Below are 57,671 nucleotides of genomic sequence, written 5' to 3' on the forward strand. Positions count from 1 at the left end.
GAAGCCCCAGGAGGGCGCCGTCCTCGCCGTGGGCCCGGGCCGGTTCGAGAACGGCGAGCGCCTGCCGCTCGACGTCAAGGTCGGCGACATCGTCCTGTACAGCAAGTACGGCGGCACCGAGGTGAAGTACAACGGCGACGAGTACCTCGTCCTCTCGGCTCGCGACGTCCTCGCGATCATCGAGAAGTAGTTCTCCTCAGGCTTTTGCTTCCAGCTGCGCCCTGGCACCCGCGATCGATCGATGAGCCGGGCGCCGGGGCGCAGTTCTTTTACCACTCACAGATTTCCGAGAGGGCTCACGCTGTCATGGCGAAGATCCTGAAGTTCGACGAGGACGCCCGTCGCGCCCTCGAGCGCGGCGTCAACAAGCTGGCCGACACGGTCAAGGTGACGATCGGCCCCAAGGGCCGCAACGTCGTCATCGACAAGAAGTTCGGCGCCCCCACCATCACCAACGACGGTGTCACGATCGCCCGTGAGGTCGAGATCGAGGACCCGTACGAGAACCTCGGCGCCCAGCTGGTGAAGGAGGTGGCGACCAAGACCAACGACATCGCGGGTGACGGCACCACCACCGCCACCGTGCTCGCCCAGGCGCTGGTGCGCGAGGGCCTGAAGAACGTCGCCGCCGGTGCCTCTCCGGCCGCCCTGAAGAAGGGCATCGACGCGGCCGTGGCGGCCGTCTCCGAGGACCTCCTCGCCACCGCCCGCCCGATCGACGAGAAGTCCGACATCGCCGCCGTGGCCGCGCTGTCCGCCCAGGACCAGCAGGTCGGCGAGCTCATCGCCGAGGCGATGGACAAGGTCGGCAAGGACGGTGTCATCACCGTCGAGGAGTCCAACACCTTCGGTCTGGAGCTGGACTTCACCGAGGGCATGGCCTTCGACAAGGGCTACCTGTCGCCGTACTTCGTCACGGACCAGGAGCGCATGGAGGCCGTCCTCGACGAGCCCTACATCCTGATCAACCAGGGCAAGATCTCCTCGATCGCCGACCTGCTGCCGCTGCTGGAGAAGGTCATCCAGACCAACTCCTCCAAGCCGCTGCTGATCATCGCCGAGGACGTCGAGGGCGAGGCCCTGTCGACCCTGGTCGTCAACAAGATCCGCGGCACCTTCAACGCGGTCGCCGTGAAGGCCCCGGGCTTCGGTGACCGCCGCAAGGCGATGCTCCAGGACATGGCGATCCTGACCGGCGCCACCGTCATCTCCGAGGAGGTCGGCCTCAAGCTCGACCAGGTCGGCGTCGACGTGCTCGGCAGCGCCCGCCGCGTCACCGTCACCAAGGACGACACCACGATCGTCGACGGTGCCGGCGGCTCCGAGGACGTGCAGGGCCGCGTCGCCCAGATCAAGGCCGAGATCGAGAACACCGACTCCGACTGGGACCGCGAGAAGCTCCAGGAGCGCCTCGCGAAGCTGGCCGGCGGCGTGTGCGTGATCAAGGTCGGCGCCGCCACCGAGGTGGAGCTGAAGGAGAAGAAGCACCGTCTGGAGGACGCCATCTCCGCGACCCGCGCCGCGGTCGAGGAGGGCATCGTCTCCGGTGGTGGCTCCGCGCTGGTCCACGCCGTCAAGGTCCTGGAGGGCAACCTCGACAAGACCGGCGACGAGGCCACCGGTGTCTCCGTCGTCCGCCGCGCCGCCGTCGAGCCGCTGCGCTGGATCGCGGAGAACGCGGGCCTGGAGGGCTACGTCATCGTCTCCAAGGTCGCCGAGCTGGAGAAGGGCAGCGGCTACAACGCCGCCACCGGCGAGTACGGCGACCTGGTCAAGCAGGGCGTCATCGACCCGGTGAAGGTCACCCGCTCCGCCCTGGAGAACGCGGCCTCCATCGCCTCCCTGCTGCTCACGACCGAGACCCTGGTCGTCGAGAAGAAGGAAGAGGAGGAGCCGGCCGCGGCCGGTCACTCCCACGGCCACGCCCACTGACGTAGGTCGGTAGCCACGCCGAGCCGAGGCCCGGCACCCTGCAGACAAGGGGTGCCGGGCCTCGGCCGTTCGCCGTCCCCTACCGCTCCAGTGCGTCCAGTGCCCCGAGCTGGCCCATCATCCCCAGCCGGTCGTACTGCCACCAGCCCTCGGTGATCTTCCCGTCCGGGGCGCAGCGGTGGATGGTGCACCCGGTCATGGAGACCTTCCGCCCGGTGGACGGGAGTCCCATGAACTCACCCTTGTGGATGCCGTCCCACGTCCAGCGCGTACAGACCCGGTCGCCCTCGGCGAACTGGTCGTCGAGAGTGAACGTGAAGTCGAAGCCGCTCCTCCACATCTCGATCTCGCGCCGGATCGCGTCCATGCCCATGGTGTCCTGCTCGTTGGCCGGGTCATGGTCGTGGTAGTCCTCGATGAGCACCTCGTCGAGGGAGGGCAGTTCACCGGGCGCCGCCAGCAGCGCGAAGAACCGCCGGACGGTCTCGACGTTCAGGTTCTCGTCCCGTACGACGTCCAGATCGGTGAACGTCGGCATCTCGTCGCAGAGCGCGACCATCTCCTGGAAGATGCGGTCGGTCTCGGGCAGATTCGAGTTCCGCATCGCCTCCTCGTACGACGGGAACTCCACGATCTCGATGTAGTGCGACGCGTCCGACCGGTCCTTGCCGATGATGTCGTGCGTCGCGGTCCGCTTCCCCTTGGTCTGTTCGACCCACCTGTCCATCAGCCGGTTCATCTCGTCGAACCGGCTGGTCTTGCAGTCGATGATCTGTACGAACGTCATGGCGCCGCCTCCGGTCCCCCCGGGTCCGGTATGTCCAAGCCCATCTTCCCACCGGAGGCCTGGCGTCACCCGCTCACTGGGGGCCGTACTTGCGCCCCGTCTTCGAGCTGATCCCGCCCAGCATGCCCCGCGGCACCAGCTTGGCCGCGCCCATCAGCACCTTGTAGCGGGGGTCCGGGATCGACACGGTCCGGCCGCGCGCCAGATCGTGCAGCGCCGCCGCGACCAGCTTGTCCGCGTCCAGCCACATCCAGCCGGGGATGTTGTCCGTGCCCATCCCGGCCCGCTCGTGGAACTCCGTCCGCACGAAACCGGGGCACAGTGCCATCAGCCGTACGCCGGCCCCCGCCAGGTCCTTCGCGGCTCCCTGCGTGAACTGCACGACCCACGCCTTCGACGCGCCGTACGTCCCGCGCGGCACGAAGGCCGCGACCGACGCCACGTTGACGACCCCGCCGCGCCCGCGCTCGCGCATCGCCTCCGCCGCGGCCGACGTCAGCCGCAGCACCGCCTCGCAGTGCACCTTCAGCATCCGCAGCTCATCGGCCATCGGTACGTCGAGATAGCGGCCCTTGTTGCCGAAGCCCGCGTTGTTGACCAGCAGGTCGACAGGGCTGCGGCGATCGCCCAGCCGGGCGGCGACCGCCTCGATGCCCTCGTCGGTCGCGAGGTCGGCGGTCAGCACCTCCGCCTCGATGCCGTGCCGGTCGTGCAACTCGGTGGCCTGCTCCCGCAGCCGCTGGGTGTCCCGCGCCACCAGGACCAGATCGTGGCCGTCCGCCGCGAGCCGCCGCGCGAACGCGGCACCGATCCCCGCGGTCGATCCCGTAATCAGAGCCGTTGTCATGGCAGCAGCGTAGTGACCCGGAAGCGGCCCGTCCGCTCCCCGCGTCCGGCCCTCACCGCGGCGGTGACAGGGCCTCAGCCGCCGTTCCGCTCGACGTACTTGCGGCCGCCGCCAGGGACTCCGGGTGCGGCGCCTCACCCGCCGCACGGGATCCGCCCGCACCCTGAGGTCAAAGCGACGAGGCACTATTCGCGCGGACACCCAAGCCTCCCTTATGCTCGAAGGGTGATCGAGGCCCGTCATCTGCGCGTCCTGCGTGCCGTCGCCACCACCGGGTCCTTCTCCGCGGCGGGGCGCGAGCTGGGCTGCACCCAGCCGGCCGTCAGCCAGCAGATGAAGGCCCTGGAGGCATCCGTCGGCACGCCCCTGCTGGTGCGCAGCGGCCGCGAGATGCGCCTCACCCAGGCGGGTGAGGCCCTCGTGCGGCACGCGGCCGGCATCCTCGCCGGGCTGACGGCCGCCGAGGAGGAGGTCGCCGCGATCGCCGGGCTGCGGGCCGGCCGGGTGCGGCTGGTGTCCTTCCCCAGCGGCAGCTCGACCCTGGTGCCCACGGCCCTGGCCGCCCTGCGCGCCGCCCACCCCGGCACCCGCGTCTCCCTGGAGGAGGCCGAACCCCCCGAGTCCGTGGACACCCTGCGGGCCGGCGACTGCGACATCGCGCTCGCCTTCCGCTACGAGAACACGGCGGGCGGCCCGGGGGAGTGGGACGACCTCGTCGTACGGCCCCTGCTGACGGACCGTCTGGTCGGCCTGGTGCCCGAACGGCACCGGCTGGCCCGCGCCGGCGCCGCGGACACCGTGTCGATCGGCGACCTCGCCGAGGAGCCCTGGATCGCGGGCTGTCCGCGCTGCCGGGGGCAATTGGTGGAGGTGTGCGAGCGCGCGGGCTTCACGCCCCGTATCGACTTCGCGACCGACGACTATCCGGCGGTGGTCGGGCTGGTGGGCGCGGGCCTCGGCGTGGCGGTGCTGCCCCAGCTGGCCGTCGCGTCCGTACGGCCGCGCGGGGTGCGGACGGTGCGGCTGGAACCGGCGGTGCGGCGGGAGATCGTGGCGCTGACGCTCCCGGACCTGGCCCAGGTCCCGGCGGTGGCGGCGACGCTGACCGAACTGGAGCGGGCGGCCGTCCGGCAGTGAGAAGCGTCTTCCGGCAGTGAGAAGCGGAGGGCGTGCGAATGCACGCCCTCCGACCTGGGGAAACGTTCCTTCAGTTGTTCGAAGCGACGTCCCGCATGCCTGACGCCGATGCTGTCACGAGGCGGTTGCGTGCCCGCCCCATGAGCTCTTCGCGCTCGTCCTCGGTCAAGCCACCCCACACGCCGTACGGCTCGCGCACCGCCAGCGCATGTGCCGCGCACTGTGCGCGGACCGGGCACCTCATACAGACCTCCTTGGCCGAGTTCTCGCGAGCGCTCCGGGCCGCGCCGCGCTCGCCCTCCGGATGGAAGAAGAGCGAGCTGTCCACCCCGCGACAGGCAGCCAGGAGCTGCCAGTCCCACAGGTCCGCGTTCGGTCCGGGAAGGCGGGAGAAATCTGCCATTGCGTGACCCCTTGTAGCCGTTCTGAGCGGATACGGTGCCCACGACCGTACAACTACGATCTAAGGAGATGAAAATATGACTCATTGCGAATCTAGCCTCAGACACCAGCTAAAGGGAAGAAATAGGGCTGAATGGGGCATGGGTTGTGATGAAAGCTTGAGGGTCCGCGCGGCTGCCTCCGCTGTGTCCGCACCCTCACGTAGAGTGCCGAAGAGTGCACGCAGCCCCGTAACTCTTTCGAGTGACCGTCGTTGAGAGTGCGGAGGCGGTTGAAAACACAAGCGCTCGGGCAGGCGTCCGAGACGGTCGACCGCACAGGTGACGATTCGTACCAGCCTGGAGGCACAAGGTGACGCGCATCAGCTGCGGAGGACGGCCATGACTTCCGTCCTCGTCTGCGACGACTCCCCGCTTGCCCGAGAGGCGCTGCGCCGCGCGGTCGCGACCGTGCCCGGCGTCGAGCGCGTGACGACGGCGGCCAACGGCGAGGAAGTCCTCCGCCGCTGGGGCGCCGACCGCTCGGACCTGATTCTGATGGACGTACGCATGCCCGGCCTGGGCGGCGTCGAGACCGTACGGCGACTGCTGTCCGCCGACCCCGGCGCGCGCATCATCATGCTGACGGTCGCCGAGGACCTGGACGGCGTGGCCCTGGCCGTCGCCGCCGGCGCCCGGGGATACCTCCACAAGGACGCCTCCCGCGCCGAGTTGAGGGCCACCGTGACCCAGGCGCTCGCCGACCCGACCTGGCGGCTCGCCCCCCGGCGGCTGCGGTCGGCCGAGATGGGCGCGGCGCCGACGCTCACCGCCCGTGAGATCCAGGTCCTGGAGGGCATGAGCCATGGCCGCTCCAACGCGGAGATCGGCCGCGAGCTGTTCCTCTCCGAGGACACCGTCAAGACCCACGCCCGCCGTCTGTTCAAGAAGCTCGGCGCCTCCGACCGCGCCCACGCGGTGGCCCTGGGCTTCCGGTGGGGCTTGGTGCGCTAGAGCCTCTCTTCCGGATCTCGCCGGGGTCGCGGGGTCCGGTGCGCACATCTGCGGCGCTGTCGTCACTCTCCCCCACGCTCGGCGTCGCTCGCGCGGGGGGACCCCGATCGCTCCGCGTCGACTCCCTCCCTCCGCCTTGCAGCTGCACGCACCATGCCCCGCTCGGCTTGGCCGGGAGGAGCCGCCGGTCGGAGCCGGCCAGATCCGAGAGAAAGACCCTGGGGCCTCTCTTCCGGATCTCGCCGGGGTCGCGGGGTCCGGTGCGCACATCTGCGGGAGCCCGGCTTCGGCCGGTGCGTGTGACGTGGGCCCGCGCCCCCCAGGGGCGCGGGTGTGAGCCGTCCCTCGGATGCCCGGTGCTCGTTTCGCCGCGGATGCCGCATCCTTGAGGTGTGGAGTTCCTCGGGGACGATTCGGTCGAGCGGAAGGGGAGGGCGCAGGGGATGAGTTCCGGCGCACCTGCTCATAACGCTTCGGTGCACAACGACGGGCGCGGTGCCATGGACCGCACGGGCGCAGGGCACGATGGACCGATGCGCGACGACGAGGTGGCGACTCCTGCTCAGGGTGCGATCGGCGGGCTCGTGCATCGTGCCGTCGACGGCGACGAGCAGGCCACCCATGACCTGCTCGCCCATGTCCACCCCCTCGCCCTGCGCTACTGCCGTACGCGCCTGTCCCGGCTCCCCGGCGACGCGCGCCACTTCGTCGAGGACCTCGCGCAGGAGGTCTGTGTGGCCGTCCTCCTCGCCCTGCCGCGCTACAAGGACACCGGCCGCCCCTTCGAGGCGTTCGTCTTCGCCATCGCCGCCCACAAGGTCGCCGACCTCCAGCGGGCCGCCATGCGCGGACCGGGATCCACCGCGGTCCCCTCCGACGAGATGCCCGAGCGGCCCGACGACTCCCTCGGCCCCGAGGAGCGCGCCCTGCTCAGCAGCGACGCCGAATGGGCGAAGAAACTCCTGGCCAACCTGCCGGAGAACCAGCGCGAGCTGCTCCTGCTGCGTATCGCCGTGGGCCTCACCGCCGAGGAGACCGGACAGATGTTGGGAATGTCACCCGGGGCGGTGCGCGTCGCCCAGCACCGCGCGCTCAGCCGGCTGCGGGCGCTCGCCGAGCAGTAACGCCTAGGGGTTTGGCCCTTCGTTGAACAGGACCTTCCCCGATTCCGTACGAACATACGAAGCCGAAGGTCACCTCCCGCCATGGAATGAGACAGGTCCGCTTCCCGTTAGCATGGACATCCGCACCGATCAAGGCCATTTGGGGAAGGTGTCATGACTGCCAACGTCGACGGAGTGCCCGGTAAATTCGCGACCCTCGGGCTGACCTACGACGACGTGCTGCTGCTGCCGGGTGCATCCGAGGTGCTCCCCAACGCGGTCGACACCTCGTCCCGGATCTCCCGCAATGTCCGGGTCAATATCCCGCTCCTGTCCGCCGCCATGGACAAGGTCACCGAGTCGCGCATGGCGATCGCGATGGCCCGTCTGGGCGGCGTCGGTGTACTGCACCGCAACCTGTCCGTCGAGGACCAGGTCAACCAGGTCGACCTCGTGAAGCGCTCCGAGTCCGGCATGGTCACCGACCCGATCACCGTGCACCCCGAGGCCACGCTCGCCGAGGCCGACGCGCTGTGCGCCAAGTTCCGCATCAGCGGCGTCCCCGTCACCGACCCGGCCGGCAAGCTCCTGGGCATCGTCACCAACCGCGACATGGCCTTCGAGAGCGACCGCACCCGTCAGGTGCGCGAGGTCATGACCCCGATGCCGCTGGTCACCGGCAAGGTGGGCATCTCCGGTCAGGACGCCATGGAGCTGCTGCGGCGCCACAAGATCGAGAAGCTGCCGCTCGTCGACGACGAGGGCGTCCTCAAGGGCCTGATCACCGTCAAGGACTTCGTCAAGGCCGAGAAGTACCCGAACGCCGCGAAGGACGCCGAGGGCCGTCTGCTCGTCGGTGCCGCCGTCGGCGCCAGCCCCGAGGCGCTGGAGCGCGCCCAGGCGCTCGCCGGGGCCGGTGTGGACTTCCTGGTCGTCGACACCTCGCACGGTCACAACAGCAACGCCCTCAGCTGGATGGCGAAGATCAAGTCGAGCGTGAACGTCGATGTGATCGGCGGCAACGTCGCCACCCGCGACGGCGCCCAGGCGCTGATCGACGCCGGCGTCGACGGCATCAAGGTCGGCGTGGGCCCCGGCTCGATCTGCACCACGCGCGTCGTCGCCGGTATCGGTGTCCCGCAGGTCACCGCCATCTACGAGGCCTCCCTCGCGGCCCGGCCCGCCGGCATCCCGCTGATCGGCGACGGCGGCCTGCAGTACTCCGGCGACATCGGCAAGGCGCTGGCCGCCGGTGCCGACACGGTGATGCTGGGCAGCCTCCTCGCGGGCTGCGAGGAGTCGCCGGGCGAGCTGCTGTTCATCAACGGCAAGCAGTTCAAGTCGTACCGCGGCATGGGCTCGCTGGGTGCCATGCAGTCGCGCGGCCAGGGCAGGTCGTACTCCAAGGACCGCTACTTCCAGGCGGAGGTCGCCTCCGACGACAAGCTCGTCCCCGAGGGCGTCGAGGGCCAGGTGCCCTACCGCGGTCCGCTGGCCAACGTCCTGCACCAGCTCGTGGGCGGCCTGCGCCAGACCATGGGCTACGTGGGCGCCGCCACCATCGAGGAGATGGAGTCCAAGGGCCGCTTCGTCCGCATCACCGCGGCCGGCCTCAAGGAGAGCCACCCGCACGACATCCAGATGACGGTCGAGGCCCCGAACTACAGCCGCAAGTAAGTCACCCGTCGTGATCAGGGCGGCCCCGGACACACTCCGGGGCCGCCCTTGTCGTACCCGTCGGCGATACTGGAAGCGCTGAAACGCATCAGGGAAAGGCCACACATCGTGACTGAGATCGAGATCGGGCGCGGCAAGCGCGGCCGCCGGGCGTACGCCTTCGACGACATCGCCGTCGTCCCCAGCCGTCGTACGCGCGACCCGAAGGAGGTCTCGATCGCCTGGCAGATCGACGCCTACCGCTTCGAGCTGCCCTTCCTGGCCGCCCCCATGGACTCGGTCGTCTCCCCGGCCACCGCGATCCGCATCGGCGAGCTGGGCGGCCTCGGCGTGCTCAACCTCGAAGGCCTCTGGACGCGGTACGAGGACCCGCGGCCGCTGCTCGACGAGATCGTCGGCCTGGACGCCGAGACGGCGACCCGGCGCCTCCAGGAGATCTACGCGGCCCCCATCAAGGAGGAGCTGATCGGCGCCCGCATCAAGGAGGTGCGCGACTCCGGCGTGGTCACGGCCGCCGCGCTCTCCCCGCAGCGCACGGCCCAGTTCTCCAAGGCCGTCGTGGACGCGGGCGTGGACATCTTCGTCATCCGCGGTACGACGGTCTCGGCGGAGCACGTCTCCGGCTCGCACGAGCCGCTGAACCTGAAGCAGTTCATCTACGAGCTCGACGTCCCGGTGATCGTCGGCGGCTGCGCCACCTACACGGCGGCCCTGCACCTGATGCGCACCGGTGCCGCGGGTGTCCTGGTCGGCTTCGGCGGCGGCGCCGCGCACACCACCCGCAACGTGCTGGGCATCCAGGTCCCGATGGCCACGGCGGTCGCGGACGTGGCGGCGGCCCGCCGCGACTACATGGACGAGTCCGGCGGCCGGTATGTGCACGTGATCGCGGACGGCGGCGTCGGCTGGTCCGGGGACCTGCCCAAGGCGATCGCCTGCGGCGCCGACGCGGTGATGATGGGCTCCCCGCTGGCCCGTGCCACGGACGCGCCCGGCAAGGGCCACCACTGGGGCATGGAGGCGGTGAACGAGGAGCTGCCGCGCGGCAAGAAGGTCGACCTCGGCACGGTCGGCACGATCGAGGAGGTCCTCACGGGCCCGTCGCACACGCCCGACGGCTCCATGAACCTCTTCGGCGCCCTGCGTCGCGCGATGGCCACGACGGGCTACAGCGAACTCAAGGAGTTCCAGCGGGTCGAGGTCACGGTGGCGGACTCGCAGCACCGGCGGTAGCCCCCACGACAGCGAAGGGGCCGGTCACCCGAGTGGGTGACCGGCCCCTTCGTCGTTCGCCGGTTCGCTCAGCCGGCGGCCTTCTTCGCGCCCGAGAAGGACGCGACGGCGGCCAGCCCGAAGAACAGGAAGGTCAGCGGGTCGGCGTCGTCCTTCCAGACGTCGTAGAGATCGCCGAAGTGGTCGAAGAACACCTCGGAGAAGCTCACCGGGTAGTCCTTGGTGATGATGATCGCCTCGCCGACCATCTGGCCGAGGAAGACCGCGCCCAGCGCGAGGACGGCGCTGACCACCGCGAGGGAGGGGTTGCGGCCGCCGAGCTTGCCGGCCGTGAGGCCGATGACGAAGCCGACACCGACGGCCGCCCAGCCGATCTCGTGCTTGGTGGCACCGATGATGCCGCCGTACACACCGGCGACGACGACCGCGGCCACGACCGCGGCCAGCACTCCGAGGCCGATGTTGTTCCGCCCCGGGACGGGCGGGGGCGGCGGCACGGCGCCCGGCTGCCCGGGGAAGGCACCCGGCGCGGGGTACGGGGCGTAGGGCGGAGCCCCGGCGGGCTGCTGCGGCGGGTACGGCGTGCCGCCGGCGGGCGGCTGCTGGCCGTACGGGTTGGCACCGGCGGGCGGCTGCTGGGCGTACGGGTTGCCGCCGGCGGGCTGGTGCGGCGGTGGAGGTGGCTGGGTCATGACAGGTAATCCCCCCGTTGGGACCGGAGTAGAGAGCGGTGATGTCCGCGCACGCGTGTGCGATGAGGACGCCGCAGAGTAACAGGCGTTCGCGACTTCTTCGCGAGCGAATTCGCAACGGGGGTGGGGCGGAGGGCATGTTGGGGCGTCCCCGCGCCCCCTCCTTCACAACCGGTGCGCCGCCCCCGTCGGCGTCGCCCCCCGTGTGTCCAGCAGCAACTGCGCCTTCACCGACAGGCCCTGGAGGTCGTACGTGCGGTGGTGCTGGAGGAGGATCGTCAGGTCGGCGTCGGCCGCCGCCTCGTAGAGGGAGTCGGCGCGGGGGACCGGGCGGTCCAGGACGTTCCACGACGGGATCAGCGGGTCGTGGTAGCTGACCTGTGCGCCCAGGTCCATCAGGCGGGTCGCGATCTCGCGCGCGGGTGTGCCCTGCTGGTCGGCGAGGTCGGGCTTGTAGGTGACGCCGAGGAGCAGGACGCGGGCGCCGCGGGCGGACTTGCCGTGCTCGTTCAGGAGGGCGGCGGCGCGCTGGACGACGTAGCGCGGCATGCGGCTGTTGACCTGCTGGGCCAGCTCCACCATGCGCAGCGGGCTGCCCGGTTCACCCGTACGGTCCAACGGGACGGCGTGGCCGCCGACGCCGGGGCCGGGGCGGAACGCCTGGAAGCCGAACGGCTTGGTCTCCGCGCAGCGGATGACGTCCCACAGATCGACGCCGAGGTCGTGGCAGAGGACGGCCATCTCGTTGACGAGGGCGATGTTGACCTGCCGGAAGTTGGTCTCCAGCAGCTGCACGGTCTCCGCCTCCCGCAGCCCACGCGCGCGTACCACCTTCTCGGTGAGCCGGCCGTAGAACGCGGCGGCGGACTCGGTGCACGCGGGCGTGAGACCGCCGATCACCTTCGGGGTGTTGGCGGGTGTGAAGACCCGGTTGCCGGGGTCGACGCGGCAGGGGGAGTAGGCGAGCTGGAAGTCGCGGCCCGCGCGCAGGCCCGAGGACTCCTCCAGCAGTGGGCGCAGGAAGCCCTCCGTCGTGCCCGGGGGGACCGGCGACTCCAGGACCACCGTGGTGTGGGGGCGGAGGTGGCCGGCCAGGGTGCGCGCGGCCTTCTCCACCTGGGAGAGGTCGAGTCCGCCGTCCGTGTCGCGCGGGGTCGGCGCGCAGATCACGGCGGTGCGCACCCGGCCCAGGGCGGCGGGGTCGGTGGCGGGCCGGAAGCCCCCCGAGAGCATCCGGCGCAGTTCGGCGGGGCTGACGGAGCTCGCCTCGGGTCCGGTGGCGTAGCCGAGGGTGGGGATGCCGGCGGCGACGGCGGCCTGGGCCAGGGGCAGGCCGAGCGGGCCGAGTCCGATGACGGCGAGATCTGCGGGCATGGCGTGGGCCGTCCTTCCCAATAACCGAAGCGGGACAGGTGCGCAAGCCCTGTGGACAGGACGAGCGAGTGCAATGTCAGACTAGGAGTAAATATGACCGTTATGCGGCATTGATCGACTGTGTTGTGCCGCAAGCCGTGATCGGTTCCGTGAGAGTTGTCCACAGGCTGGGGGGCAGTGGTGGCTGAAGCCGGGCATCCCGGTCAGAATTTGGGCAGGGGAGGTACGGACCGGGTCTCGTCCTGACGGGCGCGGCCGACGCGACGGACAGCGGGAGGCAGCGGTGAGGACAGCGAACCTGGGGCCGGCGCAGCGGGCCGAGTCACTGGCGGCCATGGCCGAGCGCGAGCTGGACGTGCTGGTCGTGGGAGGTGGTGTGGTCGGGGCCGGCACGGCGCTGGACGCCGTCACCCGAGGACTGTCCACCGGCCTGGTGGAGGCGCGCGACTGGGCGTCGGGCACGTCGAGCAGGTCCAGCAAGCTGATCCACGGCGGCCTGCGCTATCTGGAGATGCTCGACTTCGCGCTCGTGCGCGAGGCGCTGAAGGAGCGCGGGCTGCTCCTGGAGCGCCTGGCGCCCCACCTGGTGAAACCCGTCCCCTTCCTCTACCCCCTCCAGCACAAGGGCTGGGAGCGGCTCTACGCGGGCTCGGGCGTCGCGCTCTACGACGTGATGTCCATGGCCCGGGGCCACGGCCGGGGCCTGCCGATGCACCGTCACCTGAGCCACCGTCACGCGCTGCGCGTGGCCCCCGCGCTGAAGAAGGACGCGCTGGTCGGCGCTCTGCAGTACTACGACGCCCAGATGGACGACGCCCGTTTCGTCACCACCCTCGTCCGCACGGCCGCCGCGTACGGCGCGAAGGCCGCCAACCGCGCGCGCGTGACGGGCTTCCTGCGCGAGGGCGAACGGGTCGTCGGGGCCAGGGTCCAGGACGTCGAGGCGGGCGGGGAGTACGACATCCGCGCCCAGCAGATCGTCAACGCCACGGGTGTGTGGACCGACGACACCCAGGCGATGGTCGGCTCCCGCGGGCAGTTCCACGTCCGGGCGTCCAAGGGCATCCACCTCGTCGTGCCCAAGGACCGCATCCACTCCACCACCGGGCTGATCCTGCGCACCGAGAAGTCCGTGCTCTTCGTCATCCCCTGGGGCCGGCACTGGATCATCGGCACCACCGACACCGACTGGGACCTCGACAAGGCCCACCCGGCCGCCTCCAGCGCCGACATCGACTACCTCCTCGAACATGTGAACTCCGTGCTCGCCGTGCCGCTGACCAGGGACGACGTCGAGGGGGTGTACGCCGGGCTGCGCCCGCTGCTGGCCGGCGAGTCCGACGCCACCAGCAAGCTGTCGCGCGAGCACACCGTGGCGCACCCGGTGCCGGGGCTGGTCGTCGTGGCGGGCGGCAAGTACACGACGTACCGGGTGATGGCCAAGGACGCCGTCGACGAGGCCGTGCACGGGCTCGACCTGCGGGTCGCGGACTGCGTGACGGAAGAGGTGCCGCTGCTCGGCGCGGAGGGCTACCGGGCGCTGTGGAACGCGCGAGCGCGCATCGCCGCCCGCACCGGGCTGCACGTGGTGCGGGTGGAGCATCTGCTGAACCGCTACGGGTCGATGACGGAGGAGGTCCTGGACCTCATCGCCTCCGACCCCTCCCTGGGCGAGCCGCTCCAGGCCGCCGACGACTATCTGCGCGCCGAGGTCGTCTACGCCGCCTCGCACGAGGGGGCCCGCCATCTGGACGACGTGCTGACCCGGCGCACCCGCATCTCCATCGAGACCTTCGACCGCGGCACCCGCAGCGCCCGCGAGGCCGCCGACCTGATGGCCCCGGTACTGGGCTGGGACAAGGACCAGGTCGAACGCGAGGTCCAGCACTACGAGAAGCGGGTGGAGGCGGAACGCGAGTCCCAGCTCCAGCCCGACGACCAGACGGCGGACGCGGCGCGCCTGGGCGCACCGGACATCGTGCCGCTGTGACGGTCGGCTCCCCCTCGGTGTGACGGTCTGTCCGCGTCCGCGTCCGCCCCGCCGGGTCTCGTGACGGGCTGTCGCCGGGTGTGCTCGGGATGTGCTGTTCCGGCGGCCCTCGAGGGGCAGTTCGAGGCGCGGAGGGGGCCGTGGCCGAACTGTGCTGTACCTATTGGCCGGATTGTGTCCCAGTGGGCGGGCGAGCAGGGGCCCCTGGGCGTCGGGCACTTGTCGGGTGAGGGACAATGGAGGCTCTGTCAGGGCGGGTTGCATGAGGGGACGCATGTCGGAGGCGGAGCGGGCGGGGGCATCCCGTCAGGACAAGAGCGCACGTCTCCTCGCCGGGCGGTACCGGCTGGGAGACGTACTCGGCCGCGGCGGCATGGGTACGGTGTGGCGCGCCGAGGACGAGACCCTCGGCCGTACGGTCGCCGTCAAGGAGCTGCGGTTCCCGTCGAACATCGACGAGGACGAGAAGCGCCGGCTGATCACCCGGACGCTGCGCGAGGCCAAGGCCATCGCCAGGATCCGCAACAACAGCGCGGTGACGGTCTTCGACGTGGTCGACGAGGACGACCGGCCGTGGATCGTGATGGAACTCGTCGAGGGCAAGTCGCTCGCCGAGGTCATCCGCGAGGACGGCCTGCTCTCGCCCAGGAGGGCGGCCGAGGTCGGCCTGGCCATCCTCGACGTACTGCGGTCCGCGCACCGCGAGGGCATCCTGCACCGCGACGTGAAGCCGTCCAACGTGCTGCTGGAGACCGAGACCGACCGCGTCGTCCTCACCGACTTCGGCATCGCCCAGGTCGAGGGCGACCCGTCCATCACCTCCACCGGCATGCTCGTCGGCGCCCCCTCCTACATCTCCCCGGAGCGCGCCCGCGGCCACAAGCCCGGCCCCGCGGCCGACCTGTGGTCGCTCGGCGGCCTGCTCTACGCCGCCGTCGAGGGCAGCCCGCCCTACGACAAGGGGTCGGCCATCGCGACGCTCACCGCGGTGATGACCGAGCCGCTGGAGGAGCCGAAGAACGCCGGTCCGCTGCGGGACGTCATCTACGGCCTGCTCACCAAGGACCCGGCCCGCCGACTCGACGACGCCGGGGCGCGGGCCATGCTGAACGCCGTCATCCACGCGCCCGACCGCGGGGTGGCCGAGCCGGCGGACACCACGAAGGTCGTACCGCTGCCCGCGCAGCCGGACCGGTCCGGGGGCAAGGGCGGTTCGACGGGCGGCGGCGAGGCGGCCGAGAAGCTGCGCGGTGCGCTGCGGTCCGTGCGCAAGGCCGCCGTCGCGGCGGGCGCGGCGACCTCGTCGGCCGCGTCCCGGGTCAAGCCGGGCGGCGAGAGCGGCACCTCCTCGGCGTCCGGCACGAAGTCCGGCCCGGCGTCCCGTCCGGTGGGCGGTGCGGCATCCGGCGCGGCCGCCGGTGCGGTCGCTGGTGCGGCCACCCCTCCGGTGACCCCTCCGTTGTCCGGCCCGGTCTCCGGTTCCGCCGCGACGACGTCCGTCAGCCCCACTCCCGGCGCCTCCTCCCCCTTGTCCGGCACGTCCGGCACGTCCGGCTCGTCCGGCGAGAACGGGGCGAGCGGCGGCCGTAGTTCGGGCTGGCCCGTGATGTCGCCCCCGGCCGATCTGCCGCCGCGGCAGGTCCCGAGGGCGCCGCTGACCGACGTGGTGCCCAAGCGGACCCTGGTGATCATCGCGGTGGTGGTCGTGCTGGCCGTGCTCGGCACCGTGCTGGCCCTCACCTTCGGCGGCGGCGACGACAACGACGGCGCGAGCGGCGGCGGTTCGAAGGCGGTCGCCGGCGCGACCGGGAACACCAAGGAGGACAAGGGCGGCGGAGCCCGTACGGACGGGTCGGCCTCGCCGTCCGCCCAGCCGAGTTCCGCCGCCACGCCCGGCAGCGGTGCGGCCACCGCGGGCGGTGCCGGGGCACAGGTGTCGCCCGGCGCCGGCGCGGTGTCGACGCACCAGGGCGGCCAGGGGTACTCCATCGGCCTGCCCGCCGGATGGAAGTTCCAGAGCACCGGCTCGGCGGGGGACCGTTTCACCGGCCCCGACGGACAGAAGCTGCTCATCGGCTGGACCAGCACGCCCAAGGACGACCCGGTCGCCGACTGGGAGAACCAGGCCCGCTACATGGTCCGCTCGCAGTACACGAAGATCCGTATAGAGAAGGTGGACTTCAAGGGCTGGAACACCGCCGACTGGGAGTTCACCTACGAGGAGAACGGCACCGTGTACCGCACCGTCGACCGCGGGTTCGTCGTCAACGACCACCAGGGGTACGCGCTGATGTACACGGCGAAGGCCGCCGACTGGAGCGGTGCGCGCAGCGTCACGGCCTGGAAGACCTTCACGGAGACCTTCCAGCCGAAGAAGTGAGATCTGGCATCCCCTCTTTGCGGGTTGCCTCCGGCACGTATCGTGAATGCTTGCGGACCGTACGCAGCCGTGAGCACGCGCGGAACGGAACGCCAGGCGAACGGAATTGACCGACCGGGCGGCCGGGGGAGGCATCGTGGACGACTATGCGGGTCGGGTACTCGCCGACCGCTACCGCCTGCCCCTGCCGCCGTCCGACGAGTACGAACTCACCGAGACCCGGGCCTTCGACACCTACAGCGGGCAGGAAGTCCTGGTCCGGCAGGTGCCGTTGCCGGAGGTCGTCGAGGCGGAGGTGCTCGACGCGGAGGGGCTGCCCGACGGTTTCACCGCGCGTGAGCGCAGGCCGTCCGGCCGGGGCACGGCCGCCGGGAGCACACGCCGGCCCTCCGACCCGGTCGTACGCCGGGCGGTCGAGGCCGCGCAGGCCGCCGCCCGGATCCCCGACCACCCCCGGCTCGACCAGGTCTTCGACGTGTTCGCCGAGGGCGGTTCGCTCTGGGTCGTCAGCGAGTTGGTGGCCGCGCGGCCGCTGGCGGCGCTGCTCGCCGAGCGGCCGCTGACGCCGTACCGGGCGGCAGAGGTCGCCTCCGACGTGCTGATGGCGCTGCGCGTGCTGCACGCGCACGGCTGGGTGCACCGCAACATCACCGCGCGCACCGTGCTGGTCTGCGACGACGGGCGGGTCATGCTGACCGGGCTCGCGGTCGGGGCGGCGGAGGAAGCGCTGTGCGGATACGACCCGGTGCCGACGGAGGACGGACCAGCCGCCCCCACGCCCGCCCCCGGCGCCGGCGCGGGCGGTGGCGGTGCGGTGAGCGGGCTCAGCGCGGCCGACGCCGAGGCGGCCCGACGCGCGGCCATCGAGGCGCGGGCGGTCAGCGGACCGGCCACGAGCGCCGCCGGATCCACCGGCAGAGTCCCGGCGCCGGGAGCCGTCGCGCCCCGGGTCCCGGAGACCGGCGGGGACATCAGGGCCGCGCGCGCCGGGGCCATCGCCGCGTACCGCGCGGGCGCCCGGGCGGCGGCCCGCGTACAGGAGTCCCAACAGAACGGCCGAGCCGCGCTCCCGGGCGCCCGCACCCCGGCCGAGGAACAGGGCGGCCGTCCTGTTCCCGCGTCGCCGTACGGCACGGAGGGCGGCCCGCTGGGCGGCACCCCGGTGCCTGCCTCGCCGTACGGTGTCGGCGGGGGCGTGCCTCCGGGGCAGATCGCCGACCCGTACGGCGTGCGCGGCGCACCCGCGCCCCTCCCGTCGGCCCCCGCGCTGCCCGCGCCCGGACCCGGGCCCGCTCCCGTTCCCGCCGGCGCCACCGCCCCGCCTCCCGCCCGTTGGGACGATCTCGTCGGTGGGCGGCCCGTGGGGCGGGGGCCCGCCACCGCGCTGGCCGCCGAGCGGGCGCGGCAGGCACGGATGGCCGTGGTGGGCCCCGTGACCGAGCGCTGGGCGCCCGAGCAGGCCGGACCGGTCCACGAGAACTGGCAGTTGGCGGCGCCCATCGGCCCCGCGACCGACCTGTGGGCGCTCGGCGCGCTGCTCTTCCGCGCCGTCCAGGGACACGCCCCGTACCCGGAGGAGTCCACGGCCGAGCTGGTGCAGATGGTGTGCGCCGAGCCGCCCGCCTTCGCCGAGGAGTGCGGGCCGCTGCGGCCCGTCGTGGAGTCGCTGCTGCGTCAGGACCCCACCGAGCGCCCCGACGTCGAGGAGCTGAACGGCTGGCTGCGCTCCCTGGTGCGGTCCGCGCCGGAGCCGGAGGCCGGGGCGTACGTCGTCGCCGCGCCGCCGGCCGACCCGCACCGCCTGCCGATCGTGCGCCCCCGGGGCGTGCTGGTGCGCAGGCGCCGTGCCGGGCTGCCCGCGCCGCACGGACGGCACAAGCGGGGCAGACAGGAGGCGGTGGCCCGTTCGCCGCGCAGCCTCGGTCGTACGCTGCTGGTGCTGATCCTGCTCGTGCTGGCGGCGGCCGTCGCGTACGCCGTGCTGTTCATGCCGAAGGCCGACAAGGACGCGGCGAGCGGCACGGGCACCGGAGCCACGCAGCCCGCCGGCCAGACCGGACAGGCCGGACAGACGGGCCGGGCGCCGGAGTCGAGCAGCGAGCCCCGGCCCGAGCAGACCTCGCCCGGCCCCGGGAACAGCGAGGGCACCGAGACCCGGTCCGGCTCCGACCCCGCGGTCGCCGATGGCTTCACCCTGCGCACGGACGACGCCGGTTTCCGTATCGCCGTGGCGAACGGCTGGGACCGCGCGCCGAAGAACGGCCGGGGTCAGATCGTGTACTCCCACGGGGACTTCTCGCTGATCGTCGTCCCCGGCCGGGACTCCGCCGCGCAGTACGGCAGCGACCCGATGGCCTACCAGCGGGAACGGGAGACCGAGCTCCAGCCCTACCGCGACTCCAGCTGGGCCACCGCCTCCGGGCTGCGGACCACGACGGTGGGACAGCGGACCATGGCCGAGGGGCAGTTCACCTGGACCGGCCCCGACGGGCGCGAACTGTTCGTGCGCAACGTCGCGATCCTCCTCGGCGGGCGCTATCACGTCGTCCAGGTGCGCGGCCCGGAGGCCGAGCGCGACGAGGTGACCCGGCTGTACGAACAGGCCGTGGCGAGCTACCGGCCGACGGGCTGAGCCGCAGGTGACGCCCGGTTCCCGAGCGGCGGAAGAAGCGACAACCGTCACAGTGCGGTCTCCTTGGGACCCCGCTGGTTCCAAGGACGAGGGCCGGTCTTTACGCTGACCCTGACAAGAGCATTGCGGGGCAACGTGAATCAGATGCAGGGCCTGCTCCTCGCGGGCCGCTACCGGCTCGCCGACGCCATCGGCAGCGGCGGCATGGGGCGGGTGTGGCGTGCCCACGATGAGCTGCTGCACCGGGCGGTCGCCATCAAGGAACTCACCGCCGCGCTCTACGTCTCCGAGAGCGAGCAGCCCGTCCTGCTGGCGCGCACGCGGGCGGAGGCGCGCGCCGCCGCGCGCATCAACCACTCCGCCGTCGTCACCGTGCACGACGTGCTCGAACACGACGGCCGCCCCTGGATCGTGATGGAGCTGGTCGAGGGGCGTTCCCTCGCCGACGCCGTCAAGGAGGACGGGCGCGTCGAGCCCACCGAGGCCGCCCGGATCGGCCTGTGGGTGCTGCGGGCGCTGCGCGCCGCGCACTCCGCGGGCGTCCTGCACCGCGACGTCAAACCCGGCAACGTGCTCATCGCCCACGACGGCCGCGTCCTGCTCACCGACTTCGGCATCGCCCAGATCGAGGGCGACACCACCATCACCCGCACCGGAGAGGTCGTCGGCTCCGTCGACTATCTCGCCCCCGAGCGGATCCGGGGTCACGACCCCGGGCCCTCCTGCGACCTGTGGGCGCTCGGCGCCACGCTGTACACGGCGGTCGAGGGACGCTCGCCGTTCCGGCGCACCTCGCCGCTGTCGACCATGCAGGCGGTCGTGGAGGAGGAGGCGACGGACCCGCGCTACGCCGGTCCGCTCGGCCCCGTCATCACCGCGCTCCTGCGCAAGGACCCGGCGACCCGGCCCGGCACCGCCGAGGTCGAGCAGATGCTCGCCGAGGCGGCGGAGGGCCGCCATCCGCGCGAGGCGCAGGCGTACGTCCCGACGCAGTACGGGGGCCCGGACCGGGGGAACGCGGGAGGCGGGCAGCCGTACGGCGCGCCCGGGGACGCGTCGACGGGCGGTCAGCAGCCGGGATACGGGGGGCGCGAGGGCGCGTCGACGGGCGGTCAGCAGCCGTACACGAGCGGGGCGCACACCACGCCGGGGGCGCACGCGGCGGAGGGCTCGCACGGCGCGTCCCCACAGGGCTCGCACGGCACGCACGGCGCGTCCCCGCACGGCGTGCACGGCGCGTCAGGGGCGCACACGCCTCCCACCGGCCACACGCCCCCCGGCGCTCACACACCCCCCGGGGCGTACGCGACGCCGGGTGCGCCGGGGTCGTACGCTCCGATGCATTCCGACGGCCACACGCCCCCGCCGCACCACTCGACCGGCCCGCACTCCATCGGTGGCCCGAACACCACCGGTCCGAAAACCACCGGCCCGACCCCGACCGGCCCGACCACCATCGGCCCGACCCCGATGGGCCCCGCCGCTCCCGCCGGCCGGCCCCGGCGCCGTCTGCTGCGGACGCTCGCCCTCGTGGTCGCCGCCGCCGCACTGGTCGGTGGCGCCACGGCCGTCGTGCTCCAGCAGGGCCACAAGGGGCCGGACAGCCAGGGCGGCGGCAACTCCGCCTCGTCCTCGCCGCGTCCCTCCGCGTCCGCGTCCCCTTCCGGCACCGACACCGACGCGTCGGTCGCCGTGAAGGACCCGCTGGGCTTCCGGCTGTCCCTCCCGAAGGGCTGGGAGCGGCAGGTCTACCAGGACGCCGGCGACCTCAAGCAGATCGACTACACGCCCGACGGCGGCGAGCACTTCGTCCGGATCGCCATCGACACCTCCCCGGACTACGACGACCCCTACGAGCACCAGCGCGACCTCGACGAGCAGTTGCACCGGCTCGTCGACTACCGGCAGGTGACCCTGGAGCGGAACATCTACCGCGACCGCCAGGGCTCCCAGTGGGAGTACACCTGGACCGCGCAGGCCAAGGACACGAAGTTCCCCGGGCCGCGCCGCGCGAAGGAGGAGACGTACCTCGGCCGGGACGGCACCGAGTACGTGATCTACATCTCCTCGCCCGCCAAGGACTGGGACCTGACGGCCCAGCAGTTCGAGTCGGTGCTGCGCAGCTGGCGGGAGCCCGGCGGATCCTCCTGACCACGACCGGCACGACCGGGTGGTTGGCCGGTCGGCGCCCCGGAGGCGGGGCGTCCGGTGCGGCATGATGGGGCGCATGGGGACCGAGGGGGACGACGACCGCCGTGTGATCGCGGGCCGGTACCGGCTGGAGACGCGACTCGGGCGCGGTGGCATGGGCGTGGTGTGGCGGGCGACCGACGAGTTGCTGGGGCGCCGGGTCGCGGTCAAGGAGCTGGCCCAGGACATCACCGGCGCCGACACCGAGGCCCGCGACCGCCGCGACCGCGTCCTGCGCGAGGCACGCGCGGTGGCGCAGCTGCGGCACGCGCACATCATCGTGGTGCACGACGTGGTGGTCGAGGACGAACGGCCGTACATCGTCATGGAGTTGATCGACGGCGGCTCGCTGGCCGACCGGATCGCCGAGCACGGCCCGGTCGAGCCGGACGAGGCCGCGCGGATCGGCGTCGCTCTGCTCGGCGCCCTGCGCGCGGCCCATGAGGCCGGTGTGCTGCACCGGGACATCAAGCCCGCGAACGTCCTCATCGAGTCCGGCAGCGACCGCGTCGTCCTCACCGACTTCGGGATCGCGCAGGTCGCGGGCGCCACCACGCTCACCGAGACCGGCTCCTTCGTCGGCTCGCCCGAGTACACCGCGCCCGAGCGGATGTCCGGCGCCCGCACCGGCCCCGAGTCCGACCTGTGGTCCCTCGGCGCGCTGCTGTGCACCGCGCTGAGCGGTGAATCGCCGTTCCGCCGTGACTCGTTGGGCGGCATCCTGCACGCCGTCGTCTTCGACGAGATCCGTACGCCCGAGCAGGCCCGCCCCCTGGCGCCCGTCGTACGGGGGCTGCTGGAGCGCGACCCCGACCGGCGGCTGGACGCGGCACAGGCCGAACGGATGCTGCGCGCCTTCCTCGACACCGGGCGGACGCCACCGGTGCCGGCCGACCACACGCCCACGCAGCGGGACGTGCCGAGCCCCCCGCCCACCCCACCGGCTCCCGGTTCCCCGAAGGAGCCGCGCTCCACGAGAGGAGTCCTGGTCGCCGCGATCCTGGTCGCGGCGATGGCCGGTGCCGGGGTGTCGGCGGCGGCCCTCCTGGTGGACCACGGCGACGGGGACTCGGGCAAGCCCACCAGCTCGGCACCGCACACGCCCGGAACGGCCGCCGCGTCCGCCGGCGGCTCCCGGCCCCCGTCCGGATCCGCGTCGCCGGCCCCCACGGTCACCGTGACGCGTACCTCGGCGCCCGCCTCCGCCACCTCCGGCCGGCCCACGGCGCCCAACGCGCCCACCGCGCCTTCCGGGTATCGCCTCGCCGACGACCCCTTCGGCTTCTCACTCGCCGTGCCCGACGACTTCACCCGCAGCCCGCAGGGCGAGCGCGTCTTCTACCTCTCCCCGGGCGGCACGTTCCGCCTCGGCGTCAAGGTCTCCGCCGCCGACCCGTCCGGCCCGCTCGCCGTGATGCGGCGGTCGGCCGACCATGGCTCCGACACCAACCCCGGTTACCGCGACGGCGTGGTCACCGAGACCACGCACGGCGGACGGCCCGCCGCCCTCTGGGAGTTCACCTGGAACGGCTTCAGCGCGGCGGAGGGCCCCCGGCACACGTACGACCTGTGCTGGCAGGAGGGCGGGCGGATGTACGACGTCTGGGTGTCGGCGCCGGTCGGGAAGGTGCGCGAGGCGCGGGAGTACTTCGATGTCGCGGTCGACACGTTCGTACGGACCTGAAGGCGGCCAGGTCACGGGTGTGTGACCGGTTCGCCCGGCCGGTGGAAGCGGGCCGCGTGGCGCGATATGGATGGACGCATGAACGACTTCGGGGGAGCCCGTCATCCGGCAGACGACACGACGAGTTTCGTTCTGCAACCGCCGAACCCGGCCGCCGTCCCCGCCCCCGCCCCGGCGCCCGCCCCCGAGTCCGCCCCTGTTCAGCCCCCCGGTGTCGGCCGGCTCATCGCCGGTCGCTACCGCCTTCTGGCCAAGCTCGGCCACGGCGGCATGGGTACGGTCTGGCGGGCGAAGGACGAGACGGTGGACCGTGAGGTGGCCGTCAAGGAGCCCCGCGTACCGGACCACCTTCCCGAAAGGGAACGGGCCAACGCCTTCGAGCGGATGCGCCGCGAGGCGCGTGCCGCGGCGCGGCTGGATCATCCGGCCGTCGTCGATGTGCACGATGTCGCCATCGTGGACGGCCAGCCGTGGATCGTGATGGAGCTGGTGCGCGGCCGCTCCCTCGGCGACGCCCTCCAGGAGGGCACGCTCAGTGCGCGCGAGGCGGCCCGGATCGGCCTGGAGGTGCTCGGCGCGCTGGAGGCCGCGCACGCGGCGGGCATCCTGCACCGGGACGTGAAGCCGGACAACGTGCTCCTCGGCCGGTACGACCGGGTCGTGCTCACCGACTTCGGCATCGCCCAGATCGAGGGCGAGACCAATCTGACCGACACCGGCGGCTTCGTCGGCTCGCCCGAGTACATCGCCCCCGAGCGGGTGCTCGGCCAGCGGCCCGGCCCGGCCTCCGACCTGTGGTCGCTGGGCGTGGTGCTGTACGCGGCGACCGAGGGCGTCTCCCCGTTCCGCCGCAGCAACACCCCGGCGACCCTCCAGTCCGTCCTCAACGCCGCGCCCGCCCCGCCGACGGCCGCCCCCGGACCGCTCGCCGAGGTCGTGAGCGGACTGTTGGAGAAGGACCCGGCCCGCCGCCCGGACGCCGCGCGCGTCCGCGCGCTGCTGGAGGCGGCCGCCCATCCGCCCGCGCCGCAGCCGACGCAGATCGTGCGCGAGGTCGAAGTGCCGCGCCGCGGGCGGACCTTGGGGCGCGGCGCGTGGATCGGGCTCGGCGCGGCCGTCGTCGCGGCGGCGGCCGCCGCGTACCTCGTGCTCGCCGACCCCTTCGCCGGACCGCTGCCCGACCACTGGGCGAAGCACCACGAGAAAAACGTCACCGCGACCCTCGCCGTGCCGGACGGCTACCAGCGGACCGTCCCCGACCGGAAGTCGGACGCCAAGCACTGGGTCGCCTACACCGACCCCAGCGGCGGCATCTCGGTGATCCTGTCGGTCGCCCGCAGGGCCGAGGACGACAGCAAGCAGATCAAGGACTCGGCCGCCGCCGAGATGTACGCCGACAACGGGGAGTTCAAGGAGAGCGGCGACTACGAACTCGACGTGCCCAAGGCGCCGCGCACCCGTCCCGACGACAACGCCACCTTCCACGGCCGCAAGGCCGCCGGGAACACCCTGGTCTTCACCACGGACGACACCGAGAACCCGCGCCCCCGCGAGCTGAGGATCTTCTACTACCGAAGCTCCGCCGGCGACATGTACAAACTGACCGTCGCCTACCCGGGCAAGGGCGACTTCACCGAGCGCGGTCGAGAGGTGGCGCGCACGGCGATCGCGAACCTGGACGTGGACCGGCTCTGAGCCCCGTCCTGGACCCGCGTCGACAACCGAGGGCCGCGCACGGTAGTCATGAGGCATGAGCGACGACCGGGGCGCCGGGGGCGACAACGACCGGATAGTGGGCGGGCGTTACCGGCTGCTCGAACGCATCGGCTCCGGCGGCATGGGCACCGTCTGGCGGGCCCACGACGAGCTCGTCGACCGCGAAGTCGCCGTCAAGGAGCCCCGGTTGCCCGGCGAGCCCGGCGACGAGTCCCACCGCCGGGCCGCCCACCGCCTCTACCGCGAGGCCCGTGCGGCCGCCCGCGTCGACCACCCCTGCGCGGTCGCCATCCACGACGTCGTCGTCGAGGAGGGGGAGGGCGAGGACGGTCTCCCCTGGATCGTCATGGAGCTGGTGCGCGGCGAGTCCCTGCAGCAGGTGCTGGCGCGCGGCCCGCTGGAACCCGCCGAGGCCGCCCGCGTCGGCCTCGCCGTCCTCGGCGCCCTGCGCGCCGCGCACGCCGTCGGCATCGTCCACCGTGACGTGAAACCGGCGAACGTCCTGCTCGGCGCCCGGGGCCGGGTCGTCCTCACCGACTTCGGCATCGCCCACGTCCAGGGCGAGGAATCCCTCACCGCCATCGGCGAGTTCGTCGGTTCACTGGAGTTCGTCGCCCCCGAGCGCATGTCCGGCCGGAGCGCCGGCCCGCCCTCCGACCTGTGGTCCCTGGGCGTCCTCCTGTACGCCGCCGTGGAGGGCTGGTCCCCGTTCCGCCGTACGACGCTGGAGTCGACGCTCGCCGCCATCCTCACCGCCGAACTGCCCGAGCCGCGACGGGCGGGGGCGCTGGGACCGCTGCTCGTACGGCTGCTGGCGAAGGATCCCGCGCTGCGCCCGGAGGCGGAGGAGGCGGAGGAGGAACTGGCCGCGATCGCGGGGCGGCAGGAGGACGATCAGACCGAGGCCGGGGGCGGCGCCAAACCCGACGCCGAGGGCGACGTGGCGGCCGGGAGCGAGATCCGGAGCAGCTCCCCTCAAGACGCCGCCCAGCTAAGGGAGTTGGGCGAACGGGACCACGGCACCCTACGGCTGGCCCCCGAGCCCCGCACCCAGGTCCTGGACGAGCGCCCCCAGCCCCCACGGCCCCGCCCCCTGCACCGCCGCCCGGCCCCCCTCGTCCTCCTGGCCGCTCTCCTGGTCGGCGCCACCTCGATCGCGACCTTCCTCCTCCTCGGCCCGGACAGCGACGCGGTGACCGGGAACACCGCGAGCCCCCGCCCCACCCCCACCGCCTCGCCCCCGGTCTCCGTCTCGCCGTCCGCCCCCGGCAACTGGACCACCCACCGCGAGCCGGACATGGACGCGATCCTCTTCCTCCCCGCCGCCTACGAGGAGTTCGCCCGCCAGGGCAGCGCGAACTTCCAGCCCCGCATGGTCGAATACGCGGCCGGCTCGGTCCAGGTCCGCCTCGTCGCGTGGGACAAGGCCCCGCGCGACCCCCTCATGACCCAGGCGAAGGCGCACGCGGCGACCTGGTCCGTCTACGGCGACGACATCACGCGCTACACGTCCACCAGCCTCCGGGGCCGCCCCGCCGTGCAGTCCGACACGGCCTACGGCGACGAAGGCGCCCGGCACCGCGTCATGGAGCTATTCGTCCGGACCGACGACGGCCGGCAGTACGAGCTGCGGGTCGACATGCCCCGGGGCACGGCCGAGGAGAAACAGGGCATGGACGTGTTCAAGGCGGCCCGGGACCGGATGGAGATCGGGACCCGCTGACTCCGGCCCCCGTCCTCGTACAACGGCCTGATCAGCGGGTTTGCTGCCAGTGGTCACTGGCGGGATGTGTGCGGTCGGTGAATCCGCATTACCGGCGGGTACACAAAGGCCCCGCCGCGGCATACCCTGCGCCTCATGACCGACGCGCAGGCCCCTGAGAAGACCGCTACCGGCACCAACCCCGTCGCTCCCGCCCCGGCCGGCGTCCGTACCGCCGCCGATGTGGTCACTCCGGAGCTGATCGCCCAGCTCACCAAGGGGGTGGCCGGCTCGGGCCGGACCGCCAACCACACGCCGTTCACCGGCGAGAAGCTCGCCGACGTACCGGAGTCCACGCCCGAGGACGTGGCCGCCGCCTTCGAGCGGGCCCGCGCCGCGCAGGCCGTCTGGGCGCAGGTGCCGGTGCGCGAGCGCGCGGCGGTGCTGCTGCGCTTCCACGACCTGATCCTGGAGCGTCAGGCCGAGGTCCTCGACCTGATCCAGCTGGAGACCGGCAAGGCCCGGCTGCACGCGCACGAGGAGCTCCAGGCCGTCGCCGTCGCGTCCCGCCACTACGGCCGCAAGGCCCCCGCCTATCTGCGGCCGAAGCGGCACGCGGGTGCCGTGCCGACCCTGACGAAGGTCACCGAACTGCGCCACCCGCGCGGTGTCGTCGGCCAGATCGCCCCCTGGAACTACCCGCTGGAGCTGTCCGTCGGCGACGCGCTGCCCGCCTTCGTCGCGGGCAACGCGGTGGTGATGAAGCCGGACACCGAGACCTGCCTGACCGCGCTGTGGGCCCGCGATCTGCTCATCGAGGCCGGGCTGCCCGCCGACGTCTTCCAGATCGTGATCGGCGAGGGCCCGGTGGTGGGCCCCGCGGTCGTCGAACACGCCGACTACGTCTCCTTCACCGGCTCCACCCGCACCGGCCGCGAGGTCGCCCGGGGCGCCGCCGAACGGCTGATCGGGGTCTCGCTCGAACTCGGCGGCAAGAACGCCATGCTGGTCCTGGAGGACGCGGACGTGGAGAAGGCCGCCGCGGGCGCCGTCCGCGCCTGCTTCTCCTCCGCCGGCCAACTCTGCATCTCCATCGAGCGGGTGTACGTCCACGAGTCCGTCGCGGACGTCTTCGTCGAGCGGTTCGCCGCCCGGACGAAGGCCATGCGGCTCGGCACGTCCCTCGCGTACGGGGCGGACATGGGCTCCCTGGCCGGGGAGCGGCAGCTGGAGGCCGTACGGCGGCACGTCGACGATGCGGTCGCCAAGGGCGCGAAGGTCGTCGCCGGCGGTGTGGCCCGGCCCGACGTCGGCCCGTACTTCTTCGAGCCCACCATCCTCGACGGCGTCGAGGCGCCGATGGCGGTGTGCGCCGAGGAGACCTTCGGCCCGGTCGTCTCCATCTACCGCTTCAGGACCGAGGACGAGGCCGTCGAGCACGCCAACTCCACGCCGTACGGCCTCAACGCGTCGGTCTGGACGAAGGACGGCCGGCGCGGCCGCGCCATCGCCTCCCGCCTGCGCACCGGCACGGTCAACGTCAACGAGGGCTACGCGCCGGCGTACGGCAGCGTCCAGTCCCCGATGGGCGGCATGAAGGACTCGGGTCTGGGCCGCCGGCACGGCTCCGAGGGCATCCTCAAGTACACGGAGGCCCAGACCGTGGCCCAGCAGCGGCTGCTGCCGATGGCGCCGTCGCTGGGGATGGACGACGAGAAGTACGCGCAGTTCATGAGCCGGAGCCTGCGGCTGATGAAGGCCCTGCGCTTCAAGTAGGACATTCGTTCTCAACGAGGAGAGCATGTGCCACAGGACACCTACGACTACGACGTCATCGTCGTCGGCTCGGGCTTCGGAGGCTCCGTCACCGCCCTTCGCCTCACCGAGAAGGGCTATCGCGTAGGCGTCCTGGAAGCCGGCCGCCGCTGGACCCGCGAGAGCCTCCCGAAGAACTCCTGGGACCTGAGGAACTACCTCTGGGCCCCGAAGCTCGGCCTGTACGGCATCCAGCGCATCCACCTGCTGGGCAACGTCATGGTGCTGGCCGGCGCGGGCGTGGGCGGCGGCTCGCTCAACTACGCCAACACCCTCTACGTACCGCCCAAGGCGTTCTTCGACGACCCCCAGTGGAAGGACATCACCGACTGGCAGGAGGAGCTGAGCCCGTACTACGACCAGGCGCGCCGCATGCTCGGCGTACGGCTCAACCCGACGATGACCCCCTCCGACGTGCACCTGAAGGCGGCGGCGGAGCGGATGGGCGTCGGGGACACCTTCCATCTGGCGCCGGTCGGCGTGTTCTTCGGGGACGGCGAGGACGCCGACGGCACGGCGAAGGCGAAGCCGGGGGAGGAGGTGGCCGACCCGTACTTCGGCGGGGCGGGCCCGTCCCGCAAGGCCTGCGTGGAGTGCGGCGAGTGCATGACCGGCTGCCGGCACGGCGCCAAGAACACCCTCAACGAGAACTACCTCCACCTCGCCCAGAAGGCGGGCGCCGTCGTCCACCCGCTGACCACGGTCGTGTCGGTCACGGACGACTCCCGGGGCGGCTACGCGGTGGCGACGCTGCCGACGGACGACCGGCGGAAGTCCCGGGGCCGCGTCTTCACGGCCCACCGGGTCGTCCTGGCGGCGGGCACCTACGGCACGCAGACCCTGCTGCACCGGATGAAGGCCAACCGCCAACTGCCGTACCTCTCCGACCGCCTGGGCGAACTGACCCGCACCAACTCCGAGGCGCTGGTGGGCGCCCAGACCGACAACCGGCGCTACCGCAAGGCGACGGGCGCGCCGCGCGTCGACTTCACCCGTGGCGTGGCCATCACGTCCTCCATCCACCCGGACGAGAACACCCACATCGAGCCGGTGCGCTACGGCCGCGGCTCGAACGCGATGGGCGGCCTGTCGATCCTCCAGGTCCCCTACACGGACGGCGGATCGGGCGGCTCACGGGTGGCGTCCTGGCTGGCGAGCGCGGCCCGGCACCCGCTGCTCGTCCTGCGGTCCCTGTCGAACCGCCGCTGGTCGGAGCGGACCATCATCGGCCTGGTGATGCAGTCGCTGGACAACTCCCTGACGACGTACCTGAAGCCGAACGGCGTGGGCAAGGGACTGCTGACCGCCCGGCAGGGCCATGGCGCCCCCAACCCCAAGCAGATCAAGGCGGCGTCGGAGGCCGCGTCCGTCATCGCCGCCGACATCAACGGCTTCGCGGGCTCCAACGTAGGCGAGCTGATGGGCACCCCGCTCACCGCCCACTTCCTGGGCGGCTGCCCGATCGGCGACTCGCGCGAGACCGGCGTCATCGACCCGTATCACCGCCTCTACGGCCACCCCGGCATCTCGGTGGTCGACGGCGCGGCGGTCTCGGCGAACCTCGGCGTGAACCCGTCCCTGACGATCACCGCCCAGGCCGAGCGGGCGATGTCGTACTGGCCGAACAAGGGCGAGGAGGACCCGCGACCGGCCCAGGGCGCGGCCTACGTCCGTCTCCAGCCCGTCGAGCCCAAGTCACCGGTGGTCCCGGCGGGCGCCTTCGGCGCGCTGAAGCTGCCGTTCCTGGGGATGCCGACGGTGCCGCCGAAGAAGTAGACACCGGCGAGCAGTCACTCACGGCGAACAGCAGAAGGGACCTGCGCCCCCCTCCGAGTGCAGGTCCCTTCTGCCGTCTGGCGTCACACGTGTCTCACACGTGGGAGCCGGTCCTGCGGCGGCGGGCGACGAAGATCGCGCCGGCACCGGCGACGACGGCGGCACCGCCGACGAGGCCGACGATCGGCAGCGCGGAGCTGGAGCCCGTCTCGGCGAGGTGGCCGCTGATCTCCTTGGCCTGGCCCTGGGCCTTGACGTCCGAGGGCTTGTCACCGTTCGGCTTGGCGTCGTCCACGTCACCCGCGTCGCTGCCGGCGCCGAGGATGGTGATGTCGTAGGCGTCGGCGTTGAAGAAGCACGTGGACGCCTTGCCGACGTAGAGCGCGTCGCTCATGGCGAAGGTCGCGCCCGCCGGGGCCTTCGGGCTGATCTTCACCCGGAGGTCGAGGGTGGCGGTGTCACCGTCCTCCAGGTCGTCGATCACGCCCACGAAGGAGCTGGACGCGGTGTACTCCTTGCCGTCCTCGTCCACGTAGGAGTCCTGGTAGCCGCTCGTCCACTTGCCGTCCTCCTTGACCTGGAGCTCGGCGAGGCCGTCGTTGAGGAAGACGTCGGAGTCGTCGGCGTACTCAGCGAACGTGTCGACCCACACGTGGTCGAGGTCGTGGCCGGTCTTGTTGGTGACCTCGAAGGTGAAGTCGTGCCAGCCGGAACCCGCGACGATCTTGCTCGGCAGGCCCTTGAGGGAGGCCGTGATCCTGTCGTCCATCTCGACGTCGGCGCAGTCCTTGGCCGGGTCGAAGTCGTCGTCCGACGCACTGGCCGACGGGCTCGTGCTCGCCGAGGCGGAGGCGGAGGCGGAGGACGAGGAGGACGACGACGCCGAGGAGGAGCCCGACGGCGTGCCGGTCGACGTCTGGCTCTGCGAGCCGGACGGCGTGGAGCCGGTGAGGGTGTCGGGCGTGCTCTCGCCGCCGGACTCGGACGGCGACGCGGACGTGCTCTGCGAGGAGCTGTCGCTCGGGGAGGGCGAGGCCGTCTCCGTCGCGAAGGCGGTGGGCGCGGACAGCAGGACCAGCGGCGTGATGGCGGCTGTCGCGGCCGCGGTGACCAGGGCGCGGCGAAGCTTCATGAAGACCTCGTGGGATCCGTTGCTCGTGTTACGGAACCTTTGATCAGCGAAGCCTGTGAATGGTTGCGTCCGCTCTCACGGAATCTTTATGTGACCTGTGCCATACGTGCGATCGCGGGGAAGGACCCCGTCATCCGTACGAGGAAGGGCCCCGCGGGACGGATCCGCGGGGCCCTTCTTTCTCGGTCAGCACCGGCGTCAGGGCAGCGCCGGTGCCAGGAAGCGGCGCCGGGGGGTTGCGCCGCTGGTCTGGACTGTTGGGGGCGGGCTTGCTCGCATCGTGCGTTGTTCTGTTGTTCCGCCGGTCGGCCCCGGGCGTCCCCGAGGCCGGCCGTTCTCTTGGGTGACCGGGCTGCTGTCCCCTGCCGTCCGGTCACTTCCCTGGGGCGAGGTCCCACGGCGCACGGCACGATCCGTACGCCTCATCGCCCCAGCGAGCCACGCGTGGTTCTTCCGGGCCCGCCCCTGGCTGGCGCGGACACCGGTACCAACGAAGCCGTCCGGGGCCGGTCACGGGCCGTACGGGTGAGAGCGGGCCCGAACTCAGATGCGACCCCGGCACAGTTCGAGCAGGGTCATCGCGAGCGAGGTGCCCGGCTTGCCGAGCGCCTCGCGGTAGTGGTCGAGGATCTCCATCTCCCGGGAGAGGTTCACCCGCCGGCCGCCCGAGCCGATGCGGGCGTCCTGGATCACGGCCGAGACGGCCATCCGTTCCTGGATCAGACCGATGATCCGGTCGTCGAGCGCGTCGATGCGCTCGCGCGCACCGGAGATCACATCGGCGGCCTCGGCGGTACGGGCGCCGGTCTTCTCCGTGCGGGTGGTCTTCTCCGTGCTGGTGGCGGTCGTGACGGTCATGGCGGGGGCTCCTTGTGCGGTGGTCGCCACCCCGAGTGCCGGCAAACCCCGGAAAACGACAGGCGCCCCGGGCCTTGTCGGCCCGGGGCGCCTGGTAAGTCGCTTGGCGTTGCGCTCAAGCAGCACGACCATGGCAGCCGGCGGGCCGGATGCCATAGGTAAAGAGGAAGGTCGCGTGCGTGAGCATGGGCCCAGTATGCAGGGCCGGGAGGGCGGGCCCAAGCCGGTTCGCATGGTGAGACACGGCCGGGGCGGATCGCTGCGCGCCCGGCCGGGTCAGGTGGTGGATGGGCGCAGGTCCGGGGGCGGGAGGGCGCAGCCCCCGGGGACGGCACCGGTCCGACGGCCACCTCGGTAGAATCGGGCACACAGACCCCCGCCCGACCACCAGAAGGCTCCCGTGTCACCAGCGACTCCGACTGCCGCCGCCCCCGACACCGTCCTGGTCGTCGACTTCGGCGCGCAGTACGCCCAGCTCATCGCCCGCCGAGTCCGCGAGGCGCGGGTCTACAGCGAGATCGTGCCGAGCACCATGCCGGTCGAGGAGATCCTCGCCAAGAACCCCGCGGCGATCATCCTCTCCGGCGGCCCCTCGTCCGTGTACGAGGAGGGCGCCCCCCGTCTCGACCGCGCGATCTTCGAAGCCGGCGTCCCCGTCTTCGGCATGTGCTACGGCTTCCAGCTCATGGCCCAGTCCCTCGGCGGCACCGTCGACAACACCGGCGCCCGCGAGTACGGCCGTACGGACCTGCACGTCTCCCGGTCGTCCTCCACCCTCTTCGAGGGCACCCCGGACGAGCAGCACGTGTGGATGTCGCACGGCGACGCCTGCTCCGCCGCCCCCGAGGGCTTCACCGTCACCGCGTCCACGGACGTCGTCCCGGTCGCCGCCTTCGAGAACGACGAGAAGCGGCTCTACGGCGTCCAGTACCACCCCGAGGTCATGCACTCCACGCACGGCCAGCAGGTCCTGGAGCACTTCCTCTACCGCGGCGCCGGCCTGAAGCCCGACTGGACCACCGGCAACGTGATCGAGGAGCAGGTCGCCGCGATCCGCGAGCAGGTCGGCGACAAGCGCGCGATCTGCGGTCTGTCCGGCGGCGTCGACTCCGCCGTGGCCGCGGCCCTCGTCGCCCGCGCCATCGGCGACCAGCTGACCTGCGTGTACGTCGACCACGGCCTGATGCGCAAGGGCGAGACCGAGCAGGTCGAGAAGGACTTCGTGGCCGCGACCGGCGTGAAGCTGGTCGTCGTCGACGCGGAGGAGCGCTTCCTGACCGCCCTCAAGGGCGTCTCGGACCCCGAGGAGAAGCGGAAGATCATCGGCCGCGAGTTCATCCGCGTCTTCGAGCAGGCCCAGGCCGACATCATCGCGGACGAGGGCCCGGCCGTGGAGTTCCTCGTCCAGGGCACCCTCTACCCCGACGTCGTCGAGTCCGGCGGCGGCACCGGCACGGCGAACATCAAGTCGCACCACAACGTCGGCGGCCTCCCCGAGGACCTCGAATTCCAGCTCGTCGAGCCGCTGCGCAAGCTGTTCAAGGACGAGGTCCGGATGGTCGGCCAGGAGCTCGGCCTGCCCGAGGAGATCGTCCAGCGCCAGCCGTTCCCCGGCCCCGGCCTCGGCATCCGGATCGTCGGCGAGGTGACGAAGGAGCGTCTGGACCTCCTCCGTGACGCCGACGCCATCGCCCGCGAGGAGCTCACGGCCGCCGGTCTCGACCGCGAGATCTGGCAGTGCCCGGTGGTCCTCCTCGCGGACGTCCGCTCGGTCGGCGTCCAGGGCGACGGCCGCACCTACGGCCACCCGATCGTCCTGCGCCCGGTCTCCTCCGAGGACGCCATGACCGCCGACTGGTCGCGGCTGCCGTACGACGTCATCGCGAAGATCTCGACCCGCATCACCAACGAGGTCCGGGACGTCAACCGCGTCGTCGTCGACGTCACCAGCAAGCCCCCGGGCACCATCGAGTGGGAGTGAGCCTCCGCGAAGGCTCCCGAGGCGCGGCTGAGCCGGAGGAGGCTCAGGTGCGCTTGATCAGACGCACGGGTTCGCCCGGCGTCCAGACCTCGACGACCAGATACGTGTCGTTCTCGACGTAGGTCCGCACGACCTCCGTCAGCTCGGCCCGGAAGAGGTGGAACGGCTCCGGCGGTTCCACCTCTTTCGCGTACGCCGCCTTCGCCCGCTGGTCCCCGACCTCCACCGCCCGCCCGCTGATCCGTACGTCCCCGCCGCCCATCCCCGTGCCCTCCCCGGGGTTCGCCTGGAGCGCGAACCGCGGATCGCGGCGCAGGTCGAGGGCCTTGAGCGAGTGCGGCATCATGCCGAGCCACAGCTCGCCGTCGAGGAAACGCACCTCAAGGCCGGTGGTCCGGGGTGAACCGTCCTTGCGCAGCGTCGCGAGAACGTGGTGCTTGTAGGCGGCGAACCGCTCCTCGACCGTCTTCGCGAGATCGGCCTCGGCGGCGGAGAAGGCGGCCCAGTTCGCTGTTCCAAGGGTCATGTGTCGAGTGTCGCGCCGATACCCGACATCCGCTGTCGTGTTTCACCGCCGAGCGTCATCTTTACAAAACACCTCTGTTCTCCTGCGCTGACCGACGGTAACTTCCGGCCGTAAGCAATCCAGCGCTGGAGGACCGATGCCCGGGCCCACGCCGCCTGTCCCGCTGCCCACCGACCGGCTGCGCTTCGCGATGCCGCCGATGCACGACTCGGTGGAGGACGAGCGCCGGCATCGCAAGGAGCGGCTCGCGGGCGCCGTGCGGATCTTCGGCCGGCTCGGCTTCGAGGACGGCGTCTCCGGACACATCACCGCCCGCGACCCCGAGCACAGCGACTGCTTCTGGGTGAACCCCTTCGGCATGCCGTTCAAGCACGTCACCGTGAGCGACCTGGTGCTGGCCAACGCCGACGGCCAGGTCGTCGAGGGCCGCTACCACGTCAACCAGGCCGCCTTCACCGTGCACGCCCAGGTGCACGCCGCCCGCCCCGATGTCGTCGCCGTCGCGCACTGCCACTCCGTGCACGGCCGCGCCCTCGCCGCCCTCGGTGAACTGCTGGACCCCATCACCCAGGAGAGCTGCGCCTTCTACGAGGACCACGCCCTCTACGACGCCTACTCCGGCGTCACCGTCGACACCGTGGAGGGCCGGCGCATCGCGGCCGCGCTCGGCACCCACAAGGCGCTCGTCCTGCGCAACCACGGGCTGCTCACCGTCGGCGACTCGGTGGACGCCGCCGCCTGGTGGTTCCTGTCGATGGAGCGGTCCAGCCAGGTGCAGCTGATCGCGCGGGCGGCCGGGCGACCGGTGCTCATCGACCACAAGCAGGCCGTCGCGACCCGGGAGCAGCTCGGCGGCGACCTGGTGGCGTGGATCAACTACCAGCCGCTGTGGCAGGACATCAGCCGCAGCGAGCCGGACCTGCTCACCTGACCCGACCGGTCACGGGCCCGGCACCCGGGCGGGCGTGGGCGCGGCATCCGGGCGGGGCGCGGGCCCGGCAACCGACCGGGCGCGGTGTCTCAGAAGCCGCGCAGGACGACCGCCTTCGTCCGCGCGAACTCCTCGTCCGTCAGCACCCCGTCGCGGTGCAGCTCCCCCAACTCCCGCAGCCGGCGCAGCAGTACGTCGTGGTGATCGGCCGAGGCCGGCACCCTCCGGGCCACCGCGTCGTCGTAGGCCGCGCCGGCCCGCGTGGACGGGTGCGGCAGACGCGCCGTGACCGCGGCCGCGACCAGCGCCGTGAGCAGATCACGCCGGGCGTTGCCCCACAGGTCGAGGGCGTACGGGTCCTTCTCCGGCGGCAGCTTGGAGAACACCGTCTCCCGGGTCACGAAGCGCAGAAAACCGTCCTCGTAACCGGAGTTGGGCAGCCACTCGACCTGGACGAGATCGCCGATGCCGATGATGCGCGGCCCCGTCGCCCGCTTCACCCGGTCCGCGGTGTCCGCCCAGTCGATCCGCACCCGCACCCCGTCGAAGGACACCGTGCCGTCCGACGAACGCACACTCACCGGCACCGGCGGGCCCGGCAGCAGATACGCCGTCGCCGGATCCCTGGGCACCTCGTCGAGCAGCAGGGCGTTCCGGATCTCCTCCGCCACGTACTCCGCGACCCCGGACCGGTCGACGTCCACCAGCAGCCGGTACGGATCCGCCGCCTCCGGCAGCCGCCCGCCCGTCGCCTGCAACAGGGGGTCGGCGCCCTCACGCAGCCGCATCCGCAGCCGCCCGCGCTTGCCGTCGGGTGCGTAGACGACGTCGGAGACGGCTTCCAGCGGCACCGCGATCTCCCCGTACGTCTGCCGGAACAGCGGCACCGAGCGATGGAGCCCCGGCGTGATCCTGACCGTCGTACCGTCGAAGGCCCAGGTCCCGTCCCGCTGGATGATCTCGGCCATACGGAAATTCTCGCAGCCGGGTCAACACGGCGTTTCGTGATCCACTCGAACGAGAAGCCCGAAGGGCGGGCCTGGCACGCGCGGGACACCTCCCGTAGGGCACAATTCGCTCTCGTCGCAGGGGAGTTGCCTGGCGGCGTCCCCGGTCTTGGCAGGGTCGCCGCCCGATCGGGTCGCGGGGAAGGCGGGCGTCGCACGTGGCGGTGCAGGAGGCGAGACAGGGCGCGGAGACAAGCGCGCACGCGGGTGGCTGCGCCTGCGGGGACTGCCCGCACGGGGCACGCGAGGGACATCGCCGCGCGGTGGCCGCGTTCCTGCTGAAACGCGAGGAGTTCGCGGCCGGGCAGGGCCTGCCCGCCGCCGTCGCCCACTCGGCCTCCGCCTCCCGCCAATGGGTCTCGGAGGAACTCACCCAGTCCGCCGAACTCGTCGCCGAACGCCGCCGCGCCGAGGGCGGGGCCTGGCTGGCCCGCCTCTGGATCCGCACGGCGTGCGCGGTGTGGGCGGGCGTGCTCGTGCTGCTGCTGGTGCAGGCGCTGACCGCCATCGGCGCGGGCTGGACGACCGCCCGCACCGCCGGACTGCTCGCCGCCCTCGTGCTGGCCGCCGCCCTCACCGCCGCCTCCCGGTTCCACCGCGCGCGCGGGGGTGCGCTCGCCCCCGTCATCGGCGAGGACAACCGTCTGTCCACCTCGCGCACCGTCGCCGCGGCCTGGGTCCTGCTCGTGGCCTACGCCGTCCTGGTCCTCGCCGGCCGCCTCGCCGCCGCCTCCGACCACGCCGAACGGGACGCGCTGATCTCCGGCCTCGACCTCGCCCGCGGGGCCGGAACGGTGACCGTCCTCGCCGTGGTGTGCGGCATCGCCGTGCTGGTGCGCAGGGTCGTCGGACTGCGCGTCCTCTCCCAGCGTCTGCAGAAGGTGCGGGCCGACCGCCCACGCGCCGCCGACCTCCTCACGGACGACGCCGGCCGGGGCACCTTCGCCGACATCCAGTACGTCGTGATCGGCGCCGTCGCCCTGGTCTTCGCCGCGGTTCGCCTGGCCCGCCGCCCCGACCAACTGCCCGACCTGCCCTGGGGACTCGCCGTGATGGTGCTGGTCTCCGCCGCGACCTACCTCGCCGGCAAGTACGCCGAGGGCGGCCGCCCCGTCATCCTCTCCGTCGTCCGCTCCCGCGAGGCCGGCGACCTCGACGCCCCCATCCGCACCGGGGACGACATCGAGATCCGCGGCGCCGGCTTCGTCCCGCCCGGCGCCCAGACCGCCGACCGCCTCTCCCGCATGGTCGTCCGCATCGGTCCGGTCCACGTCCATGTGCCCCTCGTCCCCGTCACGGGTGGCTTCAGCAACCCCACCGACGCGGTCCTCACGGTGCCGGTCCCCGCCGACGTGGAACCCGGCCGGGTGGAGGTGCAGGTCGTGACCGCGGCGGGAGCGGAGACCAACAGCTACGCGATCGACGTGACCGACTGACCGTCCCTCTCGCATTGAGCAACCCGCCCCTTTCATCCGTATGGTCTGTTGAAGGGTCCACAACTGCGCGCGAGAGGCGGCAGCGGGCGATGACTCACAGCATGCGACCGGATGCGCACTCCTCCTATCTCGACGACCACGGCGGCCACGGCTGGCGCGACACCGCCACCCGCTACGCCCTCCTTCCCCTCCGGATCTTCCTCGGCGTCACCTTCATCTACGCCGGCCTGGACAAACTCACCGACAGCGCCTTCATGAAGGACTCCGGCGCGGGCTCCATCGGCGACACCATGCGCGCCGCCCGCGACTCCTCGGCCATCCCCGCCCTGGTCGACCTGGCCCTGAAGAGCCCGGTCGGCTTCGGCTACGCCATCGCCCTCGGTGAACTCGCCGTGGGCATCGGCACCCTCCTGGGCCTCCTCGCCCGCGTGGCCGCCCTCGGCGGCGCCCTGATCTCCCTCAGCCTCTGGCTGACGGTCAGCTGGGCCTCCGACCCCTACTACTACGGCAACGACCTCGCCTACCTGATGGCCTGGCTCCCCCTGGTCCTCGCCGGAGCCCCCCTCCTCTCGGTCGACGCGGCCTGGCGAACCAAACGCCGAGAACGCCTGCCCGACCTCTCCTAGGGCCTGTCCGGCGGATCAGGTCGCAGGATATCGGCGGGACCTCGTCAGCGCAGGTGAGCGGGGCCTGGTGCGGCCAGCTGCAAGGCGGAGGAGCGCGGCGATGCGGAGCATCGGCAAGCGACGACAACGCCGCAGATGGGCGTGCCAGGCCCCGCGTCTGGGGCATGATCCGCCGGACAGGCCCTAGCGGCTCCCGCCCGGATCCCGGCGGGGCCGGACCTGCTGGGCCGACGTCCGCCGCCGCGAGGTCGCGGGCTGCTCGGCTCGGCCGACCCCCGCCGCGAGACCGGCCCTTGGAGGGGGCGGTGCTGCTTCACTCCGGTCTGGCGGTGTTGTCCGTCGGTGGGTCTCCCTTGCCCCCGGCCGGGGTCGGACTGCCCGTCGGTGTTCCTTGTGGGCCGGTCCACTGGTCGGCGGGCGAGGGGCCTGCCGGTCCCCGGCGTCTGCGTATGCTCCGGGCCAGGAGTGCCGCCGCTCCGGCCAGGAAGAGGCCGGCCACCACGATCGGGATCACCGAGAACCACGGGGTCTCCCACAGCCCGCCCGCGTCCCCCGCGTAGATGACGCCCGCGATGGTGAAGGAGACGCCGGCGATCAGCTTGCCCGGCCGGAACTCATGCCGCAGCACGGGTCACCTCCGCCTGTCCCACCCCGACCTGGAGGTCCAGGTCGAGCGTCCCGCCGGCCGTGCCGCCCGCCACCGGCGCCAGGGTCACGTCCTTGTGCTTGCCCGGCTCCACATCCACGTCCTTCTTGTCGTCACCCGGCAACTGGACGTCGCCCAGCCCCACCTCGATGTCCAGCCGCACCGTCACGCCCCGCGGCACGATCACCCGCAGCTTGCCCAGCCCCACATCCACGTTCGAGCTCACCGTCCGCCCCTTCGGGATGTCCACCCGGGACAGGTCCAGTGTGGCCTCGCCGGTGCCGAGGTCGTACGACTCCTGGACCTCCGCCACGGTCGCCGGCCGCCATGTCCGCTCCACCCAGTGCGTGCCGATGTCCCGGGGCAGCGCCGTCGAGGCGGCGAGCAGCGCCGCCGTGACGATCGCCAGGAACACCGACCCGGCCCCCGTCCGCCCCACGAACGAGCTGACCGCGATCCCAGCACCCAGCACGATCAACGCCGCCGACAACCCCGCCTGCAGACTGGTGCCCAGCGGGTGCTCGTCCCACGTCAGCCAGGTGGCGAGGCCGCCCGCCAGCAGGGCCAGCAGGAACAGCCAGCCGCCTATCCAGCGAGGACCGCGCGGCACCGGAGGAGGGCTGTACGGCGTGCGCAGCGGCTCTCTTCGGTGGACGTACGCGCTGCTGAGGCCGACGTCGACCGCCGCGGTGACGTCCCGGTCACGGGAGTCGCGCGGGCCCCACAGATATCCCGTGCCGCCGACATGGGTGCCGTCCTTGACGATGGGGTCGCGCCACCAGGACGGGTAGGCCGCGGGCACCGGCGGCGCCTGCGCCTCGGGCGGGGCGTCGGCCGCGGCCTGCGCGGACAGCGGATCGGTGTCGGGGGCGCCGCGGTGCCGCGACCAGTAGCCGGCGCCCGCGAGGAGGAGGGAGAGGACCGCGGCGAACGTCAGCATCCCGCCGTTGTTCAGCATCGACAGGAAGACCCCGCAGCCGACCAGCGCGAACAGCACGGCCGCGAGCGCCTGTCCGTCGACCCGGCCGGTCAGGAGCTTGCGCACCTCGTTCTCGTCCTCGTCCGCGTACGGCACGAACAGCCATGCGAAGCCGTAGAAGATGAGGCCGAGGCCGCCGGTCGCCGAGAGCACGGCCAGCGTGATCCGGAAGATCACCGGATCCATGTCGCACTGCCGCCCCAGCCCCGCGCACACCCCGGCGAGCATCTTGGTCTCCCGCTCGCGCCGCAACCTTCGGGGCACGTCGGCACCGCCGGCCGGCTCGGTGTCCGTGTCCCCGGAGGCGCCCGCCGATCCCGTCCCGACCGTCACCCCGTCCCGCTCCGTGCCCTCGCTCACCTTCACCTCTTCACCCCGGCCCGACTGCGCGGACGCACCCTTCTTCTCATGCACGTCCGCTTCCTCGGGCGCACCCCTCTTTCCGCGTGCGCCCGCTCTCCCGTGCGCGCGCGGTTCCTCACCCGCGCCGCTCGAGGCGCCGGTGGTGGACGGGGTGGCCGCGTCGGACCCGCTCTTCCCGTCGGGCACGGCGCCCTCGGCGTGCTGGTGATCTGTCATGCGTCCATGGTGGCGGTCGAGGCGCCCCGGCGGCAGTCGGAATGACCCTGGTCGGACCCTGATATCGGCCCTGAGCCCGCACCCGGGAGGCGTTCGACCTGCGGAAGCGTCGAAAATCAGGGGCGTCTCGGGGGCAAACCCTGATGCCCCGGCCGGTCGGCCGTGTGACCATCGTTGGCATGCCGGAAGCCGCAGCAGCGCCACTCGTCGAACCGCGGCCGCCGCGCAAGCTCTACCGCAGCAGCGACGGTCGCTGGCTGGGTGGCGTGGCGCGGGGGCTCGCCGGGCATCTCGGGCTGCCCGTGATCTGGGTGCGGCTGGTCTTCGTCGGCCTGTTCCTCGCGGACGGCCTCGGCGCCCTGCTGTACGCGGCCTTCTGGTTCTTCGTCCCGCTCGGCGTCGGCGGGGTGGAGGCGCAGCGGCCCCCGTCCCTGGTCAGCACCGAGACCGCGGCGGACGGCCGCCGCAGACTCGTCGCCCGCAGACCGGACAAGGGCCAGATCGTCGCCCTGCTCCTCATGGTCGTCGTGGCCATGGTCTTCGTGGGCAATGTGAATCTGGGCGGCGGAGCCAAGGCGTATCTCCTCCCCCTCGTCCTGGTCGGCGCGGGTGTCGCCCTCGTCTGGCGGCAGGCGGACAACGCCCGCCGGGCCCGCTGGGTGGAGGTCGGCAGCCGCCGGCGCACGGTCACCCTGGTGCGCACGGTCGGCGGGGTCCTGCTGGTCACCGCCGGCGTCTCCGCCATCTTCGTCCTGCAGGGCTCCGCCGCCCACCTGGGCTCGGTGCTGCAGGCCGCCCTCGCTGTCCTGGTGGGGATCACGCTCCTGGCGGGGCCGTATCTCGTCCGCATGACGCAGGACCTGTCCGAGGAGCGCCTGATGCGCATCCGCGCACAGGAGCGGGCGGAGGTCGCGGCCCATGTCCACGACTCGGTGCTGCACACCCTGACCCTGATCCAACGCAACGCGGAGAACGCGAACGAGGTGCGCCGCCTCGCTCGCGCACAGGAGCGCGACCTGCGCACCTGGCTGTACAAACCGGAGGGCACCGGCAAGGACGAGGCCGACGAGCCGAGCACGCTCGCCGAAGCGGTCCGGCGCAATGCCGCCGAGGTCGAGGACAAGCACGGCGTGCCCATCGAGGTGGTCGTCGTCGGCGACTGCCCGCTCGACGAGAGGACCGGTGCGCAGATGCAGGCAGCGCGCGAAGCGATGGTGAACGCCGCGAAGTACGGTGGCGAGGGAGGCGCCGTACAGGTCTACGCCGAAGCCGAGGGGAGGACGGTCTTCGTGTCCGTCCGCGACCGCGGTCCCGGCTTCGACCTCGACTCGATACCCGCCGACCGCATGGGTGTCAGAGAATCGATCATCGGCCGCATGGAGCGCCACGGTGGTACGGCGCGGCTGCGGACGGTGCCGGGCGGCGGCACGGAGGTCGAGCTGGAGATGGAGAGGGCGGAGAAGACGTCATGAGCGATCCGACCGAGACGAACGGGGCGGCGGGAGCGGCGGAGGCCGCCGAGGCCCCGCACGGCGATAGCGCCGGGGGGCGGCGGGTGCGCGTGGTCCTCGTCGACGACCACCGCATGTTCCGCACGGGCGTGCAGGCCGAGATCGGCCAGACCGAGCAGACCGGCGTCGAGGTCGTCGGGGAGGCCGCCGACGTGGACCAGGCCGTCACCGTCATCACCGCGACCCGGCCCGAGGTGGTCCTCCTCGATGTCCATCTGCCGGGCGGCGGTGGGGTCGAAGTGCTGCGCCGCTGCTCGTCGTTGATGGCGGACGTCGAGGCGCCGGTCCGTTTCCTCGCCCTGTCCGTGTCGGACGCGGCGGAGGACGTGATCGGTGTGATCCGGGGCGGTGCGCGCGGCTATGTCACCAAGACGATCACCGGCTCGGACCTCGTCGCCTCCATCTTCCGGGTCCAGGAGGGCGACGCGGTGTTCTCCCCGCGGCTGGCCGGCTTCGTCCTCGACGCCTTCGCCTCGACCGACGCCCCGCCGGTCGACGAGGACCTCGACCGCCTGACCCAGCGCGAGCGGGAGGTGCTCCGCCTCATCGCGCGGGGCTATGCGTACAAGGAGATCGCCAAGCAGCTCTACATCTCCGTCAAGACGGTCGAATCCCATGTCTCGGCGGTCCTGAGAAAGCTCCAGCTGTCCAACCGGCACGAGCTGACGCGCTGGGCGACGGCCCGCCGGCTGGTCTGACCTACCGGGGCTCCGGCAGCGGAGCCGGGCCCAGGGCTCGCAGGACCCAGCGGTAGTGGCGGACGGCGTTGACCGCGCCGATCAGGCCCGTCAGCCACAGGATGGTGCCGGTGCCCACGCCGAGGGCGATGTCGGCGTGGGGCGCCCGCCCACCGGTCGTGGCGGCGGCGGAGGTGAAGGACGCCCCCAGGCCGATCGCGCCGACGACGAAGGAGGACAGCAGCCAGAAGAGGCTCAGGCCGGGGGAGCGCAGGCGGGCGTCGGTCTGCGGGTGACGGTCCAGGGCCAGCCAGGCGTCGAGGAGTTGGCGCACCTGGTGGTCGCGGCGGATGGCGAGCGTGACGGCGACGACGGAGGGGGTGAGTGCGGCGAGGCCGAGCAGGGCGAAGACCGGACCGAGGAGGAAGCCGGTGGGGTCCCGCTCCTCGAACTGCTGAAGCGGCAGCACGAGCAGCGCCCAGCCGATGATCGCCGCGAGCGCCAGCAGCCAGAGCAGGAGCGCGCGGTGGACGCCGAGGCTGCGCCACCGCAGATCCTCCAGCGCCCGCGCCCGGTCGGCGAGCAGCGCGGCCCGGTCCGGCCAGGCGCGGATGTGCGGCGGGGGAGGCGGCAGCGTGGAGCGCGGCATCGGGACTCTCTCGTGGGCGAGGCGGGAGGTGCGGGGCGGCGCGGGCGACGGCCGCTGGGACGACCGTTCCGTTGGATCATGATCGTCCCATGCCGGTCGTCGGGTGCCGACCGATCCAGGCCATGGACGGGAGCGCGAACGCCCGGGTCGGCCAAGGCATTTGAAGCACTCCCTCGCCCCCGGCGGCCGCCGTCCACCCGCGTCCCGCCCGGTTCAGACCACCCGCGTGGCCCCCGCGAAGGGCATCTCGTCGATCGGGGCCACGCGGACCGAGGACGAGGGGTTGGGGGCGTGGATCATCATGCCGTTGCCGATGTAGAGGCCGACGTGACTGATACCGGAGTAGAAGAACACCAGGTCGCCGGGGAGGAGTTCGGAGCGGGAGACGCGGCGTCCGGCGTCGATCTGGGCGTAGGTGGTGCGCGGCAGGGAGATGCCGGCGGAGCGGTAGGCGGCCTGGACGAGGCCGGAGCAGTCGAAGGCGTTCGGCCCGGTCGCCCCCCAGACGTAGGGGCTGCCGATCTTGGAGTAGGCGTACGCGATGGCCGTCGCCGTACGGGAGTTGGGGGCCTGAGTGGTGGCGGAACCCGGTGCCGCGAGGCTCTCGCGCGCGCCGCTCGCCGAGGCCCGGGAGGCGCGGTCGCCGGTGCCGGTGCCGTCGGCGCCGACGCGGGCCCGCTCCTCGGCGGTCAGCCGGGACAGCAGCCCGCGGGCCGTGTCCAGCTTGTCGGTGACCGTCTTCTTGTGCTGTTGCAGCTCCGCCTGGCGGGCCTTGAGCGAGGCCAGCTCGATGCGGGCGGCGCCGCGCAGCTGCTCGATCTCGCGCAGCTCGTTGCGTACGCGCGTGACGGTGGCGGACTGCCGGTCGCCCGCGCGTTCGGCGAAGGCGGCGCCGTCGAGATAGCGGTCGGGGTCGTCGGAGAGCGCCAGCTGCACGGCGGGGTCGAGCCCTCCGGCGCGGTACTGCGCGGCGGCCATCGAACCGAGCTGCTCGCGCGCCGAGTTGAGCCGCTCCTCCTTGCGGGCCGCCTCGTCCCGCAGCTGTTTGAGGTGCTGTTCAGCCTGTCGCGCCTTCTCCTTCGCGCCGTTGTACTTCTCGGTGGCGACCTCCGCCTCCTGGTACAGCTGGTCCACCTTCGCCTTCACCTGGGCGGGCGTCAGTTCCGGCTCGGCGTGGCCGATGCCGTCGAAGGCGGTGGCCGTCGCCGCGCCCGCGAGGGCGAGGGTGGCCGCGGTGCGGGCCGTATTGCCGCTGAGCGAGCGCTGTCGGGACTTACGGTGCGCTGCCACGTGGGACTGCACGTCCTTTCGTACGACCGCCGCGTCCCGCGACGCGAGCGGTGCGGACCGCGGGGACGGTTGACGCGTCCGGCGGCGTCCCGCACAGGGGGAGCGAGCCGCCGCCGGACCTCTTCGGCGGTGGTGCCCGACTGCCGCCCCTGGCCCGGGCGGCGGTGGGGAGCCGGTCACCTGGGGGAGGACGCTAGGCCCGGGTGTGTCGGGTGGATAACGCGATGTGCGGAAATGACACAAGTGGGCGGTGTGATGACCGTACGTGAGCGACGTGTGGCCTCTGAGGCGTCGACTTGGCGTGGGGCGCTGACCGAAGTGGGAAACGCGGGGCAGGCGGGAGGGGCGCGCTGCTATGGGGTGCATATATGCGGGTGCGTGCACATGCGACGGGCCGGTGTCGGGTGGCACATGCCGGGCTGATTAGCATCGCGCCCCATGGACGTACTCATCCATCTCTTCGTCGGCCTGCACATCATCGGCATCGCCGCGCTCCTCGGCGGCTTTCTCACCCAGATGAAGGCGATGGGGCAGGGCACCGCCCGCTTCGTGCCCGCGATGCTGCACGGCGCCGCGACGATGCTGGTCACCGGCGTGGTCCTGGTCGGCCTCAACCAGGCGGACGACCATCACGTCAACACCATCAAGATCGGCGTGAAGCTGGCGCTGCTCATCGTGATCCTCGGTCTCGTCTATGTGAAGCGGGACGACGAGAAGGTCGACAAGAGCCTGTTCGGCCTGGTCGGGCTGCTGACCACGGCGAACATCTTCATCGCGGTGCTGTGGACCTGATCTGCGCCCGCGCCGAGCCGACCGCGCCGGCGGCGACGGCCAGCCAGACCGCCACCGCGATCCACAGCAGCACCTGACCCGGCCCCCTCAGCCACGGCAGGTCTGCGGCGGTGGCGACCGACAGCGTCGCCGTCGCCGTCATGCCCATCGGGAACACCGTCGACCAGCGGCGCACGTCGTAGCGCGGCCGCGGCCACCGGGCCTCGCAGAACAGCAGTACGGCGTACCAGGCGAGGGCGAGCACCAGCAGGGCGATGGTCATCACCCGCAGGACGCCGCTGTCGTCGTCGCTCCAGAGGTAGAGGTGGTCGTCGGCGGCGAGCAGCTTGGCCCCCGCGAGCGCCGAGACGGCCAGGGCCCCGCCCGCCACCCACTGGTCCCCGGCGCCGACGGAGAGCTGCCGCGGGTCGAAGTGGGCGAGCGCGACGCCGTAGAGGACGAGGCCGAGCCAGAACACGACGAGCGACGCGTGCGCGAGCCAGGCCACCGCCTCGGCGCGCGCCAGCGTCGCGCCCAGTACGGCGAGGCCCTGCGTGGCCACACAGCCCAGGAACACCGCGCCGGACATCCGGCCCCGCCAGTGCCGTACGACGTCCACGAGCAGCACCGCCCAGAGCAGCGCCGCGATCTCCAGCATCACATCGGCGAGCGTCTGCCGCCCCGCCAGGGAGAAACGCGTCCCGAGGACGGTCGTCGCCGCCACGGCCGTGAGCGCGCCCGGCGTTCCCGCCTCGGCCTTCCACTGTTCCCGGTGCCGCACCAGCCGTACGACGAAGTCCCCGGCCAGCGCGACCCACGCGACCGACGCCAGCACCAGGGCGACGCGGGACAGCACGTCGTGATCGGTCAGGAGCAGCCCGACGGACACGATCCCGGTCGCCATGACAGCGGCCCCCGCCGCCGGCGTCCGCTGCGCCCACCAGACGCGAAGAGGTGAGGTCCCGGCCATGCGCCGATGCTAAGGACCTCGCGCCCCCGACGACCGGGGCCACGCGCACACCGCCGTGGAAATACGCGCGGGTGCAGGCGGGGGCGTGAGGTGGGGAGGGCGCGCGGGAGCGCGGATACCGCCTAGGCCGGTCTCACCACGCTGTGGATCGTCGACGCGCCGTCGTAGTAGATCGACTCCTCGCGGACGTAGGCGCCGGGCTTCGGGGCGTGGATCATCATGCCGTTGCCGATGTAGAGGCCCACGTGGCTGACGTCGTCGTAGAAGAAGACCAGGTCGCCGGGGAGGGCCTGGGAGAGGGGAACCGTGGTGCCGGCGTTGACCTGGTCGTACGTCACGCGCGGGAGGTCGACGCCGGCGGCCTTCCAGGCGGCCTGGGTGAGGCCGGAGCAGTCGTAGGAGTCGGGGCCGGTGGCGCCCCAGACGTACGGCTTGCCGATCTGCGCGCGGGCGAACGCGATCGCCTTGTCGGCCTTCGTGGCGTACGACGAGTCCGATGGGGCGGTGGACGAGCCGGGGGAGGTGGTCGATGTGCCGGACGGCGGCGCGGTGGTCTGCTGCTGCGCGGCCGCCTCCGCCGCCTGCTGCCGCGCCAGCTCCGCGGCCTTGCGGGCGGCCTCCTCCTGCTTCTGCTTCTCGATCGCCGCGAGCCGCGCCTTCTCCTCCGCCGTCAGCCGCGCCAGCAGCTCGCGCGCGTCGCTGAGCTTCTGCTGGACGGTGGCCTTGGCGGTCTTGAGGTCGTTCTGGGTGTCGGTGAGCGTCCGGAGGCTCTCGGAGGCCTCCCGGCGCTTCTGCATCGTCGCCGACTGCTCGGTGACGAAGTCGTCGACCGCGCCCTTCTGGCGGTCGGTCATCCGGCTCATCAGCTGCGTCTGGTCGAAGTAGTCCTGCGGGGTGTCCGCGAGCAGGAAGGTCGCGGTGTCGGGCGCGGCGGCACCGGTGCGGTACTGGGCGGCCGCGAAGGAACCCAGCTCCTCCCGCGCCTCGTTGAGCTTCTGGGTGCGCCGGGCGACGTCGTCCAGCAGGGTGTCGACCTGCTTGCGCTGCTTGGTCGTCTTCTCCTTGGCGGCGTTGTACTTCTCCGTGGCCGTCTCCGCCTGCCGGTAGAGATCGTCGACCTTCTTCTCGACCTCCTCCAGGCTGGGCCTGCCGTCGGCGGAGGGCGCGGCGTTCGCCGTCTGGGAGAGCAGGGCCACGGAGGTGAGCGCGGCGGTGGCGAGAGCGGGGGTGCGTATGCCGGCCATGAGCGGGCCCGCCGAACGCGGCTTGCGGTGCTGCGACGCCAAGGGAGGCGACTCCTTCCAATGTTCCGCCTACCGAGTTAGCTGTCGGGTTCGGGCGGAGGTTTGGAAGGGTTTGCCCTACGGCCTGTCCCGGGACGGGAGGCGGGCCGATTCACCCCAAGGTCGGTGGGTCCCCGGCTCCGGCTGCCGCGAGGGGGCGCGCCGGACTCGGCGGAGGCCGTGCGGCCCGGCGACGTTCGCCGGTGGGTGTCGTACGGCCCGCCCGGCACGGTAGCCAACTGGTGTGGCCCCTGTGAAGGTTGATGGGTGATATGCCCGATACATTTTCGTGACCTTGGCATGTCCGGGCCCGGGCCGGCGCGCCCCGTGGCGCGGCCATCACACAGGGTGGCGGCGGCCGGGTTTGGGGGACGGCCACCGGTTGTCAGTGGGGCCCCCTAGACTCGGAGAGCGATGAGCAGCCTCTTTGACGACAGCTTCCTGGCGGACCTCCAGGCCCCTCGCGGCCGCGAGGAGGAACCCCCGCCGCCGCCCGAGGACGATCACGCTCCGGAGCCGCTTCCGGACGATCTGTTCGGCGGGAAGTTCGACGTGCCCCCGGACCGGGACGCCTACTACCGCGACGGCGCCCCGCGCCCGGCCCTGGACGCCGCCGCCCTGGTCGAGGGGCTCAACGACAACCAGCGCGCCGCCGTCGTCCACTCCGGCACCCCGCTGCTCATCGTCGCCGGCGCCGGCTCCGGCAAGACGCGCGTGCTCACCCACCGCATCGCCCATCTGCTCGCCGCGCGCGATGTGCACCCGGGCCAGATCCTCGCGATCACCTTCACCAACAAGGCCGCCGGCGAGATGAAGGAGCGCGTCGAGCACCTCGTCGGCCCGCGCGCGAACGCGATGTGGGTCATGACGTTCCACAGCGCGTGCGTGCGCATCCTGCGCCGCGAGAGCAAGAAGCTCGGCTTCACCTCGTCCTTCTCGATCTACGACGCCGCCGACTCCAAGCGCCTGATGGCCCTGGTCTGCCGCGACCTGGACCTCGACCCCAAGCGCTTCCCGCCCAAGTCCTTCAGCGCCAAGATCAGCAATCTGAAGAACGAGCTGATCGACGAGGAGGACTTCGCCGCCCAGGCGACGGACGGCTTCGAGAAGACCCTCGCCCAGGCGTACGCGCTCTACCAGTCACGGCTGCGCGAGGCCAACGCGCTCGACTTCGACGACCTGATCATGACGACGGTCAACCTGCTGCGCGCCTTCCCGGACGTCGCCGAGCACTACCGCCGCCGCTTCCGGCACGTCCTCGTCGACGAGTACCAGGACACCAACCACGCCCAGTACGCGCTCGTGCGCGAGCTGGTCGGGACGCGCGAGCACGACGTCGACGTCCCGCCGAGCGAGTACGACATCCCGCCCGCCGAGCTGTGCGTCGTCGGCGACGCCGACCAGTCGATCTACGCCTTCCGTGGCGCGACCATCCGCAACATCCTCCAGTTCGAGGAGGACTACCCGGACGCCACGACGATCCTGCTGGAGCAGAACTACCGCTCCACGCAGACCATCCTGTCCGCCGCCAACGCGGTCATCGAGCGCAACGAGTCCCGCCGCCCCAAGAACCTGTGGACCAACGCGGGCGCGGGCGCGCGCATCACCGGCTATGTCGCCGACACCGAGCACGACGAGGCGCAGTTCGTCGCCGACGAGATAGACCGCCTGGTGGACGCGCGCGAGGCGAAGGCCGGCGATGTCGCCGTCTTCTACCGCACCAACGCCCAGTCGCGTGTCTTCGAAGAGGTCTTCATCCGCGTCGGCCTGCCGTACAAGGTCGTCGGCGGCGTCCGGTTCTACGAGCGCAAGGAGGTCCGGGACGTCCTGGCCTATCTGCGCGTCCTCGCCAACCCGGAGGACTCCGTCCCGCTGCGCCGCATCCTCAACGTGCCCAAGCGCGGCATCGGCGAGCGCGCCGAGGCGATGATCGACGCCCTCTCCCAGCGGGAGAAGATCAGCTTCCCGCAGGCGCTCAAGCGCGTCGACGAGGCGTACGGCATGGCGGCCCGCTCCACCAACGCCGTGAAGCGGTTCAACGTGCTGATGGAGGAGCTGCGGACGATCGTCGAGTCCGGCGCGGGACCGGCCACGGTCCTCGAAGCCGTCCTCGAACGCACCGGATATCTCGCCGAGTTGCAGGCCTCCACCGACCCGCAGGACGAGACCCGCATCGAGAACCTCCAGGAACTCGCCGCCGTGGCCCTGGAGTTCGAGCAGGAGTCCGAGGGCACCCCCGGCGGGCTCGCGGACTTCCTGGAGCGGGTCGCGCTGGTGGCCGACTCCGACCAGATCCCCGACGAGGACGAGGACGGCTCCGGCGTCATCACCCTGATGACCCTGCACACCGCCAAGGGCCTGGAGTTCCCGGTGGTCTTCCTCACCGGCATGGAGGACGGCGTCTTCCCGCACATGCGCGCCCTCGGCCAGACCAAGGAGCTGGAGGAGGAGCGCCGCCTGGCCTACGTCGGCATCACGCGCGCGCGTGAGCGGCTGTATCTGACCCGCTCGTCGATGCGCAGCGCCTGGGGGCAGCCGTCGTACAACCCGCCCTCCCGCTTCCTGGAGGAGATCCCGGCGACGCACGTGGACTGGAAGCGCACCGGTGCCACCCTCGCGCCCCCGAGCTCGGGCGTGGCGGCCTCGCTGTCGTCGACCCGCTCCCGTTCCTCCGCCTCGGGCGCGTCCGGCTTCGCCACCCGCCGGACGGACGAGAAGCCGGTGGTGTCCCTGGCCGTCGGCGACCGCGTCACCCACGACCAGTTCGGCCTCGGCACGGTCGTCGCGGTGAAGGGCACGGGCGCGAACGCGGAGGCGACGATCGACTTCGGCGACACCAAGCCCAAGCGGCTGCTGCTGCGGTACGCGCCGGTGGAGAAGCTGTAGCGGTACGAGCGGAGCCCCCGCTGAACAGCGGGGGCTCACCGTCTACGTCGGGTCCAGACCGTGGCTGCGCAGCCACGGCAGCGGGTCTATCGGCGAGCCGCCGGCCGGCCGGACCTCGAAGTGCAGATGCGGGCCGGTGGAGTTGCCCGAGTTGCCGGAGTACGCGATCGGGTCGCCGGCCTTCACCTTGGTACCGGAGGCGACGCGGTAGCTGGAGAGGTGGCAGTACCAGGTCTCCGTGCCGTCCTTCGCCGTCACGATCATCATGTTGCCGTAGGCGCTGTTCCACTGCGTCCGCACGGTGCCGTCGACCGCCGACATCACCGTGGTGCCGTAGGAGACGGGGAAGTCGATCCCGGTGTGCAGGGACATCCAGTTGACGCCGGACTGGCCGTAGTAGGCGCTGAGGCCGCGCTGGGCGACCGGCAGGGCGTACTTGGGGCGCAGCCGCTCCTTGCGGGCCGCTTCCGCCGCCGCCTTCTTCTTCTCGGCCTCCTGCTGGGCCTTGAGGTCGATGCGCTCCTGCGTGCGGCTGGCCCGGTCGGCGAAGTCGTCGGCCTCCGCGCTCAGGTTCTCCAGCTGGCTGTCCAGCTTGTTGTTGGCGGCGGACGGCTTCACCGACTTGGTCTCCGCGGCGGAGGCGGTGGTGTCCTTGCCGTCCTCGCCGAAGGGGACGACGGAGGCGGCGGCGATCCCGGCGACGCCCATCACACAGGCGGACGGCACGGCCACGGTCAGCAGCGCGGAACGTTTCGGGGGCGTACGGCGCCGGGAACGGCTCGCGTTGCGCGCGGCCACCCGCGTCATCGGCGCCGGGGCCGTCTCCTCCTGCTCGTCGAGCAGCGGCAGCGGCTCTACGACGGGCAGTTCGCCGGTGGCGGCCGACTCGCGCTCGCCGGACGGGGCGAGGTCATGGGCGGCGGGGTCGAAGTCGGCGCTGCCGGCATCGCCGTTCTCCTGCCCGAACGGTTCGCCATGCTGCTCGTACGACGCGTCGGCGGCCGTCGCGGGGTCGCCGTCGGTGTTCCACTGCGTGGCGTCGTAGGCGCCGGTGTCGAAGGACTGGGTGCCCCATTCCCACTGCTGGGGCTGGTCGGCGCCGCCGGCGGGCTGCTCCGGCTGGAGCCAGGCGCCGGCGTCCCACTGGCCGCTGGCGTCGGCGGGCGTCCCCTGCTGCGGGATCAGATGCTGGTAGTCGGCGGACCAGGCGGTGCTGTCGTACGCGCCCGTGTCGTAGGCGCCGTGGTGCTGGGCCGCGTACGGGTCGTAGTTCAGCGTCTGGTGACCGCCCGTCGCCCACTGTCCGGTGTCGTACGAGCCGGTCGCGTCGGCGGGGAGGCCGCCGAAGAGCGGGTCGGCCGCGAAGGTCGCGGTGGCGTGGGTCTGGCCGCCGGTGTCGAAACCGGTCGTGTCGTAGCCGGCGCCGTACGTGGTGAAGCCGTCGTACTGGGCCTCCTGGGTGCCGTACGACGCGTAGTGCGCCGAGGCGTCTTCGGAAGCCGGGGCCGGGGTGGTCATGGTCCCCGACGGGTGACGGTCGTTCACCAACTTCTCTTTCGCCTCGACAACAGGGGCTGCCAGAGCAGTGCGGCGACTGTACCCGGCAGTACGCGGGCACGACAATCTTCGGCAGGTTTCGTGCCTGCGGGAAACGGGCATTCGGCCGTGTTTCGGGGGACTGCGGGCACGACCTTGGCCCTATGTTCGAAGATTGTTCGAAGGCGAGCGAGGGTGTCGGGGGCGTCGGGCGACCGTCAGGCCGGCGTCAGGCGACCGTCAGACCGTCGGTCCGCGCGCTGCCGGGAGCGGTCGTGGTGTCGTCCTCCAGGGCCTGGCGGATGCCGGCCGCCACGGCCGGGTGCACGGGGAGCGCGAGATGGCCGATTCCCGTCACCCGTACGTTCGTCGCGCGCAGGTCGGGATGGTCGACGCAGGCCGACTCCAGCGGGTCCATGATGTGGTCGAGGTCGCTCCAGAAGCTGACGAAGCGGGTACGGCAGCCCGGCGCGGGCCGCTTGAGCTCCTCGATCACCGGCGAACCGGGGCGCATCTGGCGCACGATCGGATGCGCGTCGGCCAGCGGCACGACCCGGGTGCCCGAGTGCGGAGTGCCCAGCGTGACCAGCGTCCGTACGTGGAGGTCGCCGCCGAGCCGCTGCACGTAGTACCGGGCGATCAGACCGCCCAGGCTGTGCCCGACGATGTCCACCTGCCGGCTGCCGGTGCGCGAGCAGATCTCCTCTATGTGCCGGCCCAGCAGCTCGGCCGCGATACGGATGTCGCAGGTCAGGGGGGAGTAATTGAGCGACTCCACCTGGTGTCGGCCGTGCTGGGCGAGGCTGCGGCGCAGCAGGACGAACACGGAACGATTGTCGATGAATCCGTGCAGCAGCACCACCGGAGGCGGGGCCTGGGTGGGCAGGGCCGTCGGTTCGCCGGAGCCGCCGGCCGGGAGGGCGGGCGGCGTGCGGCGCTCTTGCGTGATGCCGGACGGATAGAGGAGGACATGCCCCGCGAGGATCGCCAGCTCCAGCGCGGTGGCCTTGAGGAGAGCCGCGGAGAGTCCCGCGAGCCTGCTTGGGAGGAGACGCTGATACAGCGGAAGAAGCGGCTCCAGCACTCGGGTGACCTTCATGGCCGACCTCCTGTCGGCACACGACAGGGACCACCGTGTCCCCCGTGTGCACTCATGTGATTTCCCCCTCCCTCTCCACCGCGAAACTGCCGGGTGCGGGATGCTGGAGATAACGTTCGTTCACTTCCCCGCTCACCGTCGAGCGGGGCGTCCGTCCGTACCCGCGCGGCGTGCGAGGGATCCGGCGGTCCGGTACGGATGGATGGAAGCGCTTCATGGAGGCAGTGATGGGTGTGGCAGCCGGTCCGATCCGCGTGGTGGTGGCCAAGCCGGGGCTCGACGGCCACGATCGGGGAGCCAAGGTGATCGCGCGGGCACTGCGCGACGCCGGTATGGAGGTCATCTACACCGGGCTCCACCAGACCCCCGAGCAGATCGTCGACACGGCGATCCAGGAGGACGCCGACGCGATCGGCCTGTCCATCCTGTCCGGCGCGCACAACACGCTGTTCGCCGCGGTGATCGAGCTGCTCAAGGAACGGGACGCGGCGGACATCCTCGTCTTCGGCGGCGGGATCATCCCGGAGGCCGACATTCCGCCGCTGAAGGAGAAGGGCGTCGCCGAGATCTTCACGCCCGGCGCGACCACGCAGTCCATCGTCGACTGGGTGCGCGCGCACGTCCGCCAGCCGGCGTGACCGAGGCATCGCCCGCGCCGAGGGAGGGATCGCCCCGGGAGCGCCACCGTGCGTCATGGCGCCTTCAGCTCCTCCCTCATCACCCCCCGCAACCGCAGCGTCGTCACGAGTCTCTGGAACGCCTCCGCCCAGTAGCCCCCGGCGCCGGGTGAGGCGTCCTCCGGCTCGTCCGGTATCGCCAGCAACGCGTCCAGACGGACGGTCTCCGACGGGTCCAGGCAGCGCTCGGCCAGGCCCATCACACCGCTGAAGCTCCAGGGGTAACTGCCCGCGTCCCGGGCGATGTTGAGCGCGTCGACCACCGCCCGGCCGAGCGGCGCGGCCCACGGCACCGCACACACCCCGAGCAGCTGGAACGCCTCCGACAGGCCGTGCGCCGCGATGAACCCCGCCACCCAGTCGGCCCGTTCGGCCGCCGTCAGCGTGCCCAGCAGCTTGGCGCGCTCGGCCAGGGACACCGCGCCCGGCCCGCCCGCGTCCGGCGACGACGGCGCGCCGAGCAGCGCCCGCGCCCAGTCCGCGTCCCGCTGACGCACCGCGGCCCGGCACCACGCGGCGTGCAGCTCGGGCAGCCAGTCGTCGGCCACCGGGAGCGCCACGATCTGCTCCGGCGTACGGCCGCCGAGCCGCGCCGGCCACGCGGCCAGCGGCGCCGCCTCCACCAACTGGCCCAGCCACCAGGACCGTTCGCCCCGGCCGGGCGGCGGCTTGGGGACGACTCCGTCGCGCTCCATGCCCGCGTCGCACGCGTGCGGCGCCTCCACGACGATCGTCGGGGTGGCCTGGGTGCGGTCCAGGGCCACGCACGCGGTGGCGCGTACGGCCATGCGTCCGGCCAGCGCCGAACGCGGCAGCGCCGACAGCAGCTCGGCCGCCGTCGCCCGCACGTTGCGCGAGCGGTCGGCCAGCGCCTGCTCCAGGAAGGGCTCGTCCCGGGGGCCCAGACCGGTGCGCAGGGAGTCGAGGAACATCAGCCGGTCCTCGGCCCGCTCGGTCGGCCAGGTGCCGGCCAGCAACTCGCGCGCGCCGTCGGGCGCGCGGGAACGCAGGGCCGCGAGCAGGGCGACCCGCTCGGCGAACAGGCCCTCCTGCCACAACCGCCGGACGCGCTCGGTCTCTTCGGGGCCGGGCAGGGCCGCACCGCCGCCGGGGGTCGCGCGCAGGGCGAACCGCCAGTCCGGGTTGAGCCGCGCCAGCCACAGGGCGCGCGGCCCGGCGAACGTCAGCGCCGCCGGACGCAGGTCCGTCCGCCCGCGTGCCGCGTCCAGCAGGGCGGGCAGGGACTGCGGGGGAGCGCCATAGCCATGGGCGTTGGCCGCCGCGAGCCACTGCGGCAGCAGTTCCATCAGGTCGGGCGCGGTACTGCGACGGCTGCCCGCGGGCGTGCCGGGGCGCTCGGCGAGCAACTGGGCGAGCCGGCGCGCCGCCGCGGGCGGCAGGGGCGGCCTCGGGTCCTCTGGGGCCAACTCCGGACGGGGTGCGGCCCGGCCGGGACGCAGTCCCGCCCTGCGCCGTACGGTCTCCGCGGCCGCCGCGTCCAGCAGGGCGAGCGGGGCGTCCGGGCCCGGGGCCACGCCCGGGGGAGTACGCCGGTCCGTCCCGAGGAGCGCCGCGGTGACCAGGTCCTCCCAGGCGCCCGGCTGCGTCGCGGCCGTGGTGCCGTTCATGAGGCCCCTCTCCTGTGGCCGCCCGAGGTGGTTGAAGCGTCATCCGCGCCCGGGTGTCCCGTGGGGCGGGACCTATGCACGCGCCGCCACACCGACGGCGGTACGGCCCCGAGGGCAGTGCCGGCCGTTGCCGTCAGCACAGCGGCACCGCCTCCCCGGGGCCCGCCGGCCAGGCCGTCAGGGGGGTGAAGCCGCGGTGGCCGCACTCGCCGAAGACCTTGATCGGGGCGCCGCCCGACAGCGCGACCAGACGCCACAGGCCGGGACGGGAGACCGCGGTGGGTGTGAGCGGCAGGGCGGTGTCACCGGCGGCGTCCGCCAGTTGCCACGCGTCGCCGTCCGGGGTCGGCACGACGTCGTCCAGCGTGACCGGGACGGAGTCCAGCCAGGGGTCCTCGCGCAGGGCGACGCCATAGCGGGCGGCCGCCTCGGACGTCGACACGCCCGGGGGGCGTACGGCCGTCGGCGCGGGCGGGGCGTGGCGCGCGGTCAGCGCCGCCCGCTGCCGGCCGGGGTCCGGGTAGGCGGACAGCTCGGCGTCGAGGGCCAGGCCGACCGGCAGCGCCGGCTCCGGAGCGCGGCCCGCCGCCCCGTAGGAGAGGAGCAGGGCCGTACGGCCGGACTCGGCGCCGTACAGCCAGATACGGCGGGTCGTCAGTTTCGGGTCCACCGTGTCGTACTGGGCGAGGACCAGCCAACGGTCGCGGACCGGCGGGCCGGACGGGGAGCCGGTCAGGCCGACGCGTGAGCGGACCGTCGCCGCCAGGCCCTCCGGCAGGTCCGCCCGGTGCAGCCAGCCCTGGTCGAGGAGGTGCAGCAGGGCGCACTCCTCCAGCAGCCGCACCGGCCAGCCGGGACCGGAGCCGGGGATCGCGCCCAACTCCCGCACCCGCCCGGCCAGCCCGGACGCCTGGGCGTCGACCATGCGGGCGGCCGTCTCCTCCCACAGCCCGTACCCCGCCTGCTCGGCCGTGGCCAGACCGGAGCGCAGCAGATCGGCGAGGCGCTGCTCCAGCTCGGTCGCCCCCGCCGTGATCCGCTCGGCACGGCGCTCCGCCCGGCGCCGCGCCGCCTCAGGATCGGCGAGCCCGGCCGGAGAACCCCCCGCGCCCTCCTCCCCTCTCCTCTCCCCTGTCTCCGCGCGCCCGCGCAGGCCCGCGAGCCAGTCCTCCGCCCACTCCGGCGCCTCCCCCCGGGGCACCGCGGCGTCCCCGCCCGACCACAGCAGCAGCAGCCCGACGGCGTGCTTGCACGGGACCTTGCGGCTCGGGCAACTGCACCGGTACGCCGGGCCGGAGGCCTCGTCCGCGACATCGACGACCGTGCGATACGGCGTCCGGCCGCTCCCCTCGCACAGACCCCACACCGCCCCCTCCCCGCTGCTGCCCGTCCCGGACCACACACCGGCCGAGCCGAGTTCGCTCCCCGCCTCGCGTGACGCGTCGTCAGGCGCCAGTGCCAGCACCTGGTCCACGCTCCAGCGCACCCCCTGCCGATTCATGTCTCCGACGGTAGATCCCCCCACTGACAATCGGTCCGGACCGGACCCCGGCCGACCCCGCCGCGAGGGCGTTTTCGCAGGTCAGGCCGGATTGTCAGTGGGGTGATGCAGAGTGGGAGCCATGTCCGAACCGGCCGAGCTGGAGGGGGACTCACACCATGTCCGTGTCCATTGACCCGACCGTCGGGGCACCGGGGGAGCAGCAGCACGGCGAGACGCTGCGTCCGCACGCCGAGGACGCCTTCGCCCAGGAACTGGCCGCGCTGGCCGCGCACGACGACCGGCCCCGCCCGCCCCGCTGGAAGCTGTCGCCGTGGGCCGTCGCCACCTATCTCCTCGGCGGAACCCTGCCCGACGGCACCCCGATCACCCCCAAGTACGTGGGGCCGCGCCGCATCGTCGAGGTCGCCGTCACCACCCTCGCCACCGAC

At 72.4% G+C, this 57,671-nt stretch carries 45 protein-coding genes and 1 riboswitch (2 of these 46 cut by a window edge); of the genes, 26 read left to right on the forward strand and 19 right to left on the reverse strand.

Going from position 1 to position 57,671, the window contains the following annotated elements; all coding sequences use genetic code 11:
• Positions 1 to 190, forward strand: partial view of a co-chaperone GroES gene (groES, locus tag ACZ5NW_RS23710; RefSeq protein WP_018543953.1) — the 3' portion only. The gene continues 119 nt to the left of window position 1, outside the view; the window shows 190 of its 309 coding nt (coding positions 120–309); its start codon lies off the left edge, out of view; its stop codon occupies positions 188 to 190.
• A gap of 116 nt (positions 191 to 306) precedes the next feature.
• Entirely contained in the window at positions 307 to 1,932 is a 1,626-nt protein-coding gene (gene groL, locus ACZ5NW_RS23715) for a chaperonin GroEL (RefSeq protein WP_468745871.1), read from the forward strand.
• A 79-nt stretch (positions 1,933 to 2,011) separates the two neighbouring features.
• On the opposite strand, the gene ACZ5NW_RS23720 is transcribed toward groL, so the two are convergent.
• Positions 2,012 to 2,719: an ester cyclase gene (locus ACZ5NW_RS23720; protein ID WP_468745872.1), complete on the reverse strand. Its 708-nt coding sequence runs from the start codon at positions 2,717 to 2,719 to the stop codon at positions 2,012 to 2,014.
• 73 nt (positions 2,720 to 2,792) lie between these two features.
• Positions 2,793 to 3,566, reverse strand: coding sequence for an SDR family NAD(P)-dependent oxidoreductase (locus ACZ5NW_RS23725; RefSeq protein WP_468745873.1), 774 nt, complete (start codon positions 3,564 to 3,566; stop codon positions 2,793 to 2,795).
• Between the two features lie 225 nt (positions 3,567 to 3,791).
• Here ACZ5NW_RS23725 and ACZ5NW_RS23730 point away from each other — a divergent pair, with 225 nt between their 5' ends.
• Positions 3,792 to 4,703 carry a LysR family transcriptional regulator gene (locus ACZ5NW_RS23730; protein WP_468745874.1) on the forward strand — a complete coding sequence of 304 codons (912 nt, stop codon included), beginning with the start codon at positions 3,792 to 3,794 and terminating at the stop codon, positions 4,701 to 4,703.
• Positions 4,704 to 4,773: 70 nt separating this feature from the next.
• Here ACZ5NW_RS23730 and ACZ5NW_RS23735 read toward each other — a convergent pair whose 3' ends face one another.
• Entirely contained in the window at positions 4,774 to 5,106 is a 333-nt protein-coding gene (locus ACZ5NW_RS23735) for a WhiB family transcriptional regulator (RefSeq protein WP_468745875.1), read from the reverse strand.
• Between the two features lie 379 nt (positions 5,107 to 5,485).
• On the opposite strand from ACZ5NW_RS23735, the gene ACZ5NW_RS23740 reads away from it, so the two are divergent.
• The 4 genes from ACZ5NW_RS23740 (at position 5,486) to ACZ5NW_RS23755 (ending at position 10,110) form a co-directional block, all read left to right on the forward strand.
• A complete protein-coding gene (locus ACZ5NW_RS23740; RefSeq protein WP_003948568.1) occupies positions 5,486 to 6,097 on the forward strand; it encodes a response regulator transcription factor in 612 nt (203 codons plus the stop codon).
• 533 nt (positions 6,098 to 6,630) lie between these two features.
• Complete coding sequence (locus tag ACZ5NW_RS23745) at positions 6,631 to 7,221, forward strand: sigma-70 family RNA polymerase sigma factor (protein WP_468745876.1); 591 nt, start codon at positions 6,631 to 6,633, stop codon at positions 7,219 to 7,221.
• 153 nt (positions 7,222 to 7,374) lie between these two features.
• Positions 7,375 to 8,877 (forward strand): IMP dehydrogenase, encoded by a 1,503-nt coding sequence (gene guaB, locus ACZ5NW_RS23750; protein ID WP_468745877.1) that lies wholly within the window; start codon positions 7,375 to 7,377, stop codon positions 8,875 to 8,877.
• Between the two features lie 108 nt (positions 8,878 to 8,985).
• Positions 8,986 to 10,110: a GuaB3 family IMP dehydrogenase-related protein gene (locus tag ACZ5NW_RS23755; protein ID WP_468745878.1), complete on the forward strand. Its 1,125-nt coding sequence runs from the start codon at positions 8,986 to 8,988 to the stop codon at positions 10,108 to 10,110.
• A 68-nt stretch (positions 10,111 to 10,178) separates the two neighbouring features.
• Here ACZ5NW_RS23755 and ACZ5NW_RS23760 read toward each other — a convergent pair whose 3' ends face one another.
• Positions 10,179 to 10,802: a hypothetical protein gene (locus ACZ5NW_RS23760; RefSeq protein ID WP_468745879.1), complete on the reverse strand. Its 624-nt coding sequence runs from the start codon at positions 10,800 to 10,802 to the stop codon at positions 10,179 to 10,181.
• Between the two features lie 165 nt (positions 10,803 to 10,967).
• Positions 10,968 to 12,176, reverse strand: a complete 1,209-nt coding sequence (locus ACZ5NW_RS23765) for a nucleotide sugar dehydrogenase (RefSeq protein WP_468745880.1) — start codon at positions 12,174 to 12,176, stop codon at positions 10,968 to 10,970.
• 283 nt (positions 12,177 to 12,459) lie between these two features.
• Here ACZ5NW_RS23765 and ACZ5NW_RS23770 point away from each other — a divergent pair, with 283 nt between their 5' ends.
• From ACZ5NW_RS23770 to ACZ5NW_RS23810, 9 genes are all read left to right on the forward strand, one after another.
• Complete coding sequence (locus ACZ5NW_RS23770; protein WP_468745881.1) at positions 12,460 to 14,166, forward strand: glycerol-3-phosphate dehydrogenase/oxidase; 1,707 nt, start codon at positions 12,460 to 12,462, stop codon at positions 14,164 to 14,166.
• Between the two features lie 274 nt (positions 14,167 to 14,440).
• Positions 14,441 to 16,546 (forward strand): serine/threonine-protein kinase, encoded by a 2,106-nt coding sequence (locus ACZ5NW_RS23775; RefSeq protein WP_468746170.1) that lies wholly within the window; start codon positions 14,441 to 14,443, stop codon positions 16,544 to 16,546.
• A 136-nt stretch (positions 16,547 to 16,682) separates the two neighbouring features.
• A complete protein-coding gene (locus ACZ5NW_RS23780; protein WP_468745882.1) occupies positions 16,683 to 19,178 on the forward strand; it encodes a protein kinase in 2,496 nt (831 codons plus the stop codon).
• 144 nt (positions 19,179 to 19,322) lie between these two features.
• Positions 19,323 to 21,329 (forward strand): serine/threonine-protein kinase, encoded by a 2,007-nt coding sequence (locus ACZ5NW_RS23785; RefSeq protein WP_468745883.1) that lies wholly within the window; start codon positions 19,323 to 19,325, stop codon positions 21,327 to 21,329.
• A gap of 76 nt (positions 21,330 to 21,405) precedes the next feature.
• Positions 21,406 to 23,052, forward strand: a complete 1,647-nt coding sequence (locus ACZ5NW_RS23790) for a serine/threonine-protein kinase (protein ID WP_468745884.1) — start codon at positions 21,406 to 21,408, stop codon at positions 23,050 to 23,052.
• 78 nt (positions 23,053 to 23,130) lie between these two features.
• A complete protein-coding gene (locus ACZ5NW_RS23795) occupies positions 23,131 to 24,747 on the forward strand; it encodes a serine/threonine-protein kinase (RefSeq protein ID WP_468745885.1) in 1,617 nt (538 codons plus the stop codon).
• 55 nt (positions 24,748 to 24,802) lie between these two features.
• Entirely contained in the window at positions 24,803 to 26,491 is a 1,689-nt protein-coding gene (locus tag ACZ5NW_RS23800; protein ID WP_468745886.1) for a serine/threonine-protein kinase, read from the forward strand.
• A gap of 135 nt (positions 26,492 to 26,626) precedes the next feature.
• Positions 26,627 to 28,246: a succinic semialdehyde dehydrogenase gene (locus ACZ5NW_RS23805; RefSeq protein ID WP_468745887.1), complete on the forward strand. Its 1,620-nt coding sequence runs from the start codon at positions 26,627 to 26,629 to the stop codon at positions 28,244 to 28,246.
• Between the two features lie 27 nt (positions 28,247 to 28,273).
• Positions 28,274 to 30,061 carry a GMC family oxidoreductase N-terminal domain-containing protein gene (locus tag ACZ5NW_RS23810; protein WP_468745888.1) on the forward strand — a complete coding sequence of 596 codons (1,788 nt, stop codon included), beginning with the start codon at positions 28,274 to 28,276 and terminating at the stop codon, positions 30,059 to 30,061.
• Between the two features lie 94 nt (positions 30,062 to 30,155).
• On the opposite strand, the gene ACZ5NW_RS23815 is transcribed toward ACZ5NW_RS23810, so the two are convergent.
• Positions 30,156 to 31,193: an LAETG motif-containing sortase-dependent surface protein gene (locus ACZ5NW_RS23815; RefSeq protein ID WP_468745889.1), complete on the reverse strand. Its 1,038-nt coding sequence runs from the start codon at positions 31,191 to 31,193 to the stop codon at positions 30,156 to 30,158.
• 543 nt (positions 31,194 to 31,736) lie between these two features.
• The gene (locus ACZ5NW_RS23820) at positions 31,737 to 32,051 is read right to left on the reverse strand and encodes a chorismate mutase (RefSeq protein WP_468745890.1); all 315 of its coding nucleotides are present in this window, start codon (positions 32,049 to 32,051) and stop codon (positions 31,737 to 31,739) included.
• Positions 32,052 to 32,451: 400 nt separating this feature from the next.
• Here ACZ5NW_RS23820 and guaA point away from each other — a divergent pair, with 400 nt between their 5' ends.
• Complete coding sequence (gene guaA / locus ACZ5NW_RS23825; RefSeq protein WP_468745891.1) at positions 32,452 to 34,032, forward strand: glutamine-hydrolyzing GMP synthase; 1,581 nt, start codon at positions 32,452 to 32,454, stop codon at positions 34,030 to 34,032.
• Positions 34,033 to 34,075: 43 nt separating this feature from the next.
• Here guaA and ACZ5NW_RS23830 read toward each other — a convergent pair whose 3' ends face one another.
• Complete coding sequence (locus ACZ5NW_RS23830; protein ID WP_468745892.1) at positions 34,076 to 34,558, reverse strand: pyridoxamine 5'-phosphate oxidase family protein; 483 nt, start codon at positions 34,556 to 34,558, stop codon at positions 34,076 to 34,078.
• A gap of 136 nt (positions 34,559 to 34,694) precedes the next feature.
• On the opposite strand from ACZ5NW_RS23830, the gene ACZ5NW_RS23835 reads away from it, so the two are divergent.
• A complete protein-coding gene (locus ACZ5NW_RS23835; RefSeq protein ID WP_468745893.1) occupies positions 34,695 to 35,489 on the forward strand; it encodes a class II aldolase/adducin family protein in 795 nt (264 codons plus the stop codon).
• Positions 35,490 to 35,578: 89 nt separating this feature from the next.
• Here the strand turns inward: ACZ5NW_RS23835 and ACZ5NW_RS23840 are convergent, their stop codons facing one another.
• Positions 35,579 to 36,457: a DUF4429 domain-containing protein gene (locus ACZ5NW_RS23840; RefSeq protein ID WP_468745894.1), complete on the reverse strand. Its 879-nt coding sequence runs from the start codon at positions 36,455 to 36,457 to the stop codon at positions 35,579 to 35,581.
• 197 nt (positions 36,458 to 36,654) lie between these two features.
• Here ACZ5NW_RS23840 and ACZ5NW_RS23845 point away from each other — a divergent pair, with 197 nt between their 5' ends.
• A complete protein-coding gene (locus ACZ5NW_RS23845) occupies positions 36,655 to 37,932 on the forward strand; it encodes a hypothetical protein (protein ID WP_468745895.1) in 1,278 nt (425 codons plus the stop codon).
• 89 nt (positions 37,933 to 38,021) lie between these two features.
• Complete coding sequence (locus ACZ5NW_RS23850; RefSeq protein WP_468745896.1) at positions 38,022 to 38,558, forward strand: DoxX family protein; 537 nt, start codon at positions 38,022 to 38,024, stop codon at positions 38,556 to 38,558.
• A 313-nt stretch (positions 38,559 to 38,871) separates the two neighbouring features.
• On the opposite strand, the gene ACZ5NW_RS23855 is transcribed toward ACZ5NW_RS23850, so the two are convergent.
• Positions 38,872 to 39,186 (reverse strand): hypothetical protein, encoded by a 315-nt coding sequence (locus ACZ5NW_RS23855; RefSeq protein ID WP_468745897.1) that lies wholly within the window; start codon positions 39,184 to 39,186, stop codon positions 38,872 to 38,874.
• The gene (locus tag ACZ5NW_RS23860) at positions 39,173 to 40,762 is read right to left on the reverse strand and encodes a PspC domain-containing protein (RefSeq protein WP_468745898.1); all 1,590 of its coding nucleotides are present in this window, start codon (positions 40,760 to 40,762) and stop codon (positions 39,173 to 39,175) included. Before ACZ5NW_RS23860 ends, ACZ5NW_RS23855 begins: the two co-directional genes overlap by 14 nt.
• Before the next feature lie 179 nt (positions 40,763 to 40,941).
• On the opposite strand from ACZ5NW_RS23860, the gene ACZ5NW_RS23865 reads away from it, so the two are divergent.
• Both ACZ5NW_RS23865 and ACZ5NW_RS23870 read left to right on the forward strand, forming a co-directional pair.
• Entirely contained in the window at positions 40,942 to 42,234 is a 1,293-nt protein-coding gene (locus ACZ5NW_RS23865; protein ID WP_468745899.1) for an ATP-binding protein, read from the forward strand.
• A complete protein-coding gene (locus ACZ5NW_RS23870; RefSeq protein WP_468745900.1) occupies positions 42,231 to 42,971 on the forward strand; it encodes a LuxR C-terminal-related transcriptional regulator in 741 nt (246 codons plus the stop codon). The genes ACZ5NW_RS23865 and ACZ5NW_RS23870 overlap by 4 nt, the downstream gene beginning before the upstream one ends.
• Position 42,972: 1 nt before the next feature.
• Here ACZ5NW_RS23870 and ACZ5NW_RS23875 read toward each other — a convergent pair whose 3' ends face one another.
• Positions 42,973 to 43,599, reverse strand: a complete 627-nt coding sequence (locus ACZ5NW_RS23875; RefSeq protein ID WP_468745901.1) for a hypothetical protein — start codon at positions 43,597 to 43,599, stop codon at positions 42,973 to 42,975.
• 213 nt (positions 43,600 to 43,812) lie between these two features.
• Positions 43,813 to 44,889, reverse strand: coding sequence for a C40 family peptidase (locus ACZ5NW_RS23880; RefSeq protein WP_468745902.1), 1,077 nt, complete (start codon positions 44,887 to 44,889; stop codon positions 43,813 to 43,815).
• 438 nt (positions 44,890 to 45,327) lie between these two features.
• Between ACZ5NW_RS23880 and ACZ5NW_RS23885 the strand changes: the two genes are divergently transcribed.
• Entirely contained in the window at positions 45,328 to 45,681 is a 354-nt protein-coding gene (locus tag ACZ5NW_RS23885) for a hypothetical protein (RefSeq protein WP_468745903.1), read from the forward strand.
• Here ACZ5NW_RS23885 and ACZ5NW_RS23890 read toward each other — a convergent pair.
• Together ACZ5NW_RS23890 and ACZ5NW_RS23895 are read right to left on the reverse strand one after the other, a co-directional pair.
• The gene (locus ACZ5NW_RS23890; RefSeq protein WP_468745904.1) at positions 45,659 to 46,630 is read right to left on the reverse strand and encodes a tellurite resistance/C4-dicarboxylate transporter family protein; all 972 of its coding nucleotides are present in this window, start codon (positions 46,628 to 46,630) and stop codon (positions 45,659 to 45,661) included. The genes ACZ5NW_RS23885 and ACZ5NW_RS23890 overlap by 23 nt on opposite strands.
• A 122-nt stretch (positions 46,631 to 46,752) precedes the next feature.
• Complete coding sequence (locus tag ACZ5NW_RS23895) at positions 46,753 to 47,874, reverse strand: C40 family peptidase (RefSeq protein ID WP_468746171.1); 1,122 nt, start codon at positions 47,872 to 47,874, stop codon at positions 46,753 to 46,755.
• A gap of 50 nt (positions 47,875 to 47,924) precedes the next feature.
• Positions 47,925 to 48,097: riboswitch (cyclic di-AMP (ydaO/yuaA leader) on the reverse strand.
• A gap of 230 nt (positions 48,098 to 48,327) precedes the next feature.
• On the opposite strand from ACZ5NW_RS23895, the gene pcrA reads away from it, so the two are divergent.
• Positions 48,328 to 50,799 (forward strand): DNA helicase PcrA, encoded by a 2,472-nt coding sequence (gene pcrA / locus ACZ5NW_RS23900; protein WP_468745905.1) that lies wholly within the window; start codon positions 48,328 to 48,330, stop codon positions 50,797 to 50,799.
• 42 nt (positions 50,800 to 50,841) lie between these two features.
• On the opposite strand, the gene ACZ5NW_RS23905 is transcribed toward pcrA, so the two are convergent.
• The gene (locus tag ACZ5NW_RS23905) at positions 50,842 to 52,458 is read right to left on the reverse strand and encodes a M23 family metallopeptidase (RefSeq protein WP_468745906.1); all 1,617 of its coding nucleotides are present in this window, start codon (positions 52,456 to 52,458) and stop codon (positions 50,842 to 50,844) included.
• Between the two features lie 106 nt (positions 52,459 to 52,564).
• A complete protein-coding gene (locus ACZ5NW_RS23910; protein WP_468745907.1) occupies positions 52,565 to 53,434 on the reverse strand; it encodes an esterase/lipase family protein in 870 nt (289 codons plus the stop codon).
• Positions 53,435 to 53,661: 227 nt separating this feature from the next.
• On the opposite strand from ACZ5NW_RS23910, the gene ACZ5NW_RS23915 reads away from it, so the two are divergent.
• Positions 53,662 to 54,072 (forward strand): cobalamin B12-binding domain-containing protein, encoded by a 411-nt coding sequence (locus tag ACZ5NW_RS23915; RefSeq protein ID WP_468746172.1) that lies wholly within the window; start codon positions 53,662 to 53,664, stop codon positions 54,070 to 54,072.
• 53 nt (positions 54,073 to 54,125) lie between these two features.
• Here ACZ5NW_RS23915 and ACZ5NW_RS23920 read toward each other — a convergent pair whose 3' ends face one another.
• Positions 54,126 to 55,739, reverse strand: a complete 1,614-nt coding sequence (locus ACZ5NW_RS23920) for a DUF5691 domain-containing protein (protein WP_468745908.1) — start codon at positions 55,737 to 55,739, stop codon at positions 54,126 to 54,128.
• Positions 55,740 to 55,872: 133 nt separating this feature from the next.
• Positions 55,873 to 57,240, reverse strand: a complete 1,368-nt coding sequence (locus tag ACZ5NW_RS23925; RefSeq protein WP_468745909.1) for an SWIM zinc finger family protein — start codon at positions 57,238 to 57,240, stop codon at positions 55,873 to 55,875.
• A gap of 158 nt (positions 57,241 to 57,398) precedes the next feature.
• Here ACZ5NW_RS23925 and ACZ5NW_RS23930 point away from each other — a divergent pair, with 158 nt between their 5' ends.
• A protein-coding gene (locus ACZ5NW_RS23930) for an ATP-binding protein (RefSeq protein WP_468745910.1) crosses the window boundary here: on the forward strand, positions 57,399 to 57,671 show its start. It continues 858 nt past the right edge of the window; the window shows 273 of its 1,131 coding nt (coding positions 1–273); it begins with the start codon at positions 57,399 to 57,401; the stop codon falls past the right edge of the window.

This window comes from Streptomyces sp. NPDC032126, from assembly GCF_055580085.1.

Bases quoted from the DNA above. Each gene is read 5' to 3' on its own strand.
- groL (WP_468745871.1), top strand. From the start codon at position 307: ATGGCGAAGATCCTGAAGTTCGACGAGGACGCCCGTCGCGCCCTCGAG.
- ACZ5NW_RS23720 (WP_468745872.1), bottom strand. From the start codon at position 2,719: ATGACGTTCGTACAGATCATCGACTGCAAGACCAGCCGGTTCGACGAG.
- ACZ5NW_RS23725 (WP_468745873.1), bottom strand. From the start codon at position 3,566: ATGACAACGGCTCTGATTACGGGATCGACCGCGGGGATCGGTGCCGCG.
- ACZ5NW_RS23735 (WP_468745875.1), bottom strand. From the start codon at position 5,106: ATGGCAGATTTCTCCCGCCTTCCCGGACCGAACGCGGACCTGTGGGAC.
- ACZ5NW_RS23740 (WP_003948568.1), top strand. From the start codon at position 5,486: ATGACTTCCGTCCTCGTCTGCGACGACTCCCCGCTTGCCCGAGAGGCG.
- ACZ5NW_RS23745 (WP_468745876.1), top strand. From the start codon at position 6,631: ATGCGCGACGACGAGGTGGCGACTCCTGCTCAGGGTGCGATCGGCGGG.
- guaB (WP_468745877.1), top strand. From the start codon at position 7,375: ATGACTGCCAACGTCGACGGAGTGCCCGGTAAATTCGCGACCCTCGGG.
- ACZ5NW_RS23760 (WP_468745879.1), bottom strand. From the start codon at position 10,802: ATGACCCAGCCACCTCCACCGCCGCACCAGCCCGCCGGCGGCAACCCG.
- ACZ5NW_RS23765 (WP_468745880.1), bottom strand. From the start codon at position 12,176: ATGCCCGCAGATCTCGCCGTCATCGGACTCGGCCCGCTCGGCCTGCCC.
- ACZ5NW_RS23775 (WP_468746170.1), top strand. From the start codon at position 14,441: ATGTCGGAGGCGGAGCGGGCGGGGGCATCCCGTCAGGACAAGAGCGCA.
- ACZ5NW_RS23785 (WP_468745883.1), top strand. From the start codon at position 19,323: ATGCAGGGCCTGCTCCTCGCGGGCCGCTACCGGCTCGCCGACGCCATC.
- ACZ5NW_RS23790 (WP_468745884.1), top strand. From the start codon at position 21,406: ATGGGGACCGAGGGGGACGACGACCGCCGTGTGATCGCGGGCCGGTAC.
- ACZ5NW_RS23795 (WP_468745885.1), top strand. From the start codon at position 23,131: ATGAACGACTTCGGGGGAGCCCGTCATCCGGCAGACGACACGACGAGT.
- ACZ5NW_RS23800 (WP_468745886.1), top strand. From the start codon at position 24,803: ATGAGCGACGACCGGGGCGCCGGGGGCGACAACGACCGGATAGTGGGC.
- ACZ5NW_RS23805 (WP_468745887.1), top strand. From the start codon at position 26,627: ATGACCGACGCGCAGGCCCCTGAGAAGACCGCTACCGGCACCAACCCC.
- ACZ5NW_RS23815 (WP_468745889.1), bottom strand. From the start codon at position 31,193: ATGAAGCTTCGCCGCGCCCTGGTCACCGCGGCCGCGACAGCCGCCATC.
- ACZ5NW_RS23820 (WP_468745890.1), bottom strand. From the start codon at position 32,051: ATGACCGTCACGACCGCCACCAGCACGGAGAAGACCACCCGCACGGAG.
- ACZ5NW_RS23830 (WP_468745892.1), bottom strand. From the start codon at position 34,558: ATGACCCTTGGAACAGCGAACTGGGCCGCCTTCTCCGCCGCCGAGGCC.
- ACZ5NW_RS23835 (WP_468745893.1), top strand. From the start codon at position 34,695: ATGCCCGGGCCCACGCCGCCTGTCCCGCTGCCCACCGACCGGCTGCGC.
- ACZ5NW_RS23840 (WP_468745894.1), bottom strand. From the start codon at position 36,457: ATGGCCGAGATCATCCAGCGGGACGGGACCTGGGCCTTCGACGGTACG.
- ACZ5NW_RS23850 (WP_468745896.1), top strand. From the start codon at position 38,022: ATGACTCACAGCATGCGACCGGATGCGCACTCCTCCTATCTCGACGAC.
- ACZ5NW_RS23860 (WP_468745898.1), bottom strand. From the start codon at position 40,762: ATGACAGATCACCAGCACGCCGAGGGCGCCGTGCCCGACGGGAAGAGC.
- ACZ5NW_RS23865 (WP_468745899.1), top strand. From the start codon at position 40,942: ATGCCGGAAGCCGCAGCAGCGCCACTCGTCGAACCGCGGCCGCCGCGC.
- ACZ5NW_RS23870 (WP_468745900.1), top strand. From the start codon at position 42,231: ATGAGCGATCCGACCGAGACGAACGGGGCGGCGGGAGCGGCGGAGGCC.
- ACZ5NW_RS23875 (WP_468745901.1), bottom strand. From the start codon at position 43,599: ATGCCGCGCTCCACGCTGCCGCCTCCCCCGCCGCACATCCGCGCCTGG.
- ACZ5NW_RS23885 (WP_468745903.1), top strand. From the start codon at position 45,328: ATGGACGTACTCATCCATCTCTTCGTCGGCCTGCACATCATCGGCATC.
- ACZ5NW_RS23890 (WP_468745904.1), bottom strand. From the start codon at position 46,630: ATGGCCGGGACCTCACCTCTTCGCGTCTGGTGGGCGCAGCGGACGCCG.
- ACZ5NW_RS23895 (WP_468746171.1), bottom strand. From the start codon at position 47,874: ATGGCCGGCATACGCACCCCCGCTCTCGCCACCGCCGCGCTCACCTCC.
- pcrA (WP_468745905.1), top strand. From the start codon at position 48,328: ATGAGCAGCCTCTTTGACGACAGCTTCCTGGCGGACCTCCAGGCCCCT.
- ACZ5NW_RS23905 (WP_468745906.1), bottom strand. From the start codon at position 52,458: ATGCCCGTTTCCCGCAGGCACGAAACCTGCCGAAGATTGTCGTGCCCG.
- ACZ5NW_RS23910 (WP_468745907.1), bottom strand. From the start codon at position 53,434: ATGAAGGTCACCCGAGTGCTGGAGCCGCTTCTTCCGCTGTATCAGCGT.
- ACZ5NW_RS23915 (WP_468746172.1), top strand. From the start codon at position 53,662: ATGGGTGTGGCAGCCGGTCCGATCCGCGTGGTGGTGGCCAAGCCGGGG.
- ACZ5NW_RS23920 (WP_468745908.1), bottom strand. From the start codon at position 55,739: ATGAACGGCACCACGGCCGCGACGCAGCCGGGCGCCTGGGAGGACCTG.
- ACZ5NW_RS23925 (WP_468745909.1), bottom strand. From the start codon at position 57,240: ATGAATCGGCAGGGGGTGCGCTGGAGCGTGGACCAGGTGCTGGCACTG.